This window comes from Streptomyces sp. NPDC030820, from assembly GCF_055572075.1.
In genome coordinates this window covers 419,050-475,743 of the sequence record NZ_JBVIEB010000005.1, presented here as the reverse complement: position 1 = coordinate 475,743, position 56,694 = coordinate 419,050, and the positions used below count along the sequence as shown (strand labels likewise).

Below are 56,694 nucleotides of genomic sequence, written 5' to 3'. Positions count from 1 at the left end.
CCTCGGCGAGCGCGACGACGTGGGTGACGCGGCCGGGGTGCGGCCAGGGATCGACCAGGTCGTACGTGATCACCGCCTCGTTCTCCGCGACGCGCGCGGTGCGCCAGGCGCCGTCGCGGGTGGTGCCGTGGATGGCGTGGGGCGGGGAGTTGAGCGGCATCTGGCGGACGGTGCCGCCGTCCAGGAAGCGGCCGTCGCGGATACGGCCGCACCAGGGCACCATGGGGAAGCAGCCGTAGCGGGGCCCCTGCCTCAGCAGTTCCAGGGCGTTGACCTTGAGGCTGCTGATACGGCCGCCGTCGGTGGGGCTGAGGCGTACTTCCGCGTTGCCTGCGGTCAGCGTGATGTCTTCGTTACTCACGGGACGACAGTACTTGGCGAAGATCGGGGGTCATTGCGCTCAGCGGCGTTTGCGCAGTGCCCTGCTCACGACGATCGCCGACGCCACCACCAGTGCCGCCGCCGGGGCCGCCCAGCGCAGTGCCGATGTCGCTGTGACCGTCTGGGGTGCCGGTACGGGTGCATAACGGCCCCGGGGTGGCGCGTGGTCGACCTCCTCCGCGCTGCGGCCGATCATCGTGCGGCGGGCGTGGGCGGCCTCCGCGGGGGGCTCGCCGGTGTCGGCGAAGTCGTCGGCGAGGCGGTCGGCCGCCGGGTCCAGGGACGGTGGCGGGACCTCGGTGTCGAAGACCGAGGTGTGTTCGGCCTCGGGTTCCGGCGCCTGCTCTTCCCCCTCCTCCGAAGCCGCCGCGGGCTCCACCGTCGCCAGGTTCTCCACGAAACGGCTCAGCAGGCGGGTCGCCGCCGCGTGCACCGCGTCCGGTGGCAGCTCCGCGATACGGCCGTCCGCGTCCGCCGTGCCCTCGACCATGACCGTCGTACCGCCCTCGGCCTCCGCGAGGCGCAGGGTGAGGGCGAGTTTCACGGCGCCGGTGCCGCGGGCCTCGACGGCGTCGGCCTCGACGGCGTACGTGCCGTCGTCGTGGGCGACCACCCGTGCCGTACCCCGGTAGGTGACGGAGTGTCCCTGGACGCGGAGCTTCAGGCGTCCGGTGACGGGTTCGGCACCGGCGTCCTGTTGCAGGCCGGGGACCGCGCGGGCGATGCGCGCGGGGTCGGCGAGGGCGGCTCTGAGGGGTTCGAGCGCGACCGGGACGAAGACCTGGTGCTCCATGTCCGGTGAGCCTACCCAGCTGTGACCGGAATTCACCCTCACCTGACCGGCTCGTCAGTACCGCGGATGCACCAGCGTCGACGCGGGCAGTCCCCCGATCCGGGTCCGTTCCGCCGCCCGCGCGTCCGCCGTCAGGTCCGCCTGCGTCAGGGTGCGCGGCGGCTCGGTGGTCAGTCGCAGCGGTGGTGGAGTGGCCGCCGGACTCGCGAGCAGGAACGCCCAGTCGTGCGGGGCCGGGGACGCGCCTGCCGAGCGGTCGGGGCCGGCCGGGAAGCCGGAGTCGTGGCCGAGGACGCGGTATGAGGTGACGGCGAAGCCGGCGGCGCGCAGGGTCGCGGCGACCGTCCAGAAGACGCGGGGACGGGTGGTGACGGACCCGGCGTGGACGACGAGCCGGCCGCGCGGGGCGAGGACGCGGCGGGCCAGACCGTAGAACTCCTGGGAGTACAGCTTGGTGCTGGCGGTGATGCAGGGGTCGGGGAGGTCGGCGATCACCACGTCGTACCGGGCGGGGGGCGCGCCGCGCAGCCAGCCGAGGGCGTCGGCGGTGGCGGTGTGGACGCGTGGATCGGCGTAGGCGTGGTGGTTGACGGCGGCGAGGCCGGGGTCGTGGCGGGCCAGGCGGAGCAGGCCTGCGTCGAGTTCGACGACATCGACGCGGCGCACTCCGCCGTGGCGCAGCACCTCGCGGGCGGCCAGGCCGTCGCCGCCGCCGAGGATCAGCACGCGCGCGTGCGGGCCGCCGGACAGGGCCGGCTGGACAAGGGCCTCGTGGTAGCGGCGTTCGTCGCGGCCGCCGACGCGGAGCCGGCCGTCCAGGAAGAGGTCGAGGGGCTTGCCGTCGGTGCCGCCGGCGAGGACGACCTCCTGGACGTCGGTCTGTTCGGCGACCCGGACATCCGTGCCGTAGACGGCGTGCCGGGCGGCGCGTTCGAACTCGTCGGCGAGGGCCGCGGCGGAGGCGAGGACACCGAGGACGATGAGGCCGACGAGGAGCAGGGTCCAGCGGGCCCGGCGGGTGAGGTCGCGGCGGAAGAGGCCGAGGACCAGGGCGCCGCCGGCCACGACGTTGACCGTGCCGGTGAGCAGCGCACCCGTCAACTGACCCAGGAGGGGCAGGAGAAGGAAGGGGAAGGCGAGGCCGCCGACCAGCGCACCGACGTAGTCCGCCGCGAACAGGTCGGCCACCGCGCCGCCCGCGTCCTGGTGGCGGATGCGCTGGATCAGCTCCATCAGCAGCGGGACCTCGGCGCCGATGAGGAGGCCGATGGCGAGGGAGAAGGCGACCAGCAGGCAGCGCGGGCCCTCGGCCCACATCCCGCCCCAGCCGCCGGTCCAGGCGAAGACGGCGTACAGCGTCATCGCGCTGCACCCGCCGACCAGCGCGAGGACGGTCTCGATCGCGCCGAACCCGGCTGCCGCGTGCCAGCGCAGCCGCTTGGCGCCGAGGGAGCCGATGCCCATCGCGAACACCATCACGGACAACACGACGGAGGCCTGGGTGACCGAGTCGCCCATCAAGTACGAGGCGAAAGCAACGAGTTCTAGCTCGTACACGAGTCCGCAGGCCGCGCAGACGAATACGCACACGAGGACCAGGAACCGCCCGGTGCCGGGCCGGACGGGCAGCCGGGCGGGGGCTGTCCAGGGCGGCGGGCAGCCCGGGGGTGCGGGGGCGTGCGGTTCGATCACTCTGCGACGTTACGTCACACGCGCGGTACGCTTCGTCACCCACACGTGTGGATCTGGGGGCAGTTGACGTCTGGCGGGTTTATCTCCGTGCGGGCGTGTTCAGCTCAGTTGTGCGGTCGGCACCCGCACCCCGACCCGGGTCCGGGTGGCCACCAACTGCCCGTCCTGCGGGTAGGCGTGCCAGGTGCGCCAGTGCACCTGGCCCTCGTGGCGCTGGGCCAGCATCGCGGTGAAGGCGTGCGGGCTGCCCGGGAAGACGCCGGCGAGGCCGTGCGGATGGTCGGAGACGAGGGCCAGCAACTCCTGGGCGCGGCCCGCGAATGTGCCGGGGGTGAGCACCTCTACGCGCGCGGCGAACTCGTACTCCCAGTCGCCGACGCGCTTGGCGACGCCGAGCGGCAGCGGGGTGCTGGAGCCCGGGATGCAGGCGACAGTCTCCGAACAGCGGCCGCGCTCCTCGTCCAGCAGCACCTGGTGGGACGCGCCGAGCAGTCTCAACTGGAGTTTTGCTCCGGCGAGTTCGAGGTCGAGGGTGGCCAGGGCAGGCAGCGGCTCGCGTCCCAGAGCCCAGGCCAGGTCGGCAGCGCGCGTATCGGTGTAGGAGGTGTTCAGGGTCGTGAGCATGGATCGGCTCCGCTAACACGCGATGAGGGGGAGATCGGCCATTTCAGCCCAGCCGGCTCGGCCGGGGCGGGAGTCTCAGGGACGTCCGAGGGGCTGCGTTGGCGATTTAGAGGGAATCATGAAAAGAGGCGCCCCCACAGCGTTTTTACCCAACTTCGTCAGGTTTCCATCCCTCAGAGGGCTCCTTTGCTCAACTGTTCAACCATGGCGTGCGCCTGGCGCAGAAAACGAACGGCGAGCGCCGGCCAGGAAGCCGTGCACGACGAACGCGGGCGCGGGGACGGCGGGAACGGGGCGCGGGGACGACGAGCGCGGGGCGCGGGCACGGCGGACACGCCGGGGGCGCCGGGCGCCGAGCGCGGGGACGACGCGCGCCGAGCGCGGGACGCAGGGACGACGAGCGCGGGACGCGGGCACGGCGGACACGCCGGGGGCGCAGGGACGGCGGGCGCCGGGCGCCGGGCTCGGGGACGACGAGCGCGGGACGCGGGCACGGCGGACACGCCCGGGGCGCAGGGACGGCGGGCGCCGGGCGCCGAGCGCGGGGACGACGGGCGCGGGATGCGGGCACGGCAGGCGCCGAGCCGGTGACGGCTGGCGCGGACGCGGGCACGGCGGACGCCGAGCGCGGGGCGCAGGGACGTGAACAGCGGGCGCCGATTGCCGAGCGCCGAGCGCGGAGACGTAAACGGCGGGCTCCCGGTGCGGGGACGTGAACCGCGGGCGCCCGGCGTGGGGACGTAAGTGGTGGGCGGGTGGCGGCTGGTTTTGCTCGGTGGGGCGCCTGGTGTGGGGCACGTGAACGGCGAGCGCCCGCCGGCTGTTTCGTCCGGCGGGCGCTCGCGTGCGGTCCGGATACGGTTCCCCCGGGAGCTCGGCTGCCCCGTGTCAGCTGCCTCCCCCGCATCCGCCGCCGCACGACGACCCCCCGCCGCAGGACGAGCCGCCGCAGGAGGAGTGGCCCCCGCAGGAATGGCCGCCACCGCAGGAGTGACCGCCGTGGTGGCCCCCGTGGTGCCCGCCCGACGAGCCGGAGTCGGCGCCGCCCGCCCACCAGCTACGGCTGTCGTCGTATGCCGAGGACGAGGAAGAAGACGATGAGCGGTACGACCGGGACCGGCCGCGGCCGCTCTTGCCGAGAGACACCTTGCGCTGCCGGTTCCCGGTCCGCGCGCCCGCCAGCGCCGTGACGGTCACGAACGCGGCCACGACCAGGATGAAGATGATGCCGACGACCATGGCGTCACCCTCCTTCCATTCCCCCGAAGCGGTCCCCCGTGGACCGCGGTGTCCGGCAGATGCCCGGCCGTCCCGGGGCGCAAAGCAGAGTTGAGGAACTCCAGAGCTTGGGCGCAGGATGGCCGCCATGACCTCCAGCGCACGCCCCCACCTCAATCGCCGGCTCGCCGAGTTCGGGACGACGATCTTCGCCGAGATGTCCGCGCTCGCCGTGGCGACCGGGTCGATCAACCTGGGCCAGGGCTTCCCCGACACCGACGGCCCGGAGGAGGTCAGGGAGGCGGCCCTACGGGCCCTGCGCGACGGCCGCGGCAACCAGTACCCGCCGGGGCCGGGCATCCCGGAGCTGCGCACCGCGATCGCCGCGCACCAGCTGCGCCGCTACGGGCTGTCGTACGACCCGGACACCGAGGTGCTGGTCACGGCGGGCGCGACGGAGGCGATCGCGGCCGCGCTGCTGGCGCTGGTGGAGCCGGGTGACGAGGTCGTGGCCCTGGAGCCGTACTACGACTCCTACGCGGCGAGCATCGCCATGGCGGGCGGCACGCGCGTACCGGTGACCCTGCGCCCGCACGACGGCAGCTTCCGCCTCGACCTGGACGAGCTGCGCGCCGCCGTCACCGACCGCACCCGGCTGCTGCTGATCAACACCCCGCACAATCCGACCGGTACGGTCCTCACGCGCGCGGAGCTGGCCGCGATCGCCGAGCTGGCGGTCGAGCGGGACCTGCTGGTGGTCACGGACGAGGTGTACGAGCACCTGGTCTTCGACGACACCGGGCATCTGCCGCTCGCGTCCTTCCCCGGGATGCGCGAGCGCACGGTGACGATCGGCTCGGCCGGCAAGACGTTCTCCTTCACCGGCTGGAAGGTCGGCTGGGTGACGGCCGCGCCGGAGCTGGTGGCCGCGGTCCGCTCGGTGAAGCAGTTCCTGACGTACGTCTCCTCGGGCCCCTTCCAGTACGCGGTCGCGGAGGCGCTCGCCCTGCCCGACTCCTACTTCGCGGAGTTCCGCCGGTCCATGCTGGCCCGCCGCGACATCCTCGCGCAGGGCCTGACGGAGGCGGGCTTCGAGGTCTTCGTCCCGGCCGGCACGTACTTCATCACCACCGACATCCGCCCCCTCGGCGAGAAGGACGGCTTCGCCTTCTGCCGCGCCCTGCCGGAGCGGGCCGGCGTCGTGGCCATCCCCAACGCCGTCTTCTACGACGACCGGGAGGCGGGGGCGCCGTTCGTGCGGTTCGCGTTCTGCAAGCGGGAGGAGGTGTTGCGGGAGGCGGCGCAGCGGCTGATCACGATGGGGCGGGCCTGAGACGTGTCATGACCACCGCGACGACCTTCCCGGCCGCGGATGGGTCGTGGCCGGTCGCGGCCACGCGGCGCCGGGCGCGTCCGCGTGGTGCTGGGGGCATCTCCGGCTGGTCGGCTGTTCGGCGGCGGATGCGGCCCGTCGTGTGTTGACGTACTCGACACAGGTGAACCCGCCCCGCACTCGGCGGCCGCCTGCTCGCTTCGGCGGCCGAGCCCTTGCAGGGTGCTCAGGTGTGACTCACGCCAGCACCACCCTCGGCCCGCCCGCAGCCACGCCTGAGCCGGCGCAGCGCGACCGCACCCGGCCGTCCCTCGTGCGAGCGAGCGGAGTCGCCGTAGGGCTCTTCATCGGCGTCCGGCTCATCGGGGCGGCCGTGCTCGCCCTCGTCGCGCAGGTCGCCGGGCGGCATCCCCTGGCCCTGCTCGCCCGGTCCTGGGACTCCGTCTGGTACCTGGGCATCGCCGCCCACGGCTACGGTCACGACCTGCCCTCCCACGACCCGGGCCCGCACAGCGACCTCGCGTTCTTCCCGCTGTACCCGGCGCTGCTGCGGGCGGCGACCGCGCTGGCACCGGTCGGCGGCGGCACCGCCGGGCTGCTGATCTCGTGGACCGCGGCCGCCGCTGCCGCCGCCGGGATCCACGCGGTCGGCTCCCGGCTGCACGGGCCGGCCACCGGTGTCGCACTGGTACTGCTGTGGGGGCTGCTGCCGCACGCGGTGGTGCTGTCGATGGCGTACACCGAGCCGGTGCTGACCGCGTTCGCGGCCTGGTCGCTGTACGCCCTGCTGGCCGGGAACTGGCTGTGGGCGGGCGCGCTGGCCGCGGGCGCGGGGCTGGCCCGGCCCAACGGGTTCACGGTGGCCGCCGCGGTGCTGGCCACGGCCGGAGCCGAGGTGTGGCGGCGCCGCGGAAAGGTTTCCCACAGGCTGTGGACGGGCGCGGCGCTCGCCCCGCTGGGCTGGACCGCGTATGTGCTGTGGGTCGGGTGGCGCAAGGGTGATCTGCTCGGCGGCTACTTCGAGGTGCAGCAGCGGTGGGGGTCGACGTTCGACTTCGGGTACGGCGCGCTGCGGTTCGTGCGCGCGATGCTGCTGCACGGCAGCCAGTTCGTGTTCCCGATCGCCCTGGTCCTGGTCGCGGCGGCGACGGTGCTGTACGCCCTGCTGCTCCTCGACCGCGCCCCGCTGCCGCTGCTGGTGTTCAGCGGGATGCTGCTGCTGATCGCGCTCGGCGGGTCGGGCTTCTTCGAGTCCAAGCCGCGGTTCCTGCTGCCGGCGTTTCCGCTGCTGCTGCCGCCGGCCCGGACGCTGGTACGCACGGCGAAAGCCCGGCCCTGGCACGCGACCGTGCTGGTCGCGGCCCTGGCCGGGCTCAGCTATGGCTACGGCGCGTACCTCGTGGTGTACGCGCAGGCGCCGCTGTAGGCGGCGGGACGGGGCCTACTCGCCCTCGTCCTCGGGGTTCTCGGGCTCGTCCGCCTCGTTGACCTCCTGCTCCAGACCGAGCTGCTCGACGAGCCACCGGTCGAACTCGATCGCCGCCCGCACCCAGCTGACGGTCGAGGAGACGAAGTGGTTGATGTCGACGCCCGTGCCGATCAGCATCTGGGCCTCGCCGATCAGCCGGACGGTGCCGTCGTCGTGGGTGTGGGTGTACACCTTGGGCCACAGCGTGCGGCGGTTCCAGTCGTCGACGGACTCCAGCAGCTGCGGCTTCTCGTCGATCTTGTGGGGGCGGTCGTAGAACGTCCGTACCGAGAAGACGGCCTGCTCGGCCTCCCCGCGGAACATGAAGTAGGTGCGGAACTGCTCCCACGGCGCCGCGAGGTCACCCTCCTCGTCGACGACGTACTTCAGCTCCATCTGGTCGAGGAGCTGCTTCACAAGATCCTGATCCGGGACGACGGGGCCCGCCGGTCCTTGGGGCTGCGGTTCGGGCTGGCCCCCGAAGTTCGGAATCGAGGACGGGTCGATGCTCACCGTGTATTTCCCTTCGTGCGGATTCCGCCATCCTCCCCCATGCGGGGAGGGGGGAGGCAAGCCCCGCCGCCCGCCTGTCCGCCTTTGGCTGACATGATTTCGGCTGCTGGGCCTGCGGGCCGTGAGGGACGGGGCCGAGGTGGCGGAACGGGGACGGACCAGATGGGGGACCGTCGCGGCGATCCTGGTGCTGCCCGCATTGATCATGGCCGGGCTGGCCGTGCTGATGGTGGGGTACACGCCCTCGGACTACCCGCTGGGCGGGGCCCCGGAGAAGGTGCCGTGCGCGGAGGCACTGGACTTCGGCGGGGCGAAGCTCCCGGACCGGGCGTTCGAGGACAGGTGCACGGTGCAGACCTGGCTGGACACCGACTACAGAGCCGAGTTCCGCCTGCCCCGGACACAGCTGTGGGCGTGGTTGAGGCACACCTACCCGGGGGCTCCCGAGCCGGACACCGACCTCTGTTCCGGCGGCGCGGACTTCTGCGTGAACATGGACAGCGCGAGCAGCGTGCCGCCCGGCATCGACGCGAACGCGGTGGAGATCGACGTGACGTACGAGGGCCCGGAGCAGGCCCTCGTACGGTTCACCGCGTTCACCGTGTGAGCGTCACAGCGTCTTCCCGGTCGCCGGCCCCACCAGCAGGCCCTCGCCGAAGCGGTCGACGCGGACCGTGTCGCCGTCCTTGATCTCGCCGGAGAGGATCTCCTTGGCGAGGCGGTCGCCGATGGCGGTCTGGACGAGGCGGCGCAGCGGGCGGGCGCCGTAGGCCGGGTCCAGGCCCTCCTCCGCGAGCCAGCCCAGCGCCTCGGGGGTGACCTCCAGGGTGAGCCGGCGTTCGGCCAGCCGCCTGCCCAGGCGGTCGATCTGGAGCCGTGCGATCCGCTCCAGCTCGGGCTTGGTCAGCGCCGAGAAGACCACCAGGTCGTCCAGCCGGTTGAGGAACTCCGGCTTGAAGGAGGACCGGACGACCTCCAGGACCTGTTCCTTCTTCTCCGCCTCGGACGTCAGCGGGTCGACCAGGAACTGGCTGCCCAGGTTGGAGGTGAGCACCAGGATGGTGTTGCGGAAGTCGACCGTACGGCCCTGACCGTCCGTCAGGCGGCCGTCGTCCAGGACCTGGAGCAGGATGTCGAAGACCTCCGGGTGGGCCTTCTCCACCTCGTCCAGGAGCACGACGGAGTACGGGCGGCGGCGGACGGCCTCGGTGAGCTGGCCGCCCTCCTCGTAGCCGACGTACCCGGGAGGCGCACCGACCAGGCGGGCCACGCTGTGCTTCTCGCCGTACTCCGACATGTCGATGCGGACCATGGCCCGCTCGTCGTCGAAGAGGAAGTCCGCGAGCGCCTTGGCGAGTTCGGTCTTGCCGACGCCGGTCGGGCCGAGGAAGAGGAAGGAGCCGGTGGGGCGGTCGGGGTCGGCGATGCCCGCGCGGGAGCGTCGTACGGCGTCGCTGACCGCGCGTACGGCCTCGGTCTGACCGATGAGGCGCTTGCCCAGCTCGTCCTCCATGCGCAGCAGCTTCTGCGTCTCGCCCTCCAGCAGGCGGCCGGCCGGGATACCGGTCCAGGCGGCGACGACGTCGGCGATGTCGTCGGAGCCGACCTCCTCCTTGACCATCGTGTCCTTGGCGGCCTCCTCCTCGGCCTCGGAGGCGGCCTCCAGCTCCTTCTCCAGCTGCGGGATCTCGCCGTAGAGCAGTTTGGCCGCGGTGTCGAAGTCACCGTCGCGCTGGGCGCGTTCGGCCTGGCCGCGCAGGTCGTCCAGGCGCTCCTTGAGCTCACCGACCCGGTTGAGGGACTGCTTCTCCTTCTCCCAGCGGGCGGTCAGGTGCCGCAGCTCCTCCTCCTTGTCGGCGAGGTCGCGGCGCAGCTTCTCCAGGCGCGCGAGGGAGGCCGGGTCGGTCTCCTTGGCGATCGCCAGCTCCTCCATCTTCAGCCGGTCCACGGCGCGCTGGAGTTCGTCGATCTCGACGGGGGACGAGTCGATCTCCATGCGCAGGCGCGAGGCGGCCTCGTCGACGAGGTCGATGGCCTTGTCGGGCAGGAAGCGGGAGGTGATGTAGCGGTCGGAGAGGGTGGCGGCGGCCACCAGCGCCGAGTCCGCGATCTGCACCTTGTGGTGGGCCTCGTACCGGCCCTTCAGACCGCGCAGGATCGCGATGGTGTCCTCGACGGTCGGCTCGGCGACCAGCACCTGCTGGAAGCGCCGCTCCAGCGCCGGGTCCTTCTCGATCCGCTCCCGGTACTCGTCCAGGGTGGTCGCGCCGACCATGCGCAGCTCGCCGCGGGCCAGCATGGGCTTGAGCATGTTGCCCGCGTCCATGGCGGAGTCGCCGCCGGCACCGGCGCCCACGACGGTGTGCAGCTCGTCGATGAAGGTGATGATCTGCCCGTCGGAGTCCTTGATCTCGGCGAGGACGGCCTTCAGCCGCTCCTCGAACTCGCCGCGGTACTTGGCGCCGGCCACCATCGCCCCGAGGTCGAGCGCGACCAGCCGCTTGTCCTTCAGCGACGAGGGCACGTCACCCTTGACGATCCGCTGGGCGAGCCCCTCGACCACGGCGGTCTTGCCGACGCCGGGCTCACCGATGAGCACCGGGTTGTTCTTCGTACGACGGGACAGCACCTGCACGACCCGCCGGATCTCCGGGTCCCGCCCGATGACCGGGTCGAGCCGGCCCTCGCGGGCCGCGGCGGTGAAGTCGGTGCCGAACTTCTCCAGGGCCTTGTACTGGCCCTCGGGGTCGGCGGTGGTCACGCGGCGTCCTCCCCTGGCCTTCTTGAAGGCCTCCAGCAGCTTCTTGGCTTCGGCACCCTGCTGCTGCAGGAGTTCGCCGGCCCGGCCGCCCTTGGCGGCGATCCCGATCAGCAGATGTTCGGTCGACAGGTACTCGTCACCGAGCTCCTTGGCGCGCTCGTCGGCGTCGGCGAGCACGGCCAGCAGCTCGCGGTTGGGCTGCGGGGGCGCGACCGTGGACCCGGTCACGCTGGGCAGTGCGGCCAGCAGCTTCTCCGCACCGGCGCGTACGGCGGCCTGGTCCGCCTCGACGGCCGCGAGCAGGTCGGTGATGTTCTCGTTGTCCTGCCCGGCGAGCAGCGCCAGCAGCAGGTGGGCAGGCGTGAGGTCCGGGTGCCCCTCGGTCACGGCCCGGTTGCTGGCCGCGTTGATCGCGTCCCGGCTCCTGTTGGTCAGCTCGGCGTCCACGTTGTCCGTTCTCCTCCTCGGCCACACTCTCCACTGCTGACTTAACCAGCGTACACAAAGTTGAGTCTATTCCGCTCAAGTAGGGCAGGGAAGGCTTGCCCGGGCTAGGTTGCGGGCATGGCGAAGCACTCTGAGCAGTACCTGGAGTTCTGGCGGGAACGTCATCTGTGCACCCTGACGACACTCCGCCCCGACGGCAGTCCGCACGTGGTGCCGGTGGGGGTGACGTTCGACGCGGAGGCCGGGCTGGCCAGGGTGATCACCAACGGGACCAGCGCGAAGGTGCGGCATGTGCGCGCGGCCGGGGCCGAGGGCGCCCGGGTCGCGGTGTGCCAGGTGGACGGCCGGCGCTGGGCCACGCTGGAGGGGCGGGCGAGGGTGCGCACGGAGCCGGAACGGGTCGCGGAGGCGGTACGGCGCTACGCCGAGCGCTACGAGCGGACGCCGAGGCCGAATCCGGCGCGCGTGGTGATCGAGATAGAGGTGGAGCGGGCCCTCGGGAACGGCTGAGGCGACCGAAAACTTTCAGCCACCCTGGCAGCGCGCCCATACCGTGAAATTCCACGGAATATCCCCAGAAAACTGCAGCGGCGTCACCGTGTTCAGGTCACGGTGACGCCGCTGCGGGGGGAAGCACCTGAGCGATCTTTTACGACGGGGGAATCGCGTCAGGCACTGCGGGGGGTGGCTGAGATGGTCCTCAGGTCGCGGTCCGTCGGCTCCGCGAGCCGGTGGTCCCGCTGGTCAAGATTCACAAAGATCATTCCGTACCGGACGGCACACCGGACCGGCTGGGGCGCGCCACGGGGCTTGCGCAGGCACCGGTACGCCCGCACGTCCTCGTCCTCGTCCCGCGTCACGACGACCGGCTCACCGAACACGGTCACCATCAGCGAGTCACCGCTGTGGGGGATGGCGGTGACCAGGTCGATGAAGTGCCAGCCGGAGCGGTAGGCGGTGGCCATTTCGCGACGGAAGGACCGGTCGTCGGGTGGAGTGGTCATGCCGTTGCGTCCGCCGGAGTCGACCAGCCGACGTCCGTCGGGCTGCCGCCGGGCGCGACGCCCCAGCCGACGTCCGTGGGGCTGGCGCCGGCCACGACGCCCCAGCCGACGTCCTGGGCGGTGGTGTGTTCGGTGTTGGTCGGGCTACCCCAGCCGACGTCAAGAGGACCAGCCGCACCGCTGGCCAGCGCGACTACGAAGGCAGTGGCAAGCACCGAGCGAAGCATTCTCTTTTTCATGGTCGGCTTCGTCCTCACTTGATGGCTTCCTCTCCCCCGTGTGACAAGACGATGGCTCATTCAGGCACGTCAATGCCACACAGGAGATGCATCATGTTCCTGCACGTTCAGGACCCTGGGGGGTGGAGATTTGCCAACTAAGCGCACAAAACCGACACATCCTCACGGCATCACAGACCTCTGTGCCGACGGTGCGCGTCTCTACGCCAGTGCCCTCAGTTCCGGACGTATCTCCCGGGACGAGGCCGAGAACGCGCCCTGTCTGCTGGAGTTCGCCCTGCTCCACCCCGATCCGGACGACCCGGGCTGGCTGCGCCCGGTTCCTCCGTCCGTCGTACTCGCTCAGCAACTGCAGCCCCTGGAGCGCGAGATCCAGGACCGGCGGCGGGCCACCCTGGAACTGGCGGACACCTTCCAGCCGTTCCTGGACATCAGTGCCCAGAAACCGGCGACCACGCACGCGATCACCGTGCTGGAGGGCATCGACCGCATCCACCAGGCGCTCGACGTGGCGATCGCCGAGGCCCGCACCGAGGTCCTGACCGTGCAGCCCGGAGGCAGTCGGCCGGAGCACATCCTCAGCCAGGCGCTCAAACGCAGCAAGCCCCTGATCGAGCGGGGCATCTCCATGCGCACGCTCTACCAGCACACCGTGCGGCACAGCCAGAGCACCTACGCGTACATGGACCAGATGGCGGGCGCCAAGGTCGAGATCCGCACCCTGGAGGAGCTGATCGAGCGGCTGATCATCTGTGACACGACGGTCGCCTTCATCCCCGCCCAGGACGACCGGCAGGTCGCCCTGGAGCTGCGCCACCCCGGTCTTGTGCAGTACCTCATCAGGGTCTTCGAACAGCTCTGGCAGCGGGCCACCCCGCTGATGGACGAGGTGCCCTACGAGTCCACCCCAGAGGGCATCACGGGTGTCCAGCGGTCCATAGCGAAGCTGCTCATCGAGGGCCATGTCGACGAGGCGATCGCCCGCCGGCTCGGCATGAACGTCCGCACCTGCCGGGCCCACATCGCCAAGCTGGCGGCCGCCCTGGGCAGCGGCAGCCGGGCCCAACTGGGCTTCCTCATAGCCCAGTCCGGCATCCTCGACCGCGAGAGCTGACCGTGGCGCAGGGACAGGGCGGTGGCGCGGTGAGTGGATCGCCGCACCCCGAGCACGGTGTGGAGGACCTGTGTGCGGCCGGGGCGTCGCTGTACGAGCGGGCGGTGCGGGAGGGCCGGATCCGCGCCGAGGACGCCGTACCGGCTCCTTGTCTGGTGGATTTCGGGCTGCTGCATCCCATGGTCGACGACCTCGCCTGGCTGGAACCCGTCGCGCCCGCCGTCGCGCTGCACCGGCTGCTGCGGGCGTCCGAGGACCGCATCGCGGAGGAACGGCGGCGCGGTGAGCGGCTGGCCGAGTCCTTCGAGCCGCTGCTGCGGATCGACGACCCCGGGGGCCTGGCCACGGACACCCCGACGCTCCGGGTCCTCAGCGGGCTGGAGCGCATCAACGGCGCCCTGGACCAGGCCCTGGCCGGCACCTGCGGCGAGCTCCTCGCCATCCAGCCGTACACCGGCCACTTCCGCATCTCCCCCGAGCGCCGCGCGATGGCCCTGGCCCGCGACCAGGCGCTGCTGGACCGCGGGGGCCGGATCCGCACCCTCTACCAGCACACGCTGCGCCACGCCCCCTCGGTCCTCGCCCGCTACGAGGCCCTGGACGGCGATGTCGAGGCGCGCACCCTGGACGAGGTGACGGAACGGCTGCTCGTCGTCGACCGGGTGGTGGCCTTCGTACCCGCGAGCGCGGACCAGTCGCTCGCCCTGGAGGTCCGCCACCCGGCTCTGGTCTCCTTCTTCGTCACGACCTTCGACCGCCTCTGGCGCCTGGCCACCCCGATGTACCCCGAAGCCGCCCAGCCGCCCACCCTGAACGGCATCACCCCCCGCCAGCGCGCCATCGCCGCCCTTCTGATCGAGGGGCACACCGACGCCGCGATAGCCGCGCGGCTCGGCATGAACGTGCGCACCGCCCGACTGCACATCGCCAAGCTCGCCGCGACCCTCGGCAGCGAGAACAGGGCTCAACTCGGCTATCTCATCGGGCAGTCCGGGATTCTCGACCGGCAGGGAGAGGTGGACCGGTGACGCATCGGGAGCACGGGGTCGAGGAGTTGTGTGCCGCCGGGGAGGAGGTGTACGAGCGGGCCCTGCGCGAGGGGCGGATACCGGCCGGCGATGCCGCCGACGTGCCCTGTCTGACCGATTTCGGGCTGCTGCACCCCGTCCTGGACGACGTCGGACAGCTCGAACCGGTGGCGCCCGCCGCCGCCCTGCACCGGCTGCTGCGGGCCTCCGCGGCACGGGTCGCCGAGGAACGGCGGCGCGAGGACCGGCTGGTGGAGCGGTTCGAGTCGCTGCTGCGCGTCGAGGTGCGCAGGACGCCCGGCACCGGCACCGAGCCGGCGATGCTACGGCTGCTCAGCGGCACCGAGCAGATCAACCGGGCGATCTCCGACGCGATGGTGGACGCCACCGAGGAGTCCCTGACCATCCAGCCGCATGCCGGCCTCACCGGCCCGCGCGGCGAGGCGGCCCGTGACACCGCCTTCTGGCGCGATCAGGCGTTGCTGGACCGCGGCGGCCGGATCCGCACCCTCTACCAGCACACCCTGCGCCATGTGCCGGAGGTGTACGGGCCGTTGGAGCACTTCCGGCGCGGCGACACCGAGGCGCGCAGCCTCGACGAGGTGCCGGACCGGCTCATCGTCATCGACCGCAAGGTCGCCTTCCTCCCCGCCGACGACGACGGCACCCTCGCCCTGGAGGTCCGCCACCCGGCGCTGATCAAGTACTTCGTGACGACCTTCCACCGGCTCTGGCGGCTCGCCACGCCGATGTTCCCGAAGGCGGTGCAGCCCCCGTCGGTGAACGGCGTGACACCCCGCCAGCGGGCCATCGCCGCCCTCCTCGTCGAGGGCCACACCGACGCCGTCATCGCCGACCGCCTGGGCATGAACATCCGCACCGCCCGGCTGCACATCGCCAAGCTCGCCGCCACCCTCGGCAGCGACAGCCGGGCCCAGCTGGGCTATCTCATCGCACGCTCGGGGATTCTTGATCAGGAGCCGTGAGCGCGCCGGCCGGTGGCCCGGCTCCCCGGTGACCGTCCAGGCCGACCTGGGCGATCCGGACGCCCAGCTGGGTACGGCTGGCCGCGCCCAGGGTCTCCGAGAGCCGGGCGATATGGGCGCGGCAGGTGCGCACGCTGATGCCGAGCCGCTCGGCGATCACCGCGTCCTGGTGGCCCTCGGCGAGCAGCGCGGCGATGGACTGCTCGCGGTGCGAGATGCCCTCGATGCCGGTGTCGGGCAGGGGGGCGGTGAGCGGGATGGCCAGGCGCCAGAGGCGTTCGAAGACCGTCACCAGGTACTCCACCAGGGCCGGGTGGCGCAGCTCCAGGGCCATCGTGCGGTCGGCGTTCGCCGGGATGAAGGCCACCGTGCGGTCGAAGAGGATCAGGCGGTCGATGACCTCGTCCAGCGTCCGGGCCTCCACCGTGTCACCCATCAGCTCCAGGTAGTTCAGCAGGCCCTGGCCGTGGCGGGCCACATGGGTGTAGAGGTCGCGCATGCGCACGCCCCGGCCGCGCAGGGCCAGCGCCCGGTGCAGGCCCTCCGTCAGTTCCGCCTCCCGGCGGATGCCGCCCGGCTGCACGGTGAGCACCTCGGTCGTGCACGCCTCGGTCGCCTCGTCCATCGCGGCCTGGATCCGGGAGAGCCCGTCCAGCACCCGGATCGCGCTGCCCTCGGCCGGTGCGGCCAGCGCGCCCAGCTGACGGCCCAGCCCGGCGTACCACTCGAAGGCGGCCACCGCCGAGCCCACCCGGCGCTGGCTCGCGCTGACCTCGTCGTAGACCCCGCGCAGCAGCCTGGTCATGACCTCCTGCGGGGAGGTCGGCACCAGCCAGTCCATGTCGTCGGGGTCCGGGTGCAGCAGGGCCAGCTCCAGCAGACAGGGGACCGCCTCGGCGTCAGTGCGCGGCACGCGCCCCCGGCGTACGGCCCGGGAATAGACCCGGTCGCCGGCCGCGCACAGTCGGTCGGCGCCGTGTGGATGCTGCTCCGCCCCGCGCCCGGCCATGGCCCATTTCACCCCCGGTGTGCTGTCACTTCCGCAGCGCAACTATGCGCGGGCGCCGACCGGGTCCGCAACACGGCTCTCCCCGACACGGCTGCGGTAAAACACGGTTATGTCCGGGTATGTGGCAGGCTCCGCCCCTCGCATTGCAACAAGCTGATGGTGGTGGGGCGGACTGCGTCACGGCATCGTTGGTCCCGCTTCCCCCGGGTGTCACCGGAACACCTGACACCCGGAGCGGCCCTGGCCCGGCACCCCCCGCCCCGCCGGGGCCGCGCCCCGCGCCCACGGGGGTGGCGCGAGGCGCTCCGCGCCCCTGGGGTGCTGCCCTCAGGGGCGCGGAGGAACTCCCCCTACTTCAGACCGAGCGTCGCGCAGGCCGCCTTGTACTTGGCCGTGCAGATGTCGCCCACCGTGTAGATGCCGTCCGCGACGACCGTGGACTTGATGTTGGTCTTGGTCAGGGCGGTCGGCTGGATCAGCTTCGAGGGGATGTTCTTGTCGGTGGGGCTGTCGACCTTGTCCTGGGTGAGCGCGTCGAACTGGATGTCCTTGCCCTGGACCTTGGCGACGGCCATCTGCGCGGCGGCCTCGGCCTCGTCCGGGTAGGGCTTGTAGACGCTCATGAACTGCTCGCCGGCCACGATCCGCTGGACCGCGTCGAGTTCGGCGTCCTGGCCCGTGATCGGGGGCATGTTCGTGACGCCGGCCGCCTTCAGGGCCTTGATGACGCCGCCGGCCATGCCGTCGTTGGCGGCGTAGACGCCGGCGATGTTGTTCTTGCCGATCGCGGCGATCGCCCTGGCCATCTCGACCTCGGCGAGCTCCGGCTTCCAGTCCGTGGTGTCGTACGACGCCGCTATCGTCACCTTGCCGTTCAGCTCGGAGAGCGCGCCCTGCTTGAACTGCTTGGCGTTGGGGTCGGTGGGCGAGCCGTTCACCATGACGATCTTGGTGGAGGTGTCGGCGCTCGACCCGAGGCCCTCCAGCAGGGTCCGGCCCTGCACCTCGCCGACGAGCTCGTTGTCGAAGGAGACATAGGCGTCGATCGGGCCCTCGGCGAGCCGGTCGTAGGCGATGACCGGAATGCCCGCATCCTTGGCCTTCTTCACCTCGGGTGCGATCGCGTGCGAGTCGACGGCGTCGAGCATGATGATGTCGACCTTCTCGTCGATCATCTTCTGCATCTGCGAGGTCTGCTGGGAGGCGTTCGCGTCGGCGTTGAGGTACTCGATCCTGCCCTGCTTGCGGGTGAGTTCGGCGACCTTGTCCTTGATGATGGGGTAGTCGAACTTGTCGTAACGGGTGTTCGCCTTCTCCGGCAGCAGCAGGCCCACGGTGATGTCGTTGCCCTTGCTCGGGCTCGCGCTCGCGCCGTCCCCCGTCGCTCCCAGCACGCCGCATCCGGCGAGCGAGAGGGTCATCGTGGATGCGGCCACGGATATGGCGATACGACGCATTCGAGGGCTCACTTCATGTGCGATCCGGACGTAGGGCTGCTATACGACCCAGGTGTCTGAAAAGACAACGCGGAGGTCACACCCGGCGTCAAGCGGAACCACTTAACGAGTCCGCAACGCCACGCTCGGCTGACCCCGTGAAGGAGGAGCGGAATCACCTCCAAATGCTCTTTACGGACCCTCCATTCAAACGGAGTTCATGAGCCGGTAAAGATCGCCACAACCAACCGGGCCCTCCACGAGTCGTGATCACCGGCGGCCGTGCGCCGCTTTCCCGACTCGACCAGAGGACCGAATGAACCCAGCCAGACGCGGGGCCGCCACGGCCGTCGCACTCGCCACCGCCGGTACGTTGCTCAACGCGGTCACCCTGCCCGCCTCCGCCGCCACGACGTGCGCATCGCCGGTCTACAAGCGGACGTTCTACGCGAACACCACGTTCTCCGGCACTCCGAAGAAGTCGGACTGCGACACCGTCGTCGACCAGAACTGGACCGGCGCGCCCGTCACCGGGCTGCCGAAGGACAACTTCGGCGTCCGCTGGACCGTCACGCGCGACTTCGGCTCCGGCGGACCCTTCACGTTCGCCGTGTCCGGAACCGACGGCATCCGGGTCTACCTGGACGGCGTCCGCAAGGTGGACCTGTGGTCCAACACCTCCGGCACACGCGCGAAGACCGTCAACGTCACCGTCCCGTCCGGCAAGCACACCCTGCGCGTCGACCACGTCAACTGGACTGGCACCTCGAGCGTCAAGTTCGGCTACACACCGCGGACTTCGCCGGACATCGACAAGGTCAGGCCGCTCGCCCCGACCGGGCTGTCCTGGGACTACTACACCGGTGACCCGGACGGCATCCACGCCGTGCTCAGCTGGACGGCGAACAAGGAGATGGACCTCGCCGGGTACCGCGTGTACCGGCGGGTGGCGGGCACGAGCACCTACACGCGGGTCGGCACGACGACGGTGCCCCGCCTCAGCGAACGGCCGCCGCAGACCGGGCAGTCGTACTACTACGAGGTCCGCGCCTACGACAGGGCCGGCAACGAGTCCGCCGGAAGCGCCGACCAGGGCCCGGTCCCGTCACGGGACCTGACACCGCCCGCCGCCCCGAAGCTCACCGCGACCGGCTCCGAGGACGCCAACCGGTTGTCCTGGACGGCCGTCAAGGACGCCGTCACCTACCGGGTGTACCGCAAGGCCGCCGGCGACACCTCCTTCACCGTGCTCACCGACACCACGGACACCGGCTACACGGACACCAAGGCGGCGTACCGCACCGCCTACGACTACAAGGTCAGCGCGATCGACGCGCACGGCAACGCCGCCGAGTCCGCCGTCGTGAGCGCCACCCGGACCATCACGCCGCCGCAGGCCGTCACGGCGAGCACCGGCAGCGGCGAGGTGGTGCTCGGCTGGACCGAGCCCGCGGACACCACCGGCTACACAGTCCGCCGCGCGGAGGCCTCGGCCGACGGCTCCCGCACCTGGCAGACCATCACCTGTGGTTCGCCCACGAGCGGCACGGACGCCGACGGCAACACCGTGCGCGGCTGCACGGACTACTCCGGCCGCCGCGGCAACACGTACCACTACACGGTGCTGCGCAAGGACTCCTCCGGCCGGTGGTCCGTGCCCTCCGCCGAGGTCACCGCGACCCGGCCCGGCGACGAGACGCCACCGCCGGTCGTCACCGGCGTCGCCGCCGAGCCGCTGGAGTACGGCATCCGCCTGTCCTGGCAGCCCAGCACGGCGCCGGACCTGGCGTCCTATCGCCTCTACCAGCAACAGGACGAGTCCTACGACCCCGAGTACCTCGGGGAGGTGAACGCGTCGACGACGCAGACCCTGCTGTCCTGGCCGGCCGACGGCAAGTCGTACCGCCTGTTCGTCGTGGCCGTGGACGTCTACGGCAACTCCCTGACCTACCAGGACGATCCGGACGTCAAGGACTGGAGCGTGCCCGTCGCCTCGGTCCCGGTGACCGCGCTCGACCTGCGGCCCACCTCGGTCCCGGACGCCACGGCGGGCTGCCAGACGACGACCTGGAGGACCGCGAGCGGGATCAGGGTGGAGCCGTGGTGTCCGTACGAGGACACCTCCTCGGTGACCGGCTTCCACGTCTACCGCTGGGACCGCGCCGAAGCCCGGTTCGTCCGGCTGACCGAGACCCCGGTGGCCAAGAGCCGGGACGGCTGGTTCTGGACCGACACGAACGCCCCGGCCGGCACGACGGTCTACTACATGATCTCCCTCGTCCGGGCGGACGGCACCGAGGCCTTCGCCGAGACCGACTACGCCATCACCCCGCCGAGCGGTTCCTGACACGCCGAAGGGGCCCGCGGAAAGACCGCGGGCCCCTTCACCGTGTTCCACTCAGTCCTGTTGCCGCCCCTTCGGCCGCCACACGACCAGCGCGCTGGTCTGCTGGACCTCCTGGTACGGGACCAGGTCGCGGCGGTAGGAGGCGTGGACGGCGGCCTCGCGCTGCTGCATCGCGGCCGCCGCGCCGTCCAGGGCCGCCTCCAGCTCCGCGACGCGGGACTGCAGGGCGGCGACCTGGTTCTCCAGTTCGATGATGCGCTTGATACCGGCCAGGTTGATGCCCTCGTCCTGCGACAACTGCTGTACCTGGCGGAGCAGTTCGATGTCGCGGGCCGAGTAGCGGCGGCCCCGCCCGGCAGTGCGGTCCGGGGAGACCAGGCCCAGGCGGTCGTACTGGCGCAGCGTCTGCGGGTGGAGTCCGGAGAGCTGGGCCGCCACCGAGATGACGTAGACCGGGGTCTCCTCGGTCAGTTCATACGGGTTACGTCGACGGCCGTCCATCACTCTCAGTCTCCCTTCGCGGCCTCGAACAGCTCCGCCCGCGGGTCCTCGCCTGCGGTCGCCTCGCGATACGCCTCCAGTGCGTCACGAGCCTTCCCCGACAGGTCCTTGGGAACACGCACCTCGACGGTGACCAACAGATCGCCGCGGGTGCCGTCCTTGCGGACCGCGCCCTTGCCCCGGGCGCGCATGGTGCGGCCGTTGGGCGTGCCGGGCGGCAGTTTGAGGGTGACGGCGGGGCCGCCGAGGGTCGGTACCCGGACCTCGCCGCCGAGGGCCGCCTCGGCGAACGTCACCGGCACGGTGACGGTGAGGTTGTCGCCCTTGCGCCCGAACACCGGGTGCGCGCCGACGTGCACGACCACGTACAGGTCGCCCGCCGGTCCGCCCCGCTCGCCGGGCGCGCCCTTGCCGCGCAGCCGGATGCGCTGGCCGTCGGTGACGCCGGCCGGGATGCGGACCTGCATCGTGCGCGAGGACTTGGCGCGGCCGCTGCCCTTGCACTCCATGCAGGGGTGCTCGGCGATCAGGCCGCGGCCCTTGCAGTCGGGGCAGGGGTCGGTGAGCGAGAAGCCGCCGCCGGAGCCCCGGGCGACCTGCCCGGTGCCGACACAGGTCGGGCACACGCGCGGTGTGCCGTTCTTGTCGCCGGTGCCCGAGCAGGCCTTGCAGGGTGCCTGGGAGGACATGCGCAGGGGCACCGTGGCGCCCTCGATGGCCTCCGTGAAGCTCAGCGTGACCTCGGTGTCGATGTCCTGGCCGCGCCGCGGCTGGGTACGGGTCGTGCCCGCGCCGCCGCGGTTGAACAGTCCCCCGAAGACGTCACCGAGTCCGCCGCCGAAGCCTCCGCCCTGGGCGGTCCCGCCGCCTCCGAAGAGGTCCCCCAGGTCGAAGTTGAAGGAGCCGCCGGCGCCCGGCCCGGGGCGGAAGCCGCCGTTGCCGAACAGGGCGCGAGCCTCGTCGTACTCCTTGCGCTTCTTGGGGTCGCCGAGGACGTCGTTCGCCTCGGAGATCTCCTTGAAGCGCTCCTCGGCCTTGGCGTTGCCCTTGTTGGCGTCCGGGTGGAACTCGCGGGCGAGCTTCCGGTACGCCTTCTTGATCTCGGCCTCGGTGGCGTCCTTGGGGACGCCGAGGACCTTGTAGTAGTCCTTCTCGATGAAGTCCTTGGTGCTCATCCCCGACGCCCCTCCTTCCCCTTGAGTGTCCTCACGTCAGCCCTCGTCCGGGCCACCGTTCTCCTTGCCATCAGCGGCGCCGGCCTGCTTCGCCTCGGACGCCTTGTCTTCGGCGCCCTCGGTCTTGACGGTCTGCGCGCCGGGCTGCGGCTCGGCGACGGCCACCCGCGCGGGGCGGATGGTGCGCTCGCCGATGCGATACCCGGGCTGCAGGATCGCCACGCAGGTCGTCTCGGTGACGTCCGGCGCGTAACTGTGCATCAGGGCCTCGTGGATGGTCGGGTCGAAGGGCTCGCCCTCCTTGCCGAACTGCTGCAGGCCCATCTTGGCCGCGACGGTCTCCAGCGACTCGGCCACCGACTTGAAGCCGCCGACCAGTTCGCCGTGTTCCCGCGCGCGGCCGATGTCGTCGAGCACGGGCAGGAGCTCGGTCAGGAGGTTCGCGACGGCGATCTCCTTGACCGTGATCCGGTCCCGCTCGACCCGGCGGCGGTAGTTCTGGTACTCGGCCTGGAGGCGCTGGAGGTCCACCGTGCGCTCGTTCAGCGCCGTGCGCACCTGGTCCAGCTGGGCCACCAGACCCGCAGTTTCGTTTCCGTCCCCGGCCGGGGCCGCCCCCTCCTCGGAGGCGGCCTTCGGCTCGGCGTCGTCGGAGGTGGCGCCGGAGGGGACGTCGGGCTTCTCTTCGAAGCCCGGGGTCTCCTCCGTCACGCGGCACCGTCCTTGCGCTCGTCGTCCACGATCTCGGCGTCCACGACGTCGTCGTCAGCGGCCTTGCCGCCCTGCGCGGCGCCCTCGGGGCCGCCCGTGGCCTGCGCGGCCTGGGCGTCGGCGTACATGGCCTGGCCCAGCTTCTGCGAGACGGCGGCGACCTTCTCGGTGGCGGTGCGGATCTCGGCGGTGTCCTCGCCCTTGAGCGCGGCCTTCAGCTCCTCGACGGAGGCCTCGACCTCGGTCTTGATCTCGCCCGGGACCTTGTCCTCGTTGTCCTTGAGGAACTTCTCGGTCTGGTAGACCAGCTGCTCGCCCTGGTTGCGGGCCTCGGCGGCCTCGCGGCGGCGGTGGTCCTCCTCCGCGTACTGCTCGGCCTCCTGGCGCATCCGGTCGACCTCGTCCTTCGGCAGCGAGGAGCCGCCGGTGACGGTCATCTTCTGCTCCTTGCCGGTGCCGAGGTCCTTCGCCGTGACGTGCATGATGCCGTTGGCGTCGATGTCGAAGGAGACCTCGATCTGCGGGACGCCACGCGGCGCCGGCGGCAGACCGGTCAGCTCGAACATGCCGAGCTTCTTGTTGTACGCCGCGATCTCGCGCTCGCCCTGGTAGACCTGGATCTGCACGGACGGCTGGTTGTCCTCGGCCGTGGTGAAGATCTCGGAGCGCTTGGTCGGGATCGTGGTGTTGCGCTCGATCAGCTTGGTCATGATGCCGCCCTTGGTCTCGATGCCGAGGGACAGCGGGGTGACGTCGAGCAGCAGGACGTCCTTGACCTCGCCCTTGAGGACACCGGCCTGGAGCGAGGCGCCGATGGCGACGACCTCGTCCGGGTTCACACCCTTGTTGGCCTCCTTGCCGCCGGTCAGCTCCTTGACGAGCTCGGCGACGGCGGGCATGCGGGTGGAGCCACCGACGAGCACGACGTGGTCGATCTCGTTGATGGAGATGCCGGCGTCCTTGATGACGTTGTGGAACGGCGTCTTGCAGCGCTCCAGCAGGTCGGCCGTCAGCTGCTGGAACTGAGCCCGGGTGAGCTTCTCGTCCAGGTGCAGCGGGCCCTCGGCGGACGCGGTGATGTACGGCAGGTTGATCGAGGTCTCGGTGGAGGAGGACAGCTCGATCTTGGCCTTCTCGGCGGCCTCGCGCAGACGCTGCAGGGCCATCTTGTCCTTGGACAGGTCCACGCCGTGGCCGGACTGGAACTGCTTGACCAGGTAGTCGACGACGCGCTGGTCCCAGTCGTCACCACCGAGGTGGTTGTCACCGTTGGTGGCCTTCACCTCGACGACGCCGTCGCCGATCTCCAGCAGGGACACGTCGAAGGTGCCGCCACCGAGGTCGAAGACGAGGATCGTCTGGTCGTCCTTGTCGAGGCCGTAGGCCAGCGCGGCGGCGGTCGGCTCGTTGACGATGCGCAGGACGTTCAGACCGGCGATCTCACCGGCCTCCTTGGTCGCCTGACGCTCGGAGTCGTTGAAGTAGGCGGGGACGGTGATGACCGCGTCGGTCACCTTCTCGCCCAGGTAGGCCTCGGCGTCCCGCTTCAGCTTCTGCAGGATGAAGGCGGAGATCTGCTGCGGGTTGAAGTCCTTGCCGTCGAGCTGGATCTTCCAGTCGGTGCCCATGTGGCGCTTCACCGAGCGGATGGTCCGGTCCACGTTCGTGACCGCCTGGCGCTTGGCGACCTCGCCGACGAGCACCTCGCCGTTCTTGGCGAAGGCGACGACGGACGGCGTGGTCCTGGCACCCTCGGCGTTGGTGATGACGGTGGGCTCGCCGCCCTCCAGAACGCTGACGACGGAGTTAGTCGTGCCCAGGTCGATGCCGACCGCACGTGCCATGGTTGATTCCTCCAGCTGACTTGAGTGGAACGGACTCAAGTGTGCACGACGACCCCCGCCCGGTCAACAGACCTGAGTCGACAGGGCTCAAGTCTTATCCGTTCCTTACACGCAACTGGGTGCTGACCTGCGTCGATGGCATCCGTCGGGGCTGCTGGACAGGGATACGAAGGAGGACGCCGACGACCAGCACCACCCCTGCGGCCACCCACGCCACGGCCCCGTCCCCCGTCCACCCGGTGTGCACGAGCACCCCCACGAGCACCGAGGAGAAGGAGCCCGCCCCCAGCAGAACGACCGAGCCCTGCGGGGTGAGCCCGAGCGGCCGCAGCCGGTGTACGAGATGGTCGGGGCCCCGCCTGACCAGCGGACGCCCGGCCAGTCGCCGGGAGAGGACCACGAGGAGGGCGTCGGCGAGGGCGGGCGCGCCGAGGGAGAACATCACCGCCACACTCGGCTCGAACCCGTACCCCGCGCGCGTGAAGACGAGGGACGACGACAGCAGGAACCCGGTGAACAGCGAACCGCAGGCGCCCAGCCCGATCCGCGCGGGATGCCAGTTGTGCATCAGGAAGCCGGTGAGGGCGGCGGCGAGGACGCTCAGCAGGACGGCGAGCCCGTCCATCAGCTCGGCGGCCGCGCAGGCCCCCGCCCCGAACGCGGTGACGACCCCGACGGTCCCCGCGAGACCGTCCGCGTGATCGAGCCCCTTGAAGGCGAAGGAGGCGAGGACGATCCAGCCCACGGCGAGAAGCCCGCCCGGCACCCCCGTCTCCTCGTACGGCACCACGGAGGCCGCCGCCACGGCCGTACCCGCGACGAGCACGCGCGCGCGGATCCGCCACACGTCGCCGACCAGACCCAGCGCGGCGACCGCGGCGGCCGCGATCAGCAGCCGGTCCACCCCGTCCCCGAGCGGCGCGATCGCGGTCCGCTGCCCCACCCAGGCGACGAGACAGGTGACGGCCACCACGGCGAGCCCGCCGAGCAGCGGCAGCCGCCGCTGCCGGCGCCGGTCGAGGATGCCGGCCCGCAGCGCGGGCACCCTGAGCAGCGCCGAGAGCACGGCGGCGAGGAGCAGGGCGGCGGTTGCGGCGGCGATCCCGTAGAGCACGGCTCTAAGGTAGGGGCGAATGTAGCAAATCGGTATGAATAACACGATCTGATGACCCTGGGATGACGCTCGTCACCCCGCACGCGGCTGCATCCCGAAGGAAGATGGGGGTAGTCTCAGACGAACTGCATAAGTTACCGCTTAGTAATGTCGCTCGGTTAATTCGAGGCCGCCTCAGGAGCCCCAATGCAACTCGCCGCGATCATCGTGTCGCTGGTCCTGATCGTGGTCGGCGTGGCACTGTTCGGCCGCGCCCTCCTGCAGATCTACAACTTCATGCGGCTGGGCCAGTCGGTACCGGCCGGAACGCGGACCAACGACCCCGCACAGCGCACCATGACCGTGGTCAGGGAGTTCCTCGGCCACACCCGGATGAACCGCTGGGGCGTCGTCGGGGTGGCGCACTGGTTCGTGGCGGTGGGCTTCTTCACCCTGCTGCTGACGATCGTCAACGCGATCGGGCAGCTCTTCAAGGCGGACTGGATCCTGCCGGTCATCGGCGAGTGGGCGCCGTACAACGTCTATGTCGAGTTCATCGGCACCATGACGGTCGTCGGCATACTCGTGCTGATCGCGATCCGCCAGCTGAGCCACCCGCGCACCCCGGGGCGCAAGTCCCGCTTCGCGGGCTCCAACTTCGGCCAGGCGTACTTCGTCGAGGCCGTCATCCTGATCGTCGGCGTCTGCATCTTCATGCTGCACGCCCTCGAAGGCGCCCAGCACCACGTCGACGGCTACGAGGCCTCGTTCTTCATCTCGTACCCGGTGGTGTCGTGGCTGAAGGGCATGGACGTCTCCACCCTCCAGAACCTCACCTACTTCTTCGCCGGCCTGAAGATCGCGACCTCCTTCATCTGGATGATCGTGGTCGCCCTGAAGACCGACATGGGTGTGGCCTGGCACCGCTTCCTGGCGTTCCCGAACATCTTCTTCAAGCGCAACGCCACCGGTGAGACCTCCCTCGGCGCCCTGCTGCCGATGACCTCCGGCGGCAAGCCGATCGACTTCACCGACCCCGGCGAGGACGACGTCTTCGGTGTCTCCCAGGTCGAGCAGTTCTCCTGGAAGGGCCTGCTGGACTTCTCCACCTGCACCGAGTGCGGCCGCTGCCAGTCGCAGTGCCCCGCCTGGAACACCGGCAAGCCGCTCTCCCCGAAGCTGCTGATCATGTCTCTGCGGGACCACGCGCACGCCAAGGCGCCCTACCTGCTGGCCGGCGGCGGCAAGACGATGGAGGGCGAGGAGAAGGCCTCCGAGGAGCAGCTGAAGGACGTCCCCGCCGCCGCTCTCGCGGAGGCCGAGCGGCCGCTGATCGGCACCGCCGAGGAGAACGGCGTCATCGACCCGGACGTGCTGTGGTCCTGCACCACCTGCGGCGCCTGCGTCGAGCAGTGCCCCGTGGACATCGAGCACGTCGACCACATCGTCGACATGCGCCGCTACCAGGTCATGATCGAGTCCGCGTTCCCGTCCGAGGCGGGCACGATGCTCAAGAACCTGGAGAAGAAGGGCAACCCCTGGGGCCTGGCCAAGAAGCAGCGCCTGGAGTGGACCAAGGAGGTCGACTTCGAGGTCCCGGTCGTCGGCAAGGACATCGAGGACCTCTCCGAGGTCGAGTACCTGTACTGGGTCGGCTGCGCGGGCGCCCTGGAGGACCGCGCCAAGAAGACCACCAAGGCCTTCGCCGAGCTGCTGCACATCGCGGGCGTCAAGTTCGCGATCATGGGCGGCGACGAGAAGTGCACCGGTGACTCCGCCCGCCGCCTCGGCAACGAGCCCCTGTTCCAGGAGCTCGGCATGGAGAACGTGGCCGCGCTGAACATGGCCTTCGGCGAGGACGACGAGGACGAGTCGACCAAGAAGCCGAAGTCCGCCAAGAAGATCGTCGCCACCTGCCCGCACTGCCTCAACACGATCGGCAACGAGTACCCGCAGCTCGGCGGCGACTACGAGGTCATCCACCACACCCAGCTGCTCCAGCACCTGGTGGACGAGGGCAAGCTCGTCCCCGTCACCCCGGTCGAGGGCATCATCACCTACCACGACCCGTGCTACCTGGGCCGCCACAACAAGATCTACACGCCCCCGCGCGAGATCATCGGCAAGGTCCCGGGCCTGCGCAACGAGGAGATGCACCGCCACAAGGAGCGCGGCTTCTGCTGCGGCGCCGGCGGCGCCCGGATGTGGATGGAGGAGCGGATCGGCAAGCGCATCAACAACGAGCGCGTCGACGAGGCCCTCTCCCTGAACCCGGACATCGTCTCCACCGCCTGCCCGTTCTGCCTGGTCATGCTCACGGACTCGGTGAACGGCAAGAAGAACGAGGGCAAGGCCAAGGAGTCCATCCAGGTCGTGGACGTGGCCCAGCTGCTCCTCGACTCGGTGAAGACCCCGGTCGACCCGGCCGGCGAGACGGAGAGCGAGACCGAGCCGGAGCCCGAGCCGGTGAAGTGACACCGGCCGTCCCGGTCGTACGGCGCCCCCTGCCCCGCACAGGCAGGGGGCGCCGTCATTCCACCCCGGCGGCTGAGCCCGGCTGTCACAAACCCGGCCACACAGATGGTCGCGCTGCTGCGCAAGGGCGGTCACGAGGCCGTGCCGGCCACTCCCTCCACCGGCGTCAACGCCTACACCGGCGAGGGCCTGGCGGATGCGCCCAAGGGCGCCGACGTGGTCGTGGACCTGTCGAACTCCCCCTCCTTCGACACCGAGCCGGCCCTGGACTTCTTCACCCGCTCGGCGCAGCACCTGTTCGCGGCCGAGAAGGCGGCGGGGGTCCGCCACCACGTCACGCTCTCCATCGTGGGCGTCGACCAGCTACCCGACTACGGCTACTAACCGGGCCAAGGCCGCCCAGGAGCAGGCCGTACGCGACAGCGGAGTGCCCTACAGCCTCGTGCGCGCCACCCAGTTCTCGAGTTCATCGCCCCCGTGATGGACATGTGCACGGAGGGCACGCAGGTCCACCTGCCGTCCAACCGGCTGCGCCCGATGGCCTCCGCCGACGTCGCCGCCGCCGTCGCCGACGCGGCGCAGCGCGAACCGTCGTACGGCATCCGGAACATCGCGGATCCCGAGGTGCACCGGCTCGACCGGCTCGGCGAACTGACCCTGGCTGGCTCAAGCGGAACTGAAGCCGAGATGGGCAGATCCGTTCCACCAGCCTGACGAGAACGCGCAGGTCAGGGAGCCGGGGGTCGACTCCACGTGGAACGAATCCGCCGATCGTCTACGCCTCCTTGGGGCCCGCCTGCTGCACCACCTCGAAGGACCACAGGGTGGAGCCGGAAGCCGCGGGCTTCGGGCGCTCGGCGCCCTCTCCGCCCTGGTGCGCGGCCTTCATCGGTCCCTCCAGCCACGCCTGGAAGGACTCCTCGTCACGCCAGCGCGTGTAGACGAGGTAGGTGTCGGTGCCCTCGACGGGACGCAGCAGCTCGAACCACTCGAAGCCGTCGGAGCTCTCCACCGCGTGGGCCCGGGAGGCGAACCGCTTCTCCAGCACCTCCCGCTGCTCGGCGGGCACGGTCAGCACGTTGATCTTCACTACGCTCATGCCCCCATCCTGGCCCACCGCCCGCGCGCTCCGCCGCCGACCCGGGGTGTCGCCGCCAGTCGAACACGTGCATGATTGCGGGGTGTTGCGGGCGGGGCCGGTGAGGGGACGGTGACGGTGCACAGAACGCGGAGAGCGGCAGGAGCCGAGGTCGTCGGTGGGGCGGAGAGGGCGAGGACGCGTACGGCGGTCGCCCTCGGCTGCGCCCTCGCCTGCACTCTCCTCCTCGCCTCCTGCGGCCCCTCCGACGGCACCGAATCCGCCGGGACCACAAAGCCCCCGCACGCCCCCGCCCGACTCCCCGTCCCCAGGGGCAAGGGCAGCAAGGTCCCGGACGACTTCAACGGCGACGGCCACCGCGACCTGGTCCTCGACGACCTCGTCAAGGCGCAGCGCCACGCCGACGACGCCGGGATCGGGATCGTGTACGGCAGCGCGCACGGACTCGCCCCCGGCACACGGCAGTTGCTCACCGCGAAGAAGCAGGCCGCCGCCTCCCAGGGCCGGCTCCCGGCCGTCTTCGACGCGGAGGAGAGCTGCGACCTGAACGGCGATGGGTTCACCGACCTGATCGTGTCGACCGACCCGCCGTACGACGGACGGGGCCGGCCCCCGGTGCCGCTGCAGATCCTCTTCGGCTCGCCGGCCGGGCTGACCGGACGGGCCGTCCGGCTCGCCGTCCCGGCCCGTGCCCGCTTCGGCAACGACTGGCCCGACCAGCCGGTGTGCGGCGACTTCGACGGCGACGGCAGCAAGGACCTGGTGCTGCACGCGTCCGACGGCAGACTGACGTATCTGCGCGGACCCTTCAGCCGTCAGGGCGCACCGCACGCGGCCGGCGCCCCGCTGCCCGCCCCCGGAGAGGTGCCGACCGGCCCCGCGGCCGATGTGAACCGGGACGGGTACGACGACCTGGTCGTCCGTGCCGCCGACGGCCCCGGCAAGGCCGCCGTGGTCCTCGGCGGACCGGCCGGCCCGGACCGCACCGGCACGGTCCTGCCCGTCGGCAGCGATGTGGCCCTCGGCCGTTTCGGCGGCGGCAGCGCCCTCGACGCGGCGATCGGCGGCACCGCGGAGACGTTCCTGCGCTACGACCTCCCGGTCCCGTCCGCCCGCGGCACCCTCCGCTTCCCCGGCCCGACGCTGGACACCGGCGACTTCGACGGGGACGGGCGCGACGAGCTTGTCGTCGGCGGCTCCCGGCCGCACGTGCTCCGGGCGGGTGCCGAGGGCCTGTCGACGGCGGGGGCGGTCACCGTCGTACCGCCCGCGCCCGGCACGAACCGGGTGCTCGCGGTCGGTGACTTCGACGGGGACGGGCGGGCGGATCTGGTGGTGCGGACGTACCGCGGCGAGACGAAGGACACGGTCGCCCTCTACCGGGGTACGGCGAAGGGCCTGCTCCCGGCCAGGCCGACGACCCTCTTCTCGACCTCGCAGTTCCTGGCACCGTGACACGTCGACCCGACACACCGAGTCCGGCGACCCCTTCGCAGGCGGCGACGGCAAGACCGACCTCCTGAAGGGCTCCGCCTCCGGCCTGGTCCCGGGTGCCGCCAAGGCCCGGGGCCCGGGTGCCGCCGACGCGGCCCCTCGGCGACTTCGACGAGGACGGCTACGGAGACATCGCCATCGGCCTGCCCGACCAGGACCACGGCAAGGGCGCGGCGACCGTCTGGCGCGGCGGGACCTCGGGCCCCAGCGGCTCCACGACGTTCATCCAGGCCACCGCGGGCGTCTCCGGCACTCCCGAGGCCGACGACGACTTCGGCTCCGACCTCTCGGCCGCCGACACCAACGGCGACGTCGGCGGCAAGCAGGAACAGGGCGGCGGCCACGTCTTCCGCGGTACCTCCACCGTCCCGACGACGCCGGGGCCACCGTTCACCCCCTTCACCTGACGACCGGGGGCGGCCACTTCCTGGACTGACCTCCCCCAGAAACCCTGGAAATCCCCGGGACCGTCCCCTGACGGTCCCTTAGGGGATGTCACAGGTCGGCCGCAAAGCCGGGCCCGGACGCCCGGGCCCGGCACGTCACTCTCCGGAACCGGGTACGTTCGATGACGTGGCTGGATTCAGGATCGGACGCGGGGGCCGGGACAATCGCACCCCCCAAGCACAGCAGGCGCCGCAGGGACCGTCGTACGGCCGGCCCGGACCGCAGCACGGTCAGCGGGGGCCGTCGTACGGGCAGCCCGCGGGGCCGGCGTACGGCTACCCGCAGGCGCCGCAGCGGCCGTACCCGCAGCAGGGACAGCGGCCGTACCCGCAACAGGGGCAGCAGCCGTACGGTCGGCAGGGGCAGTCGTACGGATACCCGGGGCCGACCGACGACGGGCCGGAGTACTTCGGGGACGACGGCGGCTACCCGGGCGGTGGCGCTCCCGGTCAGGACCCGTACGCGGCCAACAACCCGGGCCACACCCAGGCGTTCTCGGTCGACGAGGCCGCCGGTTACACGCAGGGCGCGACCTACCACGCCGGCTCGGCGGCGCCCGCCGCCCCGCTGGGCCCGCCGCTGCACTGGAAGGAGCTGCTGAAGGGGATCATCCTCTCCCCCGACCAGACCTTCCTGCGCATGCGGGACTACACGATGTGGGCCCCGGCGCTCATCACCACATTCCTCTACGGCCTGCTCGCCGTCTTCGGCTTCGACGGCGCCCGTAAGGACGCGATCGGCGCCACGCTCTCCAACGCGGTGCCGATCGTGCTGATCACTGCGGTCGTGATGGTGCTCGGCCTGTTCGTCCTGGGCGTGGTCACCCACACCCTGGCCCGTCAGCTCGGCGGCGACGGCGCCTGGCAGCCGACGGTCGGCCTCTCCATGCTCATCACGGCCCTCACGGACGCGCCGCGGCTGCTGGTCGCCATGTTCGTCGGCGGCGACGCGACCTTCGTCCAGCTGCTCGGCTGGGCCACCTGGATCGGCGCGGGCGCCCTGCTGACCCTGATGGTCTCCCGCTCCCACGACCTGCCCTGGCCGAAGGCGCTGGGGGCGTCGGCGATCCAGCTGATCGCGCTGCTGTCGATCGTGAAGCTGGGCACGTTCTAGTTCCCCGTCCCAGCCCCTGTGATCGACAAGGGCGGCAATTCTCTTCAGCGCCGACGGCGCCCAAAACAGCCCGGAGGCCGGTGAATTTACATCACCGGCCTCCGGACTACGAAGTTCAGCCGTTGTTGTTGTTATTGTTGTTGTTGTTCCCGCCACCGCCGTTGTTGTTGTTATTGTTGTTGTTGTTCGCGCCACCGCCGTTGTTGTTGTTATTGTTGTTGTTGTTCGCGCCACCGCCGTTGTTGTTGTTATTGTTGTTGTTGTTCGCCCCGCCGCCGTTGTTGTTGTTATTGTTGTTGTTGTTCGCCCCGCCGCCGTTGTTGTTGTTATTGTTGTTGTTGTTCGCGCCACCGCCGTTGTTGTTGTTGTTATTGTTGTTGTTGTTCGCCCCGCCGCCGTTGTTGTTGTTATTGTTGTTGTTGTTCGCGCCACCGCCGTTGTTGTTGTTGTTGTTATTGTTGTTGTTGTGGTGGTGGCCCTTCTTCTTGCCGTTCCCGTTGTTGTTATTGTTGTTATTATTGTTGTTGCCGCCTCCGCCGTTATTATTGTTGTTATTGTTGTTGTTGTTTCCGCCGTTGTCACTCGGCGCCATCGCGTGAGCGGCCGTGGGCGCCGGGGCGGCGAAGGCGGCGGTGGGCACCAGGGCGCCTCCCGCGGCCAGCGCGGCCGACGCGGTCAGCACTGCAGTACGCTTTGCGATCTTCTTCAGCATGGTGATCCCTTTTCGATGAATCTGGATTGGGTGCCGATACGGAGCCCAATTCAATTGCGGAGGATTTTCTCCGAGTGAGCCATCCGTTCGACCTGATGACTCAATTACGCCCCGGCACTCCGCCCACGTCATTCCCCGAAATCTCGGGACTTGACAGACACTGCCTCTTTCGTCAGCATGCTCTGCCGCAGCCGGGGGCACATCGGGTGGACACCCCAAGTTCCACCCCGGCACACCCCACGTCCCACCCCAGAAGCCCGGGACAACGCCCCATCTGCGGACCTGTCTTGATCGGTCTGGATCTTTTGCGCGGCCCCGGCCGCAGAGGGAAACTGGCTGGTGATGGACCTGCTAGAGCGAGAGGCCGTGCTCCAGGACCTCACCGGTCACCTGCAGGATGCCGTGTGCGGCCCTGGGCGTATGGCCCTTGTGCGCGGCGAGGCCGGCATCGGCAAGACCAGCGTCGTCAACCGTCTTGCCCAGCTGGCCGATCCCCATATCCGGGTCCTGGCCGGCGCCTGTGACCCGCTGGCCACCCCCCGCCCCCTGGGCCCGCTGATGGACCTGGCCCCGTACTTGGGCCCGGCGACGCGCGCCGCCCTGACCGGGGCGCTGGCCGGCACCTGCCGTTCCGACAAGGTCTTCGACTGCCTCCTCGCCGACCTGAGCTCCTACCCCAGTCTGCTGGTCGTGGAGGACGTCCACTGGGCCGATGAGGCCACGATGGACCTGCTGCGTTACCTGGCCCGGCGGCTGCCGAGCGTTCCGGCGCTGGTGGTGGTCACCTACCGCGACGACGAGATCGGCCGCACCCACGACGTGACCGCTCTCCTCGGCACCCTCGCCGGCTATCCCTGGGTGCACCGCCATGACCTGGCCCCGTTGAGCCGTCGGGCCGTGGCCCGGCTGGCCGCTGGCCACGCCGTCGACGCCGAGCAGCTGTATCACCTCTCCGCCGGCAACCCCTTCATCGTCACCGAGATCCTGGCCGCCCCGGCCGAGCCCATCCCGGCCACGGTGCGCGAGGCCGTCGCCGGCCGCCTGGCCGGCCTGTCGGCCGCGGCGCGCGGGGTCGTCGACGTGCTGGCCGTCCTGGGGCGCCGGGTATCGCTGCCGCTGCTGGCCGGCATGCTGTCGGCCCCGGAGGAGGCGCTCGCCGAGGTCGTGGCCTGTGGAATCGTGCGGACCGACGGGCAGATGACCGAGTTCCGCCAGGAGCTGACCCGGCTGGCGGTGCTGGAGTCCGTCCCCGCCCCCTACCGTCTCCGGGTGCACCGGCAGGTGCTGACGGCGATGCGGTCCCGCCCGGTCGCCGCGGACGATCTGGCCCTGCTGGCCGATCACGCCGAGGGTGCCGGGGATACGACCGCCGTACTGGAGTACGCGCCCGCCGCGGCCGCCCATGCCGCCGCGCTGGGCGCGCACCGGGAGGCGGCCGCCCAGTACGCCCGCGCCCTGCGGTACGCCGACCGCCTGCCGCCCGACCAGCGCACCCTTCTGCTGGAGGGCCATTCGCAGGCCTGTCTCCTGTCCAGCCGGCTGGACGAGGGAGTCGCTTCTCGCCGTAGGGCGGTGAAGCTGCGCCGTGCCCTGGGCGACCGGCTGCGCGAGGGCGAGGATCTGCGCTGGCTGTCGTGCTGGCTGTGGCCGGCCGGGCGGACCGTCGAGGCCAGACGGACCGGCCTGGACGCGGTGCGGGTGCTCGAAGGACTGGCGCCGAGCCAGGAGTTGGGCCGGGCCTATCTGAACCTCTGCCAGCTGGCCTGCTACGAGCACGAGGGGGTGGCGGTGGCCACCGCCTACGCCGACAAGGCGATCGCTCTGGGTGAGCGCTTCGGCGATCCCGGGGTGGTCGTCCAAGCCCGCTTCCATGCCGCGGCGGCACGCATGCTGAGCGAAGGGTCCGGCTGGGACGACTGCGAACAGGCGGTGTCCAGCGCAATGGCGCAGGAACTGCCGGAGGACGCGGGTTTCCTGGCGTTCGTCATGTGCTGGTTCACCGCGCTGCAGCATGACGCCGCCCAGACCACCGCGGCCGTGAAACGGGCGGAAGCCTATTGCCTCGATCGCGACCTGTTGTCGTACCTGCTGTGCACGAGGGCCTGGGGCAGCTGGGGGCTGCTGAACCGGGGCCTGTGGCCCCAGGCCGCCGATACCGCACAGAACGTCCTGTCCCATCCCGGCTCACCACCGGTCGTCCGGGCCCTCGCCCTGACCGTCCTGGGCCTGGTGCGGGCCCACCAGGGCAAGGCCCCGGTGTGGCCGCTGCTGGAGCAGGCGGCGAGCCTGGTCGACTCGAACTGCCTGCTGGACACGGGCCTGGGGTGGGAGGCCCGGGTCGAGGCGGCCTGGCTGGCCGGTGATCACGAGCTGGTGCGGACGGAGGCACAACGCGGTCTGGACGCGTTGGCGGACCGGACCCATCCCTGGCTGTCCGGGCCTCTGGCCTGCTGGATCCGCCGCGTCGGAGGGACACCCCCGGAGGTGGCCGCGGCCGGTCCCCCCGCGCTGGAGCTGGCCGGCGACTGGGCCGGCGCCGCCGCCGAGTGGGACAGGCTCGGCTGCCCGTACCACGCCGCGCTGGTCCGCCTGTCCGGTGACGCGCCCGCGCTGCACCAGGCTTTGACCGCCTTCGAGGCCCTGGGCGCCCGGTCGGCCGTGGCGCGCACCCGCGCGGTGATGCGTACCCTCGGTGTCCGCCCGATCCGGCGTGGCCCGCGGGCGGCCACCCGGGCCAATCCGTACGGGCTGACCATCCGGGAAATGGACGTCCTCAAGCTGCTGCACGAGGGCCTGTCGGATGCCGAGATCGCCGCTCGCCTCTACATCACCCCCAAGACCGCCGGGCATCACGTGGGCGCGGTACTGAGCAAACTCGGCGTCCACACCCGGCAGGAAGCGGCCCGCAAACTCCACCACTCCGAGCGCGGGTGATGAGAATGCAGAAAGCAGCCTTGCGCAGCGTCGGCCTTGTGGCCGCGGCCGCCTCCTGCTGTACGGCACTCGGCGCATGGGGCGCGGCAACGGCCGAAGCCGACGCCCTGCCACAGAATTCACAGTCCACACCGACGAGGTCGGAACTCCGGTGTTATGCGACACAGCGCAACCCCAACGTGACCGTGTGCTACCGGTATTCATGGAAGGCCGAGTACCGGCACGGCGACGTGGTCTATGTCCCGATCCTCATCCAGGTGCCCACGCCCTCGCCTCCGCCGCCCGTGACGATCGTCGACAGCCTGAGCGACATCCACCCGACCGACACGGGTTGATCGCGCCTCAGGCGTCGAGAACCTGCCCGGCCCGCTGCACGACGGGCGGCTCGACGCTTCAGGCTGAGTGAATTGAATGAGGGTAGTAGGCTCTTCCGGCATCGTCGCAGCATGGCGCAATCAGGGGAGGGCCCGACAGTGGCGCGCAAGGTGGGGATCTACACCCGTATCTCGCGGGACGACGAGGGCGACGCGTTAGGCGTAGCCCGGCAGCAAGCGGACTGCGAGCGTCTCGCCGATCTCCGGTTCTGGCAGGCCGTGAAGGTCTACGAGGACAACGATGTGTCCGCGTTCAAGCGGAACGTGGTGCGCGACGAGTTCGAGCTGATGTTGAAGGATCTCCGAGCCGGGCTCATTGACGGGATCGTGGCGTACGACCTTGACCGTCTCGCCCGCCAGCCGCGCGACCTTGAGCGGCTCATCGAGATCTTCGACGAGCGGCCGCGACTGGAGTTCGCGACGGTCACCAATGACGTGAACCTGGGGACGCCGGACGGCCGGACCATGGCCCGGATCATGGTGGCGTTCGCCAACAAGTCGTCCCACGACGCATCGCGCCGGATCAGGCGCAAGCACCTGGAGTTGGCCCAGCAGGGGAAGGACAGCGGCGGCCCAGCGCCGTACGGGTGGCGCAAGGACGACCGGACCAAGGTCGACCCCGAGGCCGCGAAGGCCATCCGAGCCGCACAGCGCGAGATCCTTGCCGGAGTCCGCATCGGCACGATTCGCACGCGGTGGCAGGAACAGGGACTCGGGAACCCGCGCGAAGGCACCAAGCGCATGGCCCACCACCACGTCGAGCACATCCTCACCAACCCCCGGTTGGTCGGCTACCGGACGTACCACGGCGAGGTCCTGTACGGCGACGACGGACAGCCCGTCATGGGGGACTGGGATCCGATCAACACCGTCGAGGAGTGGGAGGCGGTGTGCGCGGCGATCGCCGAGCGCAAGCAGCAGCGGCCCGGTCAGTCGCTCGCCCGCAAGTACTTGCTCTCCGGCATCGCGCGGTGCGGACTGTGCAAGACCAAGATCCGGGGACAGCTCAACCGCAAGTGGCAGCCCGACTCCAAGGCGTCGAAGTACAGCTACCAGTGCTCAGTGGTCAACGGCGGGTGCGGCAAGGTGGGGCGGGTTGGCGAACCCGTGGACAAGCTGATCGTGCGGTTGGTACTTGAGGAGAAGCGCGAGAAGGCCACCGGTTCCGATGCGCCCGAAGATCGACGGTGGCCGCGCGAGCAGGAGTTGGAGGACGTGCACGCCGATATCCGGCAACTGGTTGAGGCGGAGAAGTCGAAGCAGATCAGCGTTTCCACTCTCCTGCAGTTGCTGCCTGCCAAGGAGAGGCTCCGAGACGAACTGAAGTTGGAACGGTCCCGGTTCTACAAGGAGCAGAAGCAGAGGGAGGCGAAGGGCCGCACCGAGGACCTGACGGAAGAAGAGTTCTTCGATCTCCCCATTGAGCGCCAACAGGAGATCATCCTTCACAGCCTGTCGGCGGTGATCATCCACCCAGCCGGGAGGGGAAAGCGGATCTTCGACCCTGATCTGATCGAGCCTGTCTGGCGTGAATGACGCCGAACCGCAGTACGCACAGAGGCCCCGGAACCTACCGGGGCCTCTGTCATGTGGTCCTGCGCGCAGTTCCACAAGATCCTCGAAGTGGTCGACGGCCTACGCATCCCAGGCCATCTCGCAGGACTCACCCCACGCCCATGGGAGCTGGGACATCGCTGAGATGCTACGCCGCACGGAGATGTCCAGCATCAACAGCGCCGCCCTGGTTGAAGAGGGCATTGATCAACTGGCCCGCGCGTACCCCTACGCTGACGCCGACTACCTCCACGAGCGCACCCGCAACGGCCTCCAGTACGTCACCAAGCAGCCGAAGGCCGCATACCCCTGCGCCAGCACCGAGAGCTACTGGTCGACACCGGATGGCTGTTCCTGCTCAACGCCTGCGTCCATACGACCGAGGCCAGCGCGAAGCCGCCAACCTCAGCAAGGCCGCCGCACTCCGCATCGGCGAAGAAGCCGGCCACGGCGAGATCAAGGCATGGGCATGGGAGATCGAGGCATGGTTCGCCCTAACCCAGAGCCGATGCCAAGACATGCTCAACGCCGTCGAGGCCGGGCACATAGCGGACCAGAGTCACTCGGTCGGCGTACAGCTCTACGCGCACAAGGCACGCGCCGCCGCCCGCATGGGTGACGCCCGCCTCGTTCGAGACTCCCTCGATGCCGGCCGAGCCAAGCCGGACCACCCCGAACACCACTTCATCATCGACCCCGACAAGTGGGACTTCTACGAGATGGACGCCTACCGTCTCCTCGGAGACGACGAGCGCGCCGCAGCCCACGCCCGCTCAGTGATCCGCATGAGCACCGGCCCGGACGGCACCGAGATCTCACCCATGCGCGCCGCAGAAGCCCGCCTCACCCTCGGAGTCGCTGCTGCCCGCACGGGTGAGATCGAGGAAGCCATCGGCATGTGGGCCAAGGCCCTCGAAGCGGATCGCAAGTCCTTGCCGTCCCTACTTTTAGTCGCTGACGAGTTGGACAAGGAACTACGCGCTAGGTACCCGCGCGAAACCGCTACACGCGATTTCCATGAACGGATCACGACCATCAAGCGAGGCGCAGCCAGCCCCGAACTTCCGTTCTGAGGCTGCTTCACGTGAATCGGTTCCCGCTTCGGTTGGGCTGACCCATTCCGTCCGAGCCATGCTGGTGATCCTTTCACGTGCCCGCATGGAAGGATTACGAGCCTGGCGTTATCCTGGCCTCATAACCGTTTCCATAAAGCAACAGCTCGCCAATGACGGCCGAGGCACGGATCAACTGCCCCTTAGTAGCACCAATGAGGGCATCCATCCCAGGATAGAGAATTAAAAGAAATCAGGGATGGCGTATGAGTATTTCCACCTTCTCGACATTCTGCCACATTAGCCAGTACGGAGATGCCGGCTATCGAGAACTCCCAAGAATGATCGCGATGAGCCAACCCTGCCTATGGGCGCCATCTAGCGTAATTCTCAAATCTAATTCCCCAGAGCTGCCCCCCAAAGCATTCCTGAAATACGTAGAGGAAGGAGAGGTCCGCATATTCGGACGTTACGAGTGGCTTTGTGAGCCAAATTGGCGCAATAGTCAACGTTGGCCCGGTACGGCTTGGGACAATGAAATTGATGGACGAATACGGGAAATATGCGAAGAAGATTCAAGCAAGCCGAAGGGCCAACAGAGGGTCGCAGTCGTTCCTCCCGAGCGTGGGTACGAATGGGCGGAGCGGTATCTTGTCGAGCACCCGGATGAAGTATCACGCTGGAACAATGTGCTACGAGACAAGAACCGGAGGATGAAGATCCCCGGTGGCACACGAGAGGCGGCGCTTCGGGACATCGATCAGCCCGACAAAGCTGCGCAGAGAATCCTTCGTGACGCCTACAACCACGGCCAGGCAATTGCGTATGCCCAGGTGGACGCCCCCTTCCTAGTGCGACGCATGCATCGTGATTTCTTGCGCATCCTAGCCAAAGAGCCACCATCCGAAGAAATTATGCAGTCGTTCGATACCCAGACACGTGAGACTGATCAAGGCCGGGATGTGGGGCTTGGCGAACTAGCAGTCCAGCTCCTGGAAGTCCTGACAGAATTCAACATCCATTCACGACAACTTGGCAATCCAAAAAGCCTCGATAAATTCATCCATGGACGGGGAAGAGCAGATCTGATGGTCTGGATGAAAGGAATGTGCAGGGCGCTTAGGGGGCACAAGCCGGAAGAGTTGAATGGCGAGCTGATAGAGCAGCTAAGGATACAAATGGGAGGTTACGAATTTCCTGGCACACTGGAACAGATGTCTCATCGCAAGGATGAGGTTGTATTTGGGGCGGCAGGTATAGCCAGCACAATAATCGGGGTCGCGGACCCTAATTTCTTTGAAGGCCAGCTGAGCGTCAAACCAGAGGTTGGAGTTCTACTGGCCGTGACCGCCTCGGTCTACACACTTGGGAAAGGACTGGTGCGTCAGCTCGGCTATGCGCCCTCAGAGTTCAGCGGTCCACAATGGCCATTTCTGTACATTTACGGAAAGCAGGCAAAACAGAGACACCTGAACGAAATCCGCTACATTCTCGACGAACTCCAGCATCGGGGAGCCAGTCCGTTGAACGGGCAATTATGCCGGTCGACCCCAGTCATTGCGTTATCAATAACTGCCTAGCTTGAATCCGCCTATCCGACGGCTGGTGATGGGCAATGATCCTCGCCATCGAGGACTCATGCAGCACGCAAGGGGCTGGGCCGCGCTCAGTACGCGATCCATCAGCCCCCGCCCACATATGACCAACCAGTCACACGCCGGACGAAGTCCTCAGGCTGCTTGTCGCAGGAGCCAGGTGTGACCAGACCGTGGGTGGGCCCTGTCCCGGTTACACCTCCAGAACGAAGATCAGTTTCTCGTCGAGCCGGAGATCAACGCCCCAATGTCCGCACCTTCCGTCCTTCCAGTCAGCCAGTCAGCCAGCCAGCCGGTGAGGCTTCCGGATCTGTGGGGGCCTCCGCCGCGCAGGCAGCGGCGCACCCGGCACCCACAATTCGGTTCAAGCCCCACGAGCCTCAGAGAGCCTCTTTCGACGGCGTGATCGGCGTGCCAGACTTCCGGCATGGAGGCAACACAGACCAGGGGAAGTTGATCCAGTCGTCGGTCCGCTTCCAGACGTACTCGCACTTCACCAGTGAGTGGGACTTCTCATAGATCACCGCGGAGCGCACCTCGGCAACGGTGTCGAGGCAGAAGTCGCGCACGAGCTTCAGCGTCTTGCCGGTGTCGGCGACGTCGTCGGTGATCAGCACCTTCTTGTCGGAGAAGTCGATGACGTTCGGGACGGGCGCGAGCATGACCGGCATCTCCAGGGTGGTCCCCACCCCGGTGTAGAACTCCACGTTCACGAGGTGGATGTTCTTGCAGTCGAGGGCATAGGCGAGCCCACCGGCGACGAACACGCCACCCCGGGCGATGCTGAGCACGATGTCGGGCTCGTACCCGTCGTCGGCGATGGTCTGGGCGAGCTCACGGATGGCGCCGCCGAACGCCTCGTAGGTCAGATTCTCCCGCACTGCACTCATGCTGCTGTGGCCCTCACACCTGGGTCCGATGGAAATTGACATAGGACCGCGAGGCGGTCGGCCCGCGCTGCCCCTGGTACCGGGAGCCGTAGCGCTCGCTGCCGTACGGGAACTCGGCGGGCGAGCTCAGCCGGAACATGCACAGCTGGCCGATCTTCATCCCCGGCCAGAGCTTGATCGGCAGGGTGGCGAGATTGGACAGCTCAAGGGTGACGTGCCCGCTGAACCCGGGGTCGATGAACCCGGCGGTGGAGTGCGTGACGAGCCCGAGCCGCCCGAGCGAGGACTTGCCCTCGAGCCGAGAGGCGAGATCGTCAGGCAGCGAGATGACCTCGTACGTGGAGGCGAGCACGAACTCCCCGGGGTGCAGGATGAACGGCTCGTCGCCCTCCGGCTCGACCAGCCGGGTCAGATCGGGCTGCTCGACCGAGGGGTCGATGTGCGGGTACCGGTGGTTCTCGAACACCCGGAAGTAGCGGTCCAGCCGAACATCGACGCTCGACGGCTGCACCATGGATTCGTCGTAGGGATCGATCCGTACCCGCCCGGCGTCGATCTCGGCCCGGATGTCCTTGTCTGAGAGAAGCACGTAGCGAGGATACGCAAGGCGCGCGGAGCCGCGACAATCGTGACGACTCCGCGCGCCTGTGTTACGGCTGCGGTCTGTGTTACCGCGTTAGCGCGCTTGTCTGCTGACCGGCGCCTCTTCCCGCTAGCGCTTCTCCAGGGCGACCGGCACCACACTGCGGAGCCGCGCGCACCCGGGACACCTGATGAGCCGGCCGGGGCCGAGCCGCTCGGCCTGCTGCATCGGGAACGAAGCGGTGCTGAAGACGTGCCCGTCCGCGCAGCGGACGACGGTGCGTTCCATCAAGTCCCTTAAGTCCCTTCCCCAAGAGCCTCGTCGGGCGTAACGCCCTGACGACAAAAGCCACATTACGGGATCAAAGACGCGACTCTCCAGGCGGCACTCCGGCCTCTCCCGGCCCCTCCGCCAGACCCCCACGGTACGCCCCAACTCCCCGCGCCCGCAGCCGGATCCGACCTCTGAAACACACCCAGACCCCCGGGCCTGAGCACCAGGGGTCTGCGATGATGTACAGTGAGCAAGGTCCGGACACCGACTCCGCGAGGATCATGTCCGTACTTACGCGGGTGTAGTTTAATGGTAGAACATCAGCTTCCCAAGCTGAGAGCGCGAGTTCGATTCTCGTCACCCGCTCCAGAGAAAACCCCAGGTCAGCGGCCTGGGGTTTTGTTGTCCCCTCGGCGGGCCGAGTCGCGCCGCCCCGCCGGGGTCCTGCCCCAGTGAGCCGGGGCTCCCTTCGCCCCGGCTTCCGGCCCGTCGGCGGAGTTACAGGCCATCACGCACCATCGCGGCGACGATCTGGACGTGGCGGTCGGCCGCCGCGTTCGAGTTCATGTTTCACGCCGTACGGCCAGAAGCGCCCGGCTCCGACGGCTCGACCATGAGCGGCCGGCTCTCCCGTGTCGGGTACGAGTACAGGTCGGCGGGCGAGAACGTCGCCTACGGGTACGACTCTCCTGAGAGCGTCATGGACGGCTGGATGAACAGCTCCGGCCACAGGGCGAACATCCTCGACTGCGGCTTCAAGGAGATCCGCAAGCGGGCGGACTCGTCACCGGTACGTCGCGCTGCGGGCGCGGCCGGTGCAGTGCGCCCGCTCGCCCAGCAGTGCACCGCGGACAGCAATGTCTCCCCAGCAGGCCGAAGGCACCGAGGCGAACCACGAGCTACGGCGAGCGTCGTGCCGGAGCCTGCTGCGGCGCTCGCGAACAGGCGGCACCTTCTGTATGGGACGCGGTACCCGCAAGTTCAGCGGAACAACCAGGTCAGCACCGCTGTCATCAGGAACACGACGACCGCCGCAAGCCAGACCGTCAGGCGCGTAGGCCCCGAAGACCTGACCGACGCCCACTCCTCTCCCTCCCGTGACAGCAGCGCATCCGCGAACGCCTGTGCGGTCTGCGGTCGTTCGTCAGGTTCAACGGACAGCGCAGCGCGAAGCAGTGTTTCGATACCGTCCGGAACCCCCAGCTCCCTGGGAAGGGACGGCAACGACGTCGTCGACGCCTGCTGCGTCACAAGGACTGTGCGACCGCCCGACCCGAACGGCTTGCGTCCGGTCAACAACTCGAACGCGACGACACCGAGGGCGTACACATCGGCTCGCCCGTCGAACCCGCCCGTCTGGAGGGCCTGTTCGGGCGCCATGTACGCGGGAGTGCCGGTGGTGACTGTCAGCCCCGACGCGTCGGCCAGTTGCTTCGCGCTGCCGAGGTCCGCGACAAGTACGGCGGCAGGCGTGCGGCCGGCGTCGAGCAGGAGGTTCGACGGCTTGATGTCGCGGTGGATGACGCCCGCGTCATGGAGTACCTGAACTGCGTACCCGGCCTCGGCCGCGAGCCGGAGTGCCTCCGCGGGCCGGCAGTGCCCTGTCTTCTCGGCCAGCGTGCCGCCTCGGACGTAGTCCATGACGAAGTACGGCCGGTCGTCCTGGACGCCGACGTCGTGAACGCGCACGACACGTGGGCTGGAGATCTTGCGGAGCAGCCTCGCCTCCGCCAGGAAGCGCTGTCGTACATCGGCGTTCGACGCCCAGTTGTCGGCCAGCACCTTGACCGCGACATCGGTGTCGAGCTCGGGGTCGTATGCCTTCCAGACGGTGGCGAACGAACCGGCTCCCAGCCTGTCCTCGAGGAGATAACGACCTAGCTTCTGCATGTGGCAACATTTTTCCCGGGGCGATGTGGCGGATGTGGCCGACGGTAGTCGGGAACTTCCGTGCGACCCAGTGGGGTCCAGGTCGGACGATAGCGGGGGGACAGCAGGGTGCTCGAGGAGGATGAGCTGACGCACCTCGTGGCGTCTGCCCAGGCAGGTGACCGGGCGTCCCTGGACCGCCTCCTCGTCAGGCTTCGGCCCACCGTGATGCGCCGCTGCTCCCGGTTTCTTCCGCACCACGCCGACGCCGAAGAGGCCGCGCAGGACGCCCTGTTGTCCATCAGTACACATCTGCACGAGTACACCGGGCGAGGCTCGTTCCTCGGCTGGGTGACAGTGATCGCCTCGAACGCCGCCAGGTCCACGTATCGCTCGATGCGCCGACGCGCGGAGGACAGTCATGCCGTCGTTCCCGACGGTGTCGACCCACGGACGACGAGCGTCATCGCGGGGACTCGCCTGGACCTGATGGAGGCGCTGGCCGCACTGGAGGAGCGGCACCCGGCCCTGGTGGAGTCCTTCGTGCTCCGCGATCTCGGCGACCTGACCTATCTTCAGGTCGCCGAGATCACCGACGCTCCTTTGGGCACGGTCAAGGACCGCATCCATCAGGCCCGTCGCTTCATGCGGGACCGTCTCGGCGGTGGCCTCTGAGACGCCCCGGCTTCCCGCCCCCACCTGGCATCAGCTCGACCGCGGGCCGGGAGGTGCTGCCGTGCGTCCTCGGACGATCGTCGTCATCCTGGCGGTAGCCATCGGACTCGGCCTGTTGACCGGCCGGTTCGTCCTGCCCGCGCCCTCTGCTCCGGCCACCCCGAGGGTGACGCCAGGCGCTGCGGCGTCCTCGCCGGGCAACGGCTCTCCAGCGCCGAGGCCCGCGAGCGGGCCCATGACGAACCGGCACTTGCTGACAGCGGCCGAGTTCCGGAAGGTGGGTCTCTCCAAGCGCATCTACGTGCGGGATCGCGTCGGAGACGGCAACTACGCCAACGCGGCCTGCACCGGCGAGAAGACCCTCGGTGAGACGCTGGGAGCGTACGACGCGCACTTCCGCGGCTTGGTGACGACCAAGGACACAGGCCCCGGCGACCCTACCGAGGCGGCGAACATCGACGATCAGGTCGCACGCGAGGTAGCCGACGACGCCGGCAGCCGCGCACTGGCTCAGAACTACGCGGAACGCCTGCTGCTGGAGGAAGTGCCGTGCCAGAGCGAGCCCGCCACCCACTGGGTCTACGGGCCGACGCACACGATCGACGTCGCTGCGGACATCACCGCGAGTTGGATGGGTGTGTACGGCGGTGACCTGAACACCACAGGGACCGCGCCACGAGGCAAGGAGCCGTGTGGAGGCGTCGCCGTACTCCGCAACGGCTCGCACTACGGGGTCCTGGAGATCGATGCCTGCCTGGACACGGCTGCGATGACGCGGATCGTCCGTGCGGCCGTGACACGACTCTGAGACCACCCCCGCCCCCAACCAGTGGACGTGACACGGGTCACATCGATCGCGGGAGATCGCTATCCAACATCTCCCGTACCTCCGGCATCTCCCAGATGTACGACGACGCCAACCGCGTCGCGACCAGACAGGAGATGAGATGTTCGACAACCAGGCAGCCCGCAGGAAGTTTGCGCGTCGCGGTCGTACCGCAGGAATGGCCGCCTCCGTCGGTGCCGCCCTGATAGCGGTCGGCATCGGCGCGCTTCCCGCCGCCGGCGCGGACACGAGCTCTGCGAGCCGGTCGGCGACCGCCCTTGCCGCCGCTGCTGCCGAACCCGGCCTCGGCTCCGCCGCCCTGATGCAGAGTGACGACTTCTTCCAGCAGGGCCTGGCCCCGGTCCGCGCGACGGTGGACCTGACCGGGAAGCAAGCTCTCTCGGCATGCTCCGGCGAGGAGACGATGCGAGAGCTGACCAAGGGGAAGGCCGCCGCCTATGCCGACGTGACCTGGAGCTTCGACACCAAAGGCACCTCGCTGACCGAATCCGTCGCGGACGGTACCACCGACACATCGGCGGCCTCGTACGAGAAGCAGCTCGACAAGCTGGTGCGCGGCTGCCAGGACGAGCCGCGTGGTCACTGGTACTACGGCAAGGGGCACACGATCACCGTCAAGGCCGGCGAGGGAAGTTGGTACCCGGCCTTCAGCGGCGACGGCAAGGTTGCCGGCGGCGTCGCGGTGATCCGCAGCGGCCACAGGTTCGGCATCGTCGAACTCACCGGTCAGCCCAGCGACGACCCCGGCTACATGGAGGGCATCACCGCCGGTGCCGTCAACCGGCTGGCCGACTGATCTGGTCCGGGCGGTTCCGGGAGCTGTTCGCGTGGGTGCTGCCCCCGTCCCGGGACCGTCCGGGCCGGCTGATGAACGTCTGGTCGGGGTCAGGATGAAACCCCGGGTCGGTCGCCTGGGGTTTGTCAGCGGGTCCGGCTGTGGTGGACCAAGAGCGGGCCGGCTTGGTGATGACGGCCGCCGTCGAGGCCCCGCGCTGGGGGTCCGACAGCGAGTGACGTCAGGCGGACCGGCTGACGTCGTCGAAGTCGGTGGAGGCCGACAGCTCGGCCCATGCCAGCATCTCGCGCTCGAAGGCGTCGCGTCCGGCCTGGACGAGCCGAAGCGCGTCGGTGCCGAGCAGCAGGCGCGTCGGCGGCTGGTCGGCCGCCACGATTCGCAGCACCGCGGCCGCGGCCTTGTCCGGGTCGCCCGGCTGGTGCCCGCTGCCGTGGATGCGCCGGGCGCGCAGCGGCTCGAACAGCTCGTCGTAGTCGGCGATCACACGGGGTGCGCGGATCATCGAGCGGCCGGCCCAGTCGGTCCGGAAACTGCCCGGCTCGACGGCGGTGACATGGATGCCGAAATCGGCGACCTCCTTGCCGAGCGTTTCGAGGATGCCCTCCACCGCGAACTTGCTGCCGTGGTAGAAGCTGAGGCCCGGCATGGTGATCAGCCCGCCCATCGAGGTGACGGCGATGATGTGGCCGCAGCGCCGCTCCCGCATGTGCGGCAGCACGGCCTTGATCACTGCCACGGTCCCGAAGACGTTCACCTCGAACTGACGGCGAAGGTCGTCCATCGACGACTCCTCGAAGAGGCCGTCATGGCCGTACCCGGCGTTGGCGACGAGTACGTCGACCGGGCCCAGGTCGCGCTCGGTCTCGTCCACGACCGTGTCCACCGCGTCATGGTCGGTCACGTCCAGGATGCGGGCGTGCGCGTCGCCGGCGAGCGCCTCAAAGGCCCGTGCGTCGGCGGGCGTGCGCACCGTGCCCACCACCCGGTGGCCCGCGGCCAACGCCGCGCGCGCGAGTGCGCGGCCCAGGCCGGTGCTGACGCCGGTGATCAGGAATGTCTTGGTGTCCGACACAGGAGTTCCCTTCGTGCGATGCGAACAGAGGCCGACCGGGGCGGTGCGGCCCCGGTCGGTCCCGACACGTTCCACTTCAGCACCGGAATCGGCTGCTGATCGGCTTCCGGGGGGTCCGCTTCGCCCCGGGGACAGCCGGACCGGGGGACTGCCAGTCCCCCTTTCGCGGGCCGTCGGGGCGCTCTTGGGCCCTATCGTGAACGGCATGGACCGCAACACAGCTCTCGGTGAGTTCCTCCGCTCTCGGCGGGCACGGATCACCCCGCGCCAGGCGGGCCTGTCCGACGACGGCGGCTCTCGGCGAGTGCCAGGACTGCGCCGCGAAGAGGTCGCGCAACTGGCGGGCGTGAGCGTCGACTACTACGTACGCCTGGAACGCGGACGCCGGCTGAACGTCTCCGAGACCGTGCTGGACGCCATCTCCCGCGCGTTACGCCTCGATCCCGTCGAGCGCAGCCATCTGTTCCAGCTCGCCAAGCCCGCCGCAGTCAGGCCCCGCCGCACGGCGACGCGTCCGCAGCCGGTCCGCCCGGGGCTGCGCGACCTGCTCCGGATCCTCGAGCACACCCCCGCCCTGGTGCTGGGGCGGCGACTGGACATACTCGCGTCCAACCAGATGGCACGTGCGCTGCTGACCGACTTCGACGCGCTGCCGCACCGCGAGCGGAACCTGGTGCGGTTCATGTTCTGCGACGAGACCGCCCGCTCGCTGTACACCCACTGGGACACCCACGCCCAGGACATCGTCGCCTCGCTCCGGCGCGACGCCGGACGCCATCCCCACGATCCGCTGCTGGCCGAGCTCGTCGGCGAACTCTCGATCGCGGATGAGGACTTCCGCCGCTGGTGGGCCGACCAGAACGTGTTTCGGCACACGCATGGCAGCAAACACTTCCACCACCCGATCGTCGGCCCGCTCACCCTCAATTACGAGTCCCTCACCCTGCCCGCCGACCCGGACCAGCGGCTGAGTGTCTACACCGCCGAGGAAGGCTCCAGCTCCGAAGAGGCGCTTCGGCTACTGGCCGCGTGGATACGGCAGCCCGAGACCTCGCACGGGCAGCACGCAGATCATTAGACGCCCGCCGGATGGGGGGTCCAGACCGGGATGCCCAAAGGGGCGGACAACCACGGTCGACAGCGGTGCGATCCCGCCCTCTCGAACGTCACACCAGAACACATACGCCCAGGAACGACCGCATCGGCCGGGAGGCTGCCGTTTTCGTGGCAGCCTCCCGGCCGGGCAGGACGGCTCAGCGGGTGACCATGATGGCGTCGAGGATGACGGTGGATCGTCCGGGTGTGCTGCCGGAGAGGACCCGCAACTGCACCTTGTGGGTCGTGATGGTGGTGCCGAGCGTGTAGGTGAACACCACTTGCCGGTAGGCCGTCGTCGCGGCGTAGGTGTTCACCGTACCGACCGTTTTTCCGTCCACCAGGACCGCGAAGCGCCCGCCCGAGGACTTCCGGGTTGCGACTATGCGCAGTTGGGTGCCATCCGCCGAGAAGGACACGTACGCGCCCTTGGTGGCGGAGGTGCGCTCGGTGCCGGACCAGGCGGAGGATGCCGCTACCGACTTCCAGGTGCCGGTGTAGTGCAGTGCCGTCGCGCGGTCGTCGAGCGGGATGCCGGTGGTGGCTGCCTTGCTCCAGGGGCCGGTCTGGCCGGCGTCGTCGTGGGCGCGGACGTAGAAGCGGTAGGTGAGTCCGGGAACCGGCTGCACGGGGCTGCCCGCCTTGCCGAAGACCGCGGAGGTGGCCGTGGTGCCGGTGCGCCAGGTCTGCAGCGGCCCCAGCTTCCAGACGCCCGCACTGTCACGGGTGGCGACCCGCCAGCCGACGTCGTACGACTTCACACCCGCGGTCCTGGCCGACCAGGCGACCGGCACCGCGGCGCTCGTCGCCGCGCTGCTCGCGACGGTCGGCGCGGTGACGGAGGCGGCGGGGACCGGCCGGCGCAGGGTCACCTTGCCGGTGACGTCGGCCGCCGCCCGGCCGGTCACCGTGTCGCGCAAGGTCAGGGTCCAGGTGTACGCGCCGTCAGCGGCCGCGGTGCCCGCTTGCGTGGTTCCGTTCCACACCGGTTCGACAGTGCCGTCGGAGTCCGTACCGGAGAAGCAACGGACCTGTGTGGTACCGGACTTGATGGTGAGCGTCCAGCTCAGCGGCCGGTTGTAGGTCCAGGTGGGGGTCCAGGTGTCGGCCGAGCCGTCGCCGTTGGGGCTGAAGCCGGTCGGGGCGGCGGCCGAGCCAGCGGTGGGGACACCTGCCCAGGTCACGTGGGTGACGCCGACGTCGTCCATCCAGGCCGCCCAGGGCGCGTCGCGGTCGACCGCCCACCTCTCGGCGGCGGCGGAGTCGGCCTTCTCGGGAAGGGCGAACAGAGGCTGTGCCGCGGTTGCCGTGCCGCCCAGCGTCTGGGCGTTCAGCGTGACGGTGCTCCCGCCCGAGGGCCCCGAGGTCTTGGTGAAGGTGTAGAGCACGTCCGTGCCGAGGATCGGCGTGTGTACGGAGGCGTCCACGGTGGTGCCGGTCGAACTCCCCGCCTTGAGCAGCAGGCCGGTGGCGGACGCGGCCCCGCAGGTGGTCAACAGGATCCGGGAGCCTCGCACTTGGAGGTCGCCGGGCAAGCAGCTCACGGTGGCGACGGTGGTGACGGTGCCGGTGGTCAGGTCGGTCCGTCGGATCCACCAGCTGGACGTCGTACCGTTCCGTACCGAGGAGTACACGGCGCCGCCGTCCAGAGCGGAGCCGGAAGGCACCCTCTCCATGTGGCCGCTCGCGAAGGTGTAGAGGAGAAGCGTGCCGTCGGTCGCGGTCGTCTTGTCCGACACCAGGGCGTGCTCACCGTCGAAGTCCACGACGTGCACCGTCGAGACGTCGTAGTAGTTCAGCGGTGTGCCGACCAGCTTGCCGTTCTCGTACACCTGGAAGTGCCCCGGCTCGTAGGCGCTGCCCTGCTCGACCAGGACCCGGCCCCCGGCGGCGGCCAGAGTCTGGTGCACCAGGCCGCCGGTGTAGTCCAGTACCCGGGACGGCGTGCTCGCCGAAGCCCCGGCCGGGCCGGCCGAGAGGTCCGAGCGGAGCAGTACGCCTTGTCGGCGGGCGGAGTCGTCGGCCGTGTAGAGCGCGCCGTCGGACAGCGCCAGGGCGTCCAGCCTGGCGGGGCCGGCGGGAATCGTGGTGGCGTCGCCGGCGGCGGTGGACACCCGGCCGTCGGTGAGGGTCTGGATCGCGGCGTCCACATCGGGCCGGTAGAGCGTCACGCGCATCTTGCCGTCGTCGCCGACCGCGAGGTCGGTGAAGGTCCCGCCGAGGTCTTTCGCCGCCGTGGATCCGTCCCTGGCCATCGCGAACAGCTCGGATGCCCCGTCCGCCACGCTGTACTGGTACCAGGCGAGCGTGTCGTCGCTGATCCAGTGCGCCCCGCTGACGGGCAGGGTGACGGTCGACGAGCCGTCCCCGGGCGCCGACCGCTGCCACTCGGTCAGGGTTGCACCGTCGATGACCCCGACATGGCTGGGGGTGAACTCCAGGCCCTGAGGCAACTCGTCGGTCGCGGGCTCCGCCACAGTGACCGAAGCGCCGGTGGCGAAGTCGAGGTACACGATCTTGTGGCCCCAGCCGGGCGCGGTCCGCCGGAGCACCAGGGCGCCGTGGACGTCCGAGGCGAGGACTTCGTACTGCTCGTCATCGGACAACAGCGTCCGGTCCTCGTTGCCGGGTGTGCGGAGCAGCAGGCGCACTCGGTACGCGGAGGTGTCGTCGTAGTAGCTCTGCTGGACGAGGATGCCGTTGCCGGCCTGCGCACGGTAGCGCTCGTCCCCCGCGGCTCCCGAACTGTCGTATGCGACAGGAAGAGTGTCCTGTTCACCGGAGTCGAGGTGGCGCAAGGTGACGTGATCGGCGAGATCGCCGTTCGGATTGGCTGAGCTGGCAACGGCCACCACTCCGTCCTGCACGGACACCGCGTCGACGTTCACCGTTTCGCCGGTGTCGGCAAGCCGGCCAAGGTCCTGGGGTGTGCCTCCCGAGACGGCGAGCCAGCCGTGCGCCAGGGTGTCGGCTGAGGTCTTCTGACGCCAGACGACCACGTGACCGGAACCCGATATCTCGTCCGCGGCGGGCACGGAAGTCGTGCGCGCGGCCAGCGTGGTGGAGACGTCGGTCGCAGCCGCGGTGGCCGCGGTGACCGGGGTGACCGCCTGGGCGAGGGCGAGAGCCGTGAGAGCTGTGATGGCTGCCGGAGCAACAAGGAAGCGGCATCTGTGCGAAGGCATGGAAGCCCGATTCTGCTCGGATCAACAAGGCGGGGATCATCGCACAGAGATCCGCGGCGCCCAGCGGTGGGGTCGCGAAGAGGACGGCCGGGCAATCGTGCGTCATGAGACGCAGCAACCGCGTTACATCGGTCCACCGGTCGGTGGGGTGACAGCGGATACTCCTCGACCAGCTGGCCGGTCACCTCGTCGATCAGCCGCGCGGGGCGGCCCGTGCACAGGCTTGCTGACGGTCGACTCCTGCTTGTGGTGCGCGCTCCTGTCGCAGCGCCGACGGCCACCAGCGCCTCAGAGGTGGCCGCCGCGTCCTCGATGTGGAAACCGAAGTGGTTCATGCCGATCCCGTCGAACGACTTCGTGGCGGATCTGCAGCAGTCCGCCCTGTCGCACTGGGAGAGCAACTGCTCCTCGCTGAGCAGAGGCTCGGCGGGATGCGTATGTGTCAGTGCACCACTGTTCGCGGGGCGCTTGTGAAGTCGCGTTCGCAAAACGGCTGGGAGGCGCTGCCGGCGGCTTGGATCTCCGCGCAGTCCATCGGCCGCCCCAGCGGTACGGTGTGCGGCATTCGATCGCCTGTTCCGCGATCGCTGACCAACAAGGGGGTCCCATGAAACACCGCCGCCCGCGCCACCGTCGAAGAGTGATCGCCAGAGCCGTCGGTACGGCGGGTGCGCTGGCCGTCGCCCTGGGTGCGGGGATGACGCCGGCGATGGCCGCCGGGAAGACGTCCGACAAGCCTGCGGCCACCGGGTTCTCGCCCGACCAGCCCGACCCGAAGACGCCCTGGGCGCCCGAGAACGACGAGGCGCCCTTGCACCACAAGCCCGTACACCCTGAGGCCCTCGCGAGCGGCCGCACGGATGCGTCCGGTCTCCAGCTCAACATGCCCGCGCCGACCGGGCCGCACAGCGTGGGCATGGTCGGCCTGCACCTCGTCGACAAGTCCCGTACGGATCCGTACGTGTTCGGCAGCACTTCCCGCGAAGTGATGGTGTCGCTCTTCTATCCGGCCACCGCCACGTCCGGGCACTACCAGGCACCGTGGATGCCGTCGATATCCGGCGGCCACTTCCTCGCCTCGCGCGGGCTGTCGCCGCAGCAGGTGACCCTGCCGAGGACCGCGGGCCATGTCCTCGCCCCGGTGAACACCAAGCTCGGCAAGCTGCCCGTGCTGCTGTACTCGACCGGGCTGCACTCGGACCGCGCGATGGGCACCGCCCACGCCCAGGATCTCGCCAGCCGCGGCTACCTCGTCGTCATGGTCGACCACACCCACGACGCCAACGAGGTGCAGTTCCCCGGCAACCGGCTGGAGGTCAACACGATGCCGGCGGGCGCCCACTCCTCCGACACGCTCAAGGTGCGCGCGGCCGACATCCGCTTCGTCATCAACCAGCTCAACACGATCAGCAAGGGCGGCAACCCGGACCCCGGCCACCCCACGCTCCCCACCGGGCTGGCGCAGTCCGTGGACATGTCCCGCATCGGCATGTTCGGCTGGTCGCTGGGCGGCGGGGCGGTCGACACCTCCATGCAGCTCGACTCTCGTATCAAGGCCGGTGCCGACCTGGACGGCCAGTTCTTCGGTACGGCGCCGAGCAAGGACCTGGACCGCCCCTTCATGCTCTTCAGCTCCGGAACCCACAACCGCAACAACGACGGGTCCTGGCGCACGCTGTGGTCGCATCTCAAGGGATACCGGGTCGACATCCAGCTCCATGGCGCGGCGCACCTGTCGTTCAGCGACAACGAGTGGATGGTGCCGCAGGAGGCGGGCCTGCTCGGGCTCTCCCAGGCTCAGCTCCAGCAGATGTTCGGCACGATCGACCCGGACCGGGCGGTAAAGGTCCAGTGCGACTATCTCGCGGCCTTCTTCGACCAGGAGCTGCGTCACAAGCACAGCACCCTGCTCGACGGGCCCAACAGGAGCTACCCGGAGATCTCCTTCGTCCGCTGACCGGGCATCCGAAGGGCGGGTCCTGTTCGCGGGTCCGCCCTTCGGCGCGTCGGGGGCCTGCTTGCTCGGGCGTCGCCCAGCACCACGATCGACGTCGAGGTGGAGGAAGATTCCGGCGCCGCGACCGGGGGGGCCGATTCCCCGGTAATGTCCGGCGCCCTGACGGAGGGGTGCACATGGAATGGGTCGATCGTCTGGTGGCGGAGACCGGCTGGGGCGCCGAGCCGGGCGAGCCCGACTGGTCGGAAGCCGAACAGGTGCTGGGTGCCCCTCTGCCGGCCGACTTCAAGGAACGGTCGGAATCTGTCCCCGCCAACCACGAGTCCTTGCTGAAAGCTGTCCGGGGAAACCGGGACAGTCGGCGGATGTTCGAGCCGTACGGACCACTCGGGGCGGGCGAGGTGGAAAGCAAGGGGTTGGTTCAGTGGGGCTATTCCCTCGTCGAGGAGGAGTACTACTGGCTGGCCGATATCGCGGCGGATCCATCGACCTGGCCGATCGTGGCTCGTGTTGATCCGCTGGAACCGTTTCAGCGATTCGACATGACCGCCTCGGAATTCGTCTACCGGGTTGTGGCGGATGTCGATTTCACGCCTTTCGGGATCGCGGGATCCGTTAGCCCGCCTTACTACCGCACGTACTGACCTCGTCGATGAGGGCGGTCCAAGTGTGCGTGGACACCGTGGTGCTCGTGTCGGCCGTACTGGCCCTCGCGCTGACCCCGCGTGTCGTGGCCGGCCGTTCCCGGCCTGTTGGGGCAACCGGTCGCTCGCTTCCTCCGCTGGTTGCGCTGGCGCTGGTGACGGGACTGATCTACGTGAATCAGGTGCTGTTCACGGTGTACGTGCTGCGCGTGCACCACGGGGATCCGTCGTTCATCGCGCGGTACCTGCCGACGGGATGGTTCGACCTGGCCTCGGGAAATCCGGTGGTACGACGACTGGCGGAGAGCTTCCCCGCCCCGTCCCTCCTCGCCCCGTCCGTGCTGCGCGTGCAGGCTTTCCTCGAGCTTCCCTTTGTTCTGCTGGCGTTCGCGACCGTGGTTCGCTGGCTCGATGCCGACCTGTACCGGCGGATCGCCCGCTCCGCGCTGCTGCCGCTGGCCTCCGTGTCGTACACGGCCGTGTTCTGCCTGGTCGAATGGGACCTGCGCACCCCGTACACCGTCGACGACCTCGTCGTCCGGGCCGTCTCCGCCGTGCTCACCCCGCTGTTCATCGCTCGCCTGGCGAGCCGTGACACGTGGGTGGCCAGGACTCCCGCCTCCATGGCGGGACTGTTGGTGTTCATCGGTTCGCTGGGTGCGCTGGGTGCGCTCGTGCTGGTGGTGTACGACACCGCCCTGCTCTACAACCTGGGCCGATCGGCCGAGCGCCTGCCGCTCGCGCTGGCGGCCACCAGCGCGCTGCTGGTACTGCGCCGGGCGGCGTGGCGGGCGCCGGGAGAGCACCTCCGCCCCGGACTGACACTCGCTTTCCTGAAGCACGCTCTGCGCTATTGGATGGCCCTGTTCTTCGTACCGGCGTTGGCCGTACGGTACGGCGTGATGTTCGGGACGCCGCCGTTGGCGGCGGGCGCGGGCCTGGTGACGGCGGCGACCGCTTGCGCGCTGGCCGCACGCGACGCCCTGGGCGAGGCGCAGAACACGGTGGACCGGTCGGGCTGTCGTCCTCAGGGGCGACGACCGCTCGTACTTCTGCTGGTACGGAGACTGGGATGCGCCGTTCTGGCGGGAACGAGCGCCGCCTGCCTGGCTGCCTGGTCGATCCCCCCGTCCTACTACGAGGTGACGCTGTTGTCGGCGACGGCGGCATTTCTGATGACGACGGTGACGGTGTGCGGGCTCGCTGAGACCAGGTCGGCCACCCGCTCAAAGTGAGCGGACGACATCGTTGATGACCCGCATGACGAGCCGGCTTTCGGTGTGAAGAACGACACGCTCATAACCTGTGATGTCCCTGAGACGGCATCCGCTTGGTCAACCGGGGAAACCGTACGGCTGTTCCCCCGAAGCCGGGCGAAGGGGGAGAAGTCTCGTGAGCGAGGCGGACAAGTGCGTGCCGGGCGCAGGGGATATGCGGGCCTGTGCGGGGGCTTTCGTCGCGCGTGTCACCGCCCGCAACCGGCTGCCGCTGGACTACTCCGAACGGAGTCTCCGGGTCGTCGACTTCCTCGTCGACGGGTTACGGAAGGGTGGGGCCGACCGGGCGCGGTCGCGGGACGCGCTCTTCGGGCTCGGGGCGTACGTCGGCGAGGTACTCGTGCGCCGGGCGGGGGCGGTCTGGGTGGACTTCGACGTCGACCAGCGAGCGTACTTCGGCCAGTCGGTCGGTGTGCGCATGCCGGATGGGCGGGTCTGGAATCCGCTCGGCAAGGTTCTCAACCGTTTCGAGACGGGCGGACCGGAGGACTCGTTGCAGAGGTTCTGGTTGACGCTGCACGGGCGGGTCCGACGGCCTGTCGCCTGATGGAACGGGTCGAGCCCCGGCTCACGTGGTCGAGCCGAGGGCGGGGTGGGTGCGACCGTCGCGAAACAGTCGCAGGTCTGGGTGGATGGCTTTCCCATCCACCCAGACCGTGAAATCAGTTGTTGTTGGTGTTGGTGTTTTTGCGACCAACGTTATTGTTGTTATTATTGTTGTTGTTGGCGTTGGCGCCATTGTTGTTGTTATTGTTGTTGTTGACGATGACGGTAATCCGCCAGCCGTCGTCGAAGAAGTCCCAGTCGTGGACAGCGTCGCTGTCTTCATCGTCCTTGAAGCCCGCCCGGTCGTCGGCAGAGTCGCTGTCTTCGTCCCCCTTGGAGTCGGCCCGGTCGTCGGCAGAGTCGCTGTCTTCATCGTCCTTGGAGCCCGCCCGGTCCTCGGCAGAGCCACCGTCTTCGTC

The 56,694-nt window shown here is 69.5% G+C and carries 51 protein-coding genes, 1 tRNA gene and 2 pseudogenes (1 of these 54 only partly in view); 29 read left to right on the top strand and 25 right to left on the bottom strand.

Annotated features, from left to right (window positions below):
- The 5 genes from ACZ418_RS17180 to ACZ418_RS17160 form a co-directional block, all read right to left on the bottom strand.
- A protein-coding gene (locus ACZ418_RS17180) for an aldose epimerase family protein (RefSeq protein WP_468363072.1) crosses the window boundary here: on the bottom strand, positions 1-361 show its start. Its footprint begins 428 nt before the window's first position; the window shows 361 of its 789 coding nt (coding positions 1-361); it begins with the start codon at positions 359-361; the stop codon falls past the left edge of the window.
- Positions 362-400: 39 nt separating this feature from the next.
- Complete coding sequence (locus ACZ418_RS17175; RefSeq protein WP_468363070.1) at positions 401-1,174, bottom strand: SRPBCC family protein; 774 nt, start codon at positions 1,172-1,174, stop codon at positions 401-403.
- A 54-nt stretch (positions 1,175-1,228) separates the two neighbouring features.
- Positions 1,229-2,866 (bottom strand): polyamine aminopropyltransferase, encoded by a 1,638-nt coding sequence (locus ACZ418_RS17170; RefSeq protein WP_468363068.1) that lies wholly within the window; start codon positions 2,864-2,866, stop codon positions 1,229-1,231.
- Between the two features lie 99 nt (positions 2,867-2,965).
- The gene (locus tag ACZ418_RS17165; protein WP_468363066.1) at positions 2,966-3,490 is read right to left on the bottom strand and encodes a DUF2617 family protein; all 525 of its coding nucleotides are present in this window, start codon (positions 3,488-3,490) and stop codon (positions 2,966-2,968) included.
- Positions 3,491-4,378: 888 nt separating this feature from the next.
- Entirely contained in the window at positions 4,379-4,729 is a 351-nt protein-coding gene (locus tag ACZ418_RS17160; protein ID WP_468363064.1) for a hypothetical protein, read from the bottom strand.
- Between the two features lie 118 nt (positions 4,730-4,847).
- On the opposite strand from ACZ418_RS17160, the gene ACZ418_RS17155 reads away from it, so the two are divergent.
- Together ACZ418_RS17155 and ACZ418_RS17150 are read left to right on the top strand one after the other, a co-directional pair.
- A complete protein-coding gene (locus ACZ418_RS17155; RefSeq protein ID WP_468363062.1) occupies positions 4,848-6,041 on the top strand; it encodes a pyridoxal phosphate-dependent aminotransferase in 1,194 nt (397 codons plus the stop codon).
- Positions 6,042-6,273: 232 nt separating this feature from the next.
- Positions 6,274-7,467 (top strand): hypothetical protein, encoded by a 1,194-nt coding sequence (locus ACZ418_RS17150; RefSeq protein WP_468363060.1) that lies wholly within the window; start codon positions 6,274-6,276, stop codon positions 7,465-7,467.
- Between the two features lie 15 nt (positions 7,468-7,482).
- Here ACZ418_RS17150 and ACZ418_RS17145 read toward each other — a convergent pair whose 3' ends face one another.
- Positions 7,483-8,022 (bottom strand): type III secretion system chaperone family protein, encoded by a 540-nt coding sequence (locus ACZ418_RS17145; protein ID WP_468363058.1) that lies wholly within the window; start codon positions 8,020-8,022, stop codon positions 7,483-7,485.
- A gap of 139 nt (positions 8,023-8,161) precedes the next feature.
- On the opposite strand from ACZ418_RS17145, the gene ACZ418_RS17140 reads away from it, so the two are divergent.
- Complete coding sequence (locus ACZ418_RS17140) at positions 8,162-8,629, top strand: hypothetical protein (protein ID WP_468363056.1); 468 nt, start codon at positions 8,162-8,164, stop codon at positions 8,627-8,629.
- 3 nt (positions 8,630-8,632) lie between these two features.
- Here the strand turns inward: ACZ418_RS17140 and clpB are convergent, their stop codons facing one another.
- Positions 8,633-11,230 carry an ATP-dependent chaperone ClpB gene (gene clpB, locus ACZ418_RS17135; RefSeq protein ID WP_468363054.1) on the bottom strand — a complete coding sequence of 866 codons (2,598 nt, stop codon included), beginning with the start codon at positions 11,228-11,230 and terminating at the stop codon, positions 8,633-8,635.
- A gap of 117 nt (positions 11,231-11,347) precedes the next feature.
- Between clpB and ACZ418_RS17130 the strand changes: the two genes are divergently transcribed.
- Positions 11,348-11,740: a pyridoxamine 5'-phosphate oxidase family protein gene (locus tag ACZ418_RS17130; RefSeq protein ID WP_468363052.1), complete on the top strand. Its 393-nt coding sequence runs from the start codon at positions 11,348-11,350 to the stop codon at positions 11,738-11,740.
- Positions 11,741-11,898: 158 nt separating this feature from the next.
- Here the strand turns inward: ACZ418_RS17130 and ACZ418_RS17125 are convergent, their stop codons facing one another.
- Entirely contained in the window at positions 11,899-12,234 is a 336-nt protein-coding gene (locus ACZ418_RS17125; protein ID WP_388623321.1) for a hypothetical protein, read from the bottom strand.
- On the bottom strand, positions 12,231-12,449 hold the full coding sequence (locus ACZ418_RS17120; RefSeq protein WP_468363050.1) for a hypothetical protein: 219 nt from the start codon (positions 12,447-12,449) through the stop codon (positions 12,231-12,233). The genes ACZ418_RS17125 and ACZ418_RS17120 overlap by 4 nt, the downstream gene beginning before the upstream one ends.
- Before the next feature lie 154 nt (positions 12,450-12,603).
- Here ACZ418_RS17120 and ACZ418_RS17115 point away from each other — a divergent pair, with 154 nt between their 5' ends.
- Genes ACZ418_RS17115 through ACZ418_RS17105 form a run of 3 tightly spaced genes read left to right on the top strand, consistent with a single transcriptional unit; the run spans position 12,604 to position 15,601 of the window.
- Entirely contained in the window at positions 12,604-13,587 is a 984-nt protein-coding gene (locus ACZ418_RS17115; protein ID WP_468363048.1) for a helix-turn-helix transcriptional regulator, read from the top strand.
- Positions 13,588-13,616: 29 nt separating this feature from the next.
- A complete protein-coding gene (locus ACZ418_RS17110; RefSeq protein WP_468363046.1) occupies positions 13,617-14,615 on the top strand; it encodes a helix-turn-helix transcriptional regulator in 999 nt (332 codons plus the stop codon).
- Entirely contained in the window at positions 14,612-15,601 is a 990-nt protein-coding gene (locus ACZ418_RS17105; RefSeq protein WP_468363044.1) for a helix-turn-helix transcriptional regulator, read from the top strand. Before ACZ418_RS17110 ends, ACZ418_RS17105 begins: the two co-directional genes overlap by 4 nt.
- Here the strand turns inward: ACZ418_RS17105 and ACZ418_RS17100 are convergent.
- A complete protein-coding gene (locus tag ACZ418_RS17100; RefSeq protein WP_468363041.1) occupies positions 15,564-16,610 on the bottom strand; it encodes a helix-turn-helix transcriptional regulator in 1,047 nt (348 codons plus the stop codon). The genes ACZ418_RS17105 and ACZ418_RS17100 overlap by 38 nt on opposite strands.
- A 350-nt stretch (positions 16,611-16,960) precedes the next feature.
- On the bottom strand, positions 16,961-18,067 hold the full coding sequence (locus tag ACZ418_RS17095) for a sugar ABC transporter substrate-binding protein (RefSeq protein WP_468363039.1): 1,107 nt from the start codon (positions 18,065-18,067) through the stop codon (positions 16,961-16,963).
- Between the two features lie 295 nt (positions 18,068-18,362).
- Here ACZ418_RS17095 and ACZ418_RS17090 point away from each other — a divergent pair, with 295 nt between their 5' ends.
- On the top strand, positions 18,363-20,393 hold the full coding sequence (locus ACZ418_RS17090) for a fibronectin type III domain-containing protein (protein WP_468363037.1): 2,031 nt from the start codon (positions 18,363-18,365) through the stop codon (positions 20,391-20,393).
- A 51-nt stretch (positions 20,394-20,444) separates the two neighbouring features.
- On the opposite strand, the gene ACZ418_RS17085 is transcribed toward ACZ418_RS17090, so the two are convergent.
- The 5 genes from ACZ418_RS17085 to ACZ418_RS17065 all read right to left on the bottom strand — a co-directional run bounded on the left by ACZ418_RS17085 (position 20,445) and on the right by ACZ418_RS17065 (position 25,738).
- Entirely contained in the window at positions 20,445-20,894 is a 450-nt protein-coding gene (locus ACZ418_RS17085; RefSeq protein WP_468363035.1) for a heat shock protein transcriptional repressor HspR, read from the bottom strand.
- A gap of 5 nt (positions 20,895-20,899) precedes the next feature.
- Positions 20,900-22,069: a molecular chaperone DnaJ gene (gene dnaJ / locus ACZ418_RS17080; protein WP_468363033.1), complete on the bottom strand. Its 1,170-nt coding sequence runs from the start codon at positions 22,067-22,069 to the stop codon at positions 20,900-20,902.
- A gap of 36 nt (positions 22,070-22,105) precedes the next feature.
- Complete coding sequence (grpE, locus tag ACZ418_RS17075; RefSeq protein ID WP_468363031.1) at positions 22,106-22,780, bottom strand: nucleotide exchange factor GrpE; 675 nt, start codon at positions 22,778-22,780, stop codon at positions 22,106-22,108.
- A complete protein-coding gene (gene dnaK, locus ACZ418_RS17070; RefSeq protein WP_468363029.1) occupies positions 22,777-24,624 on the bottom strand; it encodes a molecular chaperone DnaK in 1,848 nt (615 codons plus the stop codon). The genes grpE and dnaK overlap by 4 nt, the downstream gene beginning before the upstream one ends.
- 94 nt (positions 24,625-24,718) lie before the next feature.
- Complete coding sequence (locus tag ACZ418_RS17065) at positions 24,719-25,738, bottom strand: MraY family glycosyltransferase (protein ID WP_468363027.1); 1,020 nt, start codon at positions 25,736-25,738, stop codon at positions 24,719-24,721.
- 186 nt (positions 25,739-25,924) lie between these two features.
- Between ACZ418_RS17065 and ACZ418_RS17060 the strand changes: the two genes are divergently transcribed.
- The 3 genes from ACZ418_RS17060 (at position 25,925) to ACZ418_RS17050 (ending at position 28,906) form a co-directional block, all read left to right on the top strand.
- The gene (locus ACZ418_RS17060) at positions 25,925-28,192 is read left to right on the top strand and encodes a (Fe-S)-binding protein (protein WP_468363025.1); all 2,268 of its coding nucleotides are present in this window, start codon (positions 25,925-25,927) and stop codon (positions 28,190-28,192) included.
- Positions 28,193-28,297: 105 nt separating this feature from the next.
- Entirely contained in the window at positions 28,298-28,576 is a 279-nt protein-coding gene (locus ACZ418_RS17055; RefSeq protein ID WP_468363023.1) for a hypothetical protein, read from the top strand.
- 96 nt (positions 28,577-28,672) lie between these two features.
- Positions 28,673-28,906, top strand: coding sequence for a hypothetical protein (locus tag ACZ418_RS17050; protein ID WP_468363021.1), 234 nt, complete (start codon positions 28,673-28,675; stop codon positions 28,904-28,906).
- Positions 28,907-28,967: 61 nt separating this feature from the next.
- Here the strand turns inward: ACZ418_RS17050 and ACZ418_RS17045 are convergent, their stop codons facing one another.
- Positions 28,968-29,291 carry an antibiotic biosynthesis monooxygenase family protein gene (locus ACZ418_RS17045; protein WP_468363019.1) on the bottom strand — a complete coding sequence of 108 codons (324 nt, stop codon included), beginning with the start codon at positions 29,289-29,291 and terminating at the stop codon, positions 28,968-28,970.
- Positions 29,292-29,408: 117 nt separating this feature from the next.
- Here ACZ418_RS17045 and ACZ418_RS17040 point away from each other — a divergent pair, with 117 nt between their 5' ends.
- The 3 genes from ACZ418_RS17040 (at position 29,409) to ACZ418_RS17030 (ending at position 32,345) form a co-directional block, all read left to right on the top strand.
- A complete protein-coding gene (locus ACZ418_RS17040; protein WP_468363220.1) occupies positions 29,409-30,746 on the top strand; it encodes an FG-GAP repeat domain-containing protein in 1,338 nt (445 codons plus the stop codon).
- Positions 30,747-30,865: 119 nt separating this feature from the next.
- The gene (locus tag ACZ418_RS17035) at positions 30,866-31,192 is read left to right on the top strand and encodes a hypothetical protein (protein WP_468363017.1); all 327 of its coding nucleotides are present in this window, start codon (positions 30,866-30,868) and stop codon (positions 31,190-31,192) included.
- An 85-nt stretch (positions 31,193-31,277) separates the two neighbouring features.
- A complete protein-coding gene (locus ACZ418_RS17030) occupies positions 31,278-32,345 on the top strand; it encodes a Yip1 family protein (RefSeq protein ID WP_468363015.1) in 1,068 nt (355 codons plus the stop codon).
- Positions 32,346-32,460: 115 nt separating this feature from the next.
- Here the strand turns inward: ACZ418_RS17030 and ACZ418_RS17025 are convergent, their stop codons facing one another.
- Positions 32,461-33,057 carry a hypothetical protein gene (locus ACZ418_RS17025; RefSeq protein ID WP_468363013.1) on the bottom strand — a complete coding sequence of 199 codons (597 nt, stop codon included), beginning with the start codon at positions 33,055-33,057 and terminating at the stop codon, positions 32,461-32,463.
- A 342-nt stretch (positions 33,058-33,399) separates the two neighbouring features.
- Here ACZ418_RS17025 and ACZ418_RS17020 point away from each other — a divergent pair, with 342 nt between their 5' ends.
- From ACZ418_RS17020 to ACZ418_RS17000, 5 genes are all read left to right on the top strand, one after another.
- The gene (locus ACZ418_RS17020) at positions 33,400-35,991 is read left to right on the top strand and encodes a helix-turn-helix transcriptional regulator (protein WP_468363011.1); all 2,592 of its coding nucleotides are present in this window, start codon (positions 33,400-33,402) and stop codon (positions 35,989-35,991) included.
- Positions 35,992-35,996: 5 nt separating this feature from the next.
- A complete protein-coding gene (locus tag ACZ418_RS17015) occupies positions 35,997-36,326 on the top strand; it encodes a hypothetical protein (protein WP_468363009.1) in 330 nt (109 codons plus the stop codon).
- A gap of 138 nt (positions 36,327-36,464) precedes the next feature.
- Entirely contained in the window at positions 36,465-37,901 is a 1,437-nt protein-coding gene (locus ACZ418_RS17010) for a recombinase family protein (RefSeq protein WP_468363007.1), read from the top strand.
- A gap of 362 nt (positions 37,902-38,263) precedes the next feature.
- On the top strand, positions 38,264-38,992 hold the full coding sequence (locus tag ACZ418_RS17005) for a hypothetical protein (protein WP_468363005.1): 729 nt from the start codon (positions 38,264-38,266) through the stop codon (positions 38,990-38,992).
- A 245-nt stretch (positions 38,993-39,237) separates the two neighbouring features.
- Positions 39,238-40,551: a hypothetical protein gene (locus ACZ418_RS17000; RefSeq protein ID WP_468363003.1), complete on the top strand. Its 1,314-nt coding sequence runs from the start codon at positions 39,238-39,240 to the stop codon at positions 40,549-40,551.
- A gap of 395 nt (positions 40,552-40,946) precedes the next feature.
- On the opposite strand, the gene ACZ418_RS16995 is transcribed toward ACZ418_RS17000, so the two are convergent.
- The 3 genes from ACZ418_RS16995 to ACZ418_RS16985 form a co-directional block, all read right to left on the bottom strand.
- Complete coding sequence (locus ACZ418_RS16995; RefSeq protein WP_468363001.1) at positions 40,947-41,456, bottom strand: phosphoribosyltransferase; 510 nt, start codon at positions 41,454-41,456, stop codon at positions 40,947-40,949.
- A gap of 13 nt (positions 41,457-41,469) precedes the next feature.
- On the bottom strand, positions 41,470-42,045 hold the full coding sequence (gene dcd, locus ACZ418_RS16990) for a dCTP deaminase (RefSeq protein WP_055705140.1): 576 nt from the start codon (positions 42,043-42,045) through the stop codon (positions 41,470-41,472).
- Positions 42,046-42,168: 123 nt separating this feature from the next.
- Complete coding sequence (locus ACZ418_RS16985; RefSeq protein WP_468362999.1) at positions 42,169-42,327, bottom strand: hypothetical protein; 159 nt, start codon at positions 42,325-42,327, stop codon at positions 42,169-42,171.
- A 280-nt stretch (positions 42,328-42,607) separates the two neighbouring features.
- On the opposite strand from ACZ418_RS16985, the gene ACZ418_RS16980 reads away from it, so the two are divergent.
- Positions 42,608-42,681, top strand: a tRNA-Gly gene (locus ACZ418_RS16980).
- A gap of 196 nt (positions 42,682-42,877) precedes the next feature.
- A pseudogene (locus tag ACZ418_RS16975) lies at positions 42,878-43,018 on the top strand (CAP domain-containing protein); the annotation flags it as partial.
- Between the two features lie 275 nt (positions 43,019-43,293).
- On the opposite strand, the gene ACZ418_RS16970 reads toward ACZ418_RS16975, so the two are convergent.
- On the bottom strand, positions 43,294-44,337 hold the full coding sequence (locus ACZ418_RS16970) for a serine/threonine-protein kinase (protein WP_468362997.1): 1,044 nt from the start codon (positions 44,335-44,337) through the stop codon (positions 43,294-43,296).
- Between ACZ418_RS16970 and ACZ418_RS16965 the strand changes: the two genes are divergently transcribed.
- The 3 genes from ACZ418_RS16965 to ACZ418_RS16955 all read left to right on the top strand — a co-directional run bounded on the left by ACZ418_RS16965 (position 44,311) and on the right by ACZ418_RS16955 (position 46,499).
- A complete protein-coding gene (locus ACZ418_RS16965) occupies positions 44,311-44,856 on the top strand; it encodes an RNA polymerase sigma factor (protein WP_468362995.1) in 546 nt (181 codons plus the stop codon). The two genes, ACZ418_RS16970 and ACZ418_RS16965, sit on opposite strands and share 27 nt — an antisense overlap.
- A gap of 235 nt (positions 44,857-45,091) precedes the next feature.
- A complete protein-coding gene (locus ACZ418_RS16960; protein ID WP_468362993.1) occupies positions 45,092-45,664 on the top strand; it encodes a hypothetical protein in 573 nt (190 codons plus the stop codon).
- 139 nt (positions 45,665-45,803) lie between these two features.
- On the top strand, positions 45,804-46,499 hold the full coding sequence (locus ACZ418_RS16955) for a hypothetical protein (RefSeq protein ID WP_468362991.1): 696 nt from the start codon (positions 45,804-45,806) through the stop codon (positions 46,497-46,499).
- Between the two features lie 220 nt (positions 46,500-46,719).
- Here the strand turns inward: ACZ418_RS16955 and ACZ418_RS16950 are convergent, their stop codons facing one another.
- Positions 46,720-47,571: an oxidoreductase gene (locus ACZ418_RS16950; protein ID WP_468362989.1), complete on the bottom strand. Its 852-nt coding sequence runs from the start codon at positions 47,569-47,571 to the stop codon at positions 46,720-46,722.
- A 205-nt stretch (positions 47,572-47,776) separates the two neighbouring features.
- Between ACZ418_RS16950 and ACZ418_RS16945 the strand changes: the two genes are divergently transcribed.
- A complete protein-coding gene (locus ACZ418_RS16945) occupies positions 47,777-48,649 on the top strand; it encodes a helix-turn-helix transcriptional regulator (RefSeq protein ID WP_468362987.1) in 873 nt (290 codons plus the stop codon).
- A gap of 175 nt (positions 48,650-48,824) precedes the next feature.
- On the opposite strand, the gene ACZ418_RS16940 is transcribed toward ACZ418_RS16945, so the two are convergent.
- Positions 48,825-51,851 carry a hypothetical protein gene (locus ACZ418_RS16940; protein WP_468362985.1) on the bottom strand — a complete coding sequence of 1,009 codons (3,027 nt, stop codon included), beginning with the start codon at positions 51,849-51,851 and terminating at the stop codon, positions 48,825-48,827.
- A 640-nt stretch (positions 51,852-52,491) separates the two neighbouring features.
- Between ACZ418_RS16940 and ACZ418_RS16935 the strand changes: the two genes are divergently transcribed.
- The 4 genes from ACZ418_RS16935 to ACZ418_RS16920 all read left to right on the top strand — a co-directional run bounded on the left by ACZ418_RS16935 (position 52,492) and on the right by ACZ418_RS16920 (position 56,276).
- Positions 52,492-53,808, top strand: a complete 1,317-nt coding sequence (locus ACZ418_RS16935) for an alpha/beta hydrolase family protein (protein WP_468362983.1) — start codon at positions 52,492-52,494, stop codon at positions 53,806-53,808.
- 176 nt (positions 53,809-53,984) lie between these two features.
- Positions 53,985-54,452 carry a hypothetical protein gene (locus ACZ418_RS16930; protein WP_468362981.1) on the top strand — a complete coding sequence of 156 codons (468 nt, stop codon included), beginning with the start codon at positions 53,985-53,987 and terminating at the stop codon, positions 54,450-54,452.
- An 8-nt stretch (positions 54,453-54,460) separates the two neighbouring features.
- Positions 54,461-55,687 (top strand): hypothetical protein, encoded by a 1,227-nt coding sequence (locus tag ACZ418_RS16925; RefSeq protein ID WP_468362979.1) that lies wholly within the window; start codon positions 54,461-54,463, stop codon positions 55,685-55,687.
- Positions 55,688-55,883: 196 nt separating this feature from the next.
- Positions 55,884-56,276, top strand: coding sequence for a hypothetical protein (locus ACZ418_RS16920; RefSeq protein WP_468363218.1), 393 nt, complete (start codon positions 55,884-55,886; stop codon positions 56,274-56,276).
- A 115-nt stretch (positions 56,277-56,391) separates the two neighbouring features.
- Here the strand turns inward: ACZ418_RS16920 and ACZ418_RS16915 are convergent.
- Positions 56,392-56,694 (bottom strand): annotated as a pseudogene (locus tag ACZ418_RS16915) (hypothetical protein); the annotation flags it as partial.

What these genes read in the sequence shown, in the direction of transcription:
- ACZ418_RS16960 (WP_468362993.1), top strand. Translation starts at nt 45,092, where the DNA reads ATGACGAACCGGCACTTGCTGACAGCGGCCGAGTTCCGGAAGGTGGGT.
- ACZ418_RS17100 (WP_468363041.1), bottom strand. Translation starts at nt 16,610, where the DNA reads ATGGCCGGGCGCGGGGCGGAGCAGCATCCACACGGCGCCGACCGACTG.
- ACZ418_RS17050 (WP_468363021.1), top strand. Translation starts at nt 28,673, where the DNA reads ATGGACATGTGCACGGAGGGCACGCAGGTCCACCTGCCGTCCAACCGG.
- dnaJ (WP_468363033.1), bottom strand. Translation starts at nt 22,069, where the DNA reads ATGAGCACCAAGGACTTCATCGAGAAGGACTACTACAAGGTCCTCGGC.
- ACZ418_RS17165 (WP_468363066.1), bottom strand. Translation starts at nt 3,490, where the DNA reads ATGCTCACGACCCTGAACACCTCCTACACCGATACGCGCGCTGCCGAC.
- ACZ418_RS16925 (WP_468362979.1), top strand. Translation starts at nt 54,461, where the DNA reads ATGAGGGCGGTCCAAGTGTGCGTGGACACCGTGGTGCTCGTGTCGGCC.
- ACZ418_RS17015 (WP_468363009.1), top strand. Translation starts at nt 35,997, where the DNA reads ATGCAGAAAGCAGCCTTGCGCAGCGTCGGCCTTGTGGCCGCGGCCGCC.
- ACZ418_RS16940 (WP_468362985.1), bottom strand. Translation starts at nt 51,851, where the DNA reads ATGCCTTCGCACAGATGCCGCTTCCTTGTTGCTCCGGCAGCCATCACA.
- ACZ418_RS17055 (WP_468363023.1), top strand. Translation starts at nt 28,298, where the DNA reads ATGGTCGCGCTGCTGCGCAAGGGCGGTCACGAGGCCGTGCCGGCCACT.
- ACZ418_RS17005 (WP_468363005.1), top strand. Translation starts at nt 38,264, where the DNA reads ATGGCTGTTCCTGCTCAACGCCTGCGTCCATACGACCGAGGCCAGCGC.
- ACZ418_RS17030 (WP_468363015.1), top strand. Translation starts at nt 31,278, where the DNA reads ATGTCACAGGTCGGCCGCAAAGCCGGGCCCGGACGCCCGGGCCCGGCA.
- ACZ418_RS17175 (WP_468363070.1), bottom strand. Translation starts at nt 1,174, where the DNA reads ATGGAGCACCAGGTCTTCGTCCCGGTCGCGCTCGAACCCCTCAGAGCC.
- ACZ418_RS17020 (WP_468363011.1), top strand. Translation starts at nt 33,400, where the DNA reads ATGGACCTGCTAGAGCGAGAGGCCGTGCTCCAGGACCTCACCGGTCAC.
- ACZ418_RS17155 (WP_468363062.1), top strand. Translation starts at nt 4,848, where the DNA reads ATGGCCGCCATGACCTCCAGCGCACGCCCCCACCTCAATCGCCGGCTC.
- ACZ418_RS17060 (WP_468363025.1), top strand. Translation starts at nt 25,925, where the DNA reads ATGCAACTCGCCGCGATCATCGTGTCGCTGGTCCTGATCGTGGTCGGC.
- ACZ418_RS17025 (WP_468363013.1), bottom strand. Translation starts at nt 33,057, where the DNA reads ATGCTGAAGAAGATCGCAAAGCGTACTGCAGTGCTGACCGCGTCGGCC.
- ACZ418_RS16955 (WP_468362991.1), top strand. Translation starts at nt 45,804, where the DNA reads ATGTTCGACAACCAGGCAGCCCGCAGGAAGTTTGCGCGTCGCGGTCGT.
- ACZ418_RS16985 (WP_468362999.1), bottom strand. Translation starts at nt 42,327, where the DNA reads ATGGAACGCACCGTCGTCCGCTGCGCGGACGGGCACGTCTTCAGCACC.
- ACZ418_RS17000 (WP_468363003.1), top strand. Translation starts at nt 39,238, where the DNA reads ATGAGTATTTCCACCTTCTCGACATTCTGCCACATTAGCCAGTACGGA.
- ACZ418_RS17125 (WP_388623321.1), bottom strand. Translation starts at nt 12,234, where the DNA reads ATGACCACTCCACCCGACGACCGGTCCTTCCGTCGCGAAATGGCCACC.
- ACZ418_RS17085 (WP_468363035.1), bottom strand. Translation starts at nt 20,894, where the DNA reads ATGGACGGCCGTCGACGTAACCCGTATGAACTGACCGAGGAGACCCCG.
- ACZ418_RS17130 (WP_468363052.1), top strand. Translation starts at nt 11,348, where the DNA reads ATGGCGAAGCACTCTGAGCAGTACCTGGAGTTCTGGCGGGAACGTCAT.
- ACZ418_RS17090 (WP_468363037.1), top strand. Translation starts at nt 18,363, where the DNA reads ATGAACCCAGCCAGACGCGGGGCCGCCACGGCCGTCGCACTCGCCACC.
- ACZ418_RS17095 (WP_468363039.1), bottom strand. Translation starts at nt 18,067, where the DNA reads ATGCGTCGTATCGCCATATCCGTGGCCGCATCCACGATGACCCTCTCG.
- ACZ418_RS17045 (WP_468363019.1), bottom strand. Translation starts at nt 29,291, where the DNA reads ATGAGCGTAGTGAAGATCAACGTGCTGACCGTGCCCGCCGAGCAGCGG.
- dnaK (WP_468363029.1), bottom strand. Translation starts at nt 24,624, where the DNA reads ATGGCACGTGCGGTCGGCATCGACCTGGGCACGACTAACTCCGTCGTC.
- ACZ418_RS16920 (WP_468363218.1), top strand. Translation starts at nt 55,884, where the DNA reads ATGCGGGCCTGTGCGGGGGCTTTCGTCGCGCGTGTCACCGCCCGCAAC.
- ACZ418_RS16945 (WP_468362987.1), top strand. Translation starts at nt 47,777, where the DNA reads ATGGACCGCAACACAGCTCTCGGTGAGTTCCTCCGCTCTCGGCGGGCA.
- ACZ418_RS16930 (WP_468362981.1), top strand. Translation starts at nt 53,985, where the DNA reads ATGGAATGGGTCGATCGTCTGGTGGCGGAGACCGGCTGGGGCGCCGAG.
- ACZ418_RS16995 (WP_468363001.1), bottom strand. Translation starts at nt 41,456, where the DNA reads ATGAGTGCAGTGCGGGAGAATCTGACCTACGAGGCGTTCGGCGGCGCC.
- ACZ418_RS17160 (WP_468363064.1), bottom strand. Translation starts at nt 4,729, where the DNA reads ATGGTCGTCGGCATCATCTTCATCCTGGTCGTGGCCGCGTTCGTGACC.